This is a genomic window from Nitrosospira multiformis (genome assembly GCF_900110185.1).
Lineage (GTDB): Bacteria > Pseudomonadota > Gammaproteobacteria > Burkholderiales > Nitrosomonadaceae > Nitrosospira > Nitrosospira multiformis_A.
This window is the reverse complement of sequence record NZ_FOCT01000002.1, coordinates 288,358-346,028: the sequence shown is the minus strand read 5'-3', so window position 1 is coordinate 346,028 and position 57,671 is coordinate 288,358. Positions and strand designations below refer to the sequence as shown.

The 57,671-nt window shown below is 52.3% G+C and carries 49 protein-coding genes (2 of these 49 only partly in view); 29 read left to right on the top strand and 20 right to left on the bottom strand.

All coding sequences use genetic code 11. From position 1 onward, the window contains the following. The 5 genes from BMY01_RS03805 to BMY01_RS03785 all read left to right on the top strand — a co-directional run. Nucleotides 1–225 carry the final stretch of a chemotaxis protein CheW gene (locus tag BMY01_RS03805; RefSeq protein ID WP_254772588.1) on the top strand. 306 nt of this gene lie to the left of the window's left edge, so the window shows 225 of its 531 coding nt (coding positions 307–531); its start codon lies off the left edge, out of view; its stop codon occupies nucleotides 223–225. A 64-nt stretch (nucleotides 226–289) separates the two neighbouring features. Continuing rightward, complete coding sequence (locus tag BMY01_RS03800) at nucleotides 290–1,783, top strand: HAMP domain-containing methyl-accepting chemotaxis protein (RefSeq protein ID WP_074744425.1); 1,494 nt, start codon at nucleotides 290–292, stop codon at nucleotides 1,781–1,783. Then, on the top strand, nucleotides 1,776–4,130 hold the full coding sequence (locus BMY01_RS03795) for a hybrid sensor histidine kinase/response regulator (protein WP_074744422.1): 2,355 nt from the start codon (nucleotides 1,776–1,778) through the stop codon (nucleotides 4,128–4,130). Before BMY01_RS03800 ends, BMY01_RS03795 begins: the two co-directional genes overlap by 8 nt. Nucleotides 4,131–4,140: 10 nt before the next feature. After that, complete coding sequence (cheB, locus tag BMY01_RS03790; RefSeq protein ID WP_074744420.1) at nucleotides 4,141–5,208, top strand: chemotaxis-specific protein-glutamate methyltransferase CheB; 1,068 nt, start codon at nucleotides 4,141–4,143, stop codon at nucleotides 5,206–5,208. Further along, a complete protein-coding gene (locus BMY01_RS03785) occupies nucleotides 5,198–8,140 on the top strand; it encodes an EAL domain-containing protein (protein ID WP_074744418.1) in 2,943 nt (980 codons plus the stop codon). The genes cheB and BMY01_RS03785 overlap by 11 nt, the downstream gene beginning before the upstream one ends. 329 nt (nucleotides 8,141–8,469) lie before the next feature. On the opposite strand, the gene BMY01_RS03780 is transcribed toward BMY01_RS03785, so the two are convergent. Then, nucleotides 8,470–9,210, bottom strand: coding sequence for a pteridine reductase (locus BMY01_RS03780; protein ID WP_074744416.1), 741 nt, complete (start codon nucleotides 9,208–9,210; stop codon nucleotides 8,470–8,472). A 76-nt stretch (nucleotides 9,211–9,286) separates the two neighbouring features. Between BMY01_RS03780 and BMY01_RS03775 the strand changes: the two genes are divergently transcribed. The 3 genes from BMY01_RS03775 to BMY01_RS03765 all read left to right on the top strand — a co-directional run bounded on the left by BMY01_RS03775 (nucleotide 9,287) and on the right by BMY01_RS03765 (nucleotide 12,792). Next, nucleotides 9,287–10,561 carry a class I SAM-dependent methyltransferase gene (locus BMY01_RS03775; RefSeq protein WP_081353668.1) on the top strand — a complete coding sequence of 425 codons (1,275 nt, stop codon included), beginning with the start codon at nucleotides 9,287–9,289 and terminating at the stop codon, nucleotides 10,559–10,561. Nucleotides 10,562–10,686: 125 nt separating this feature from the next. Then, complete coding sequence (locus BMY01_RS03770; protein ID WP_074744412.1) at nucleotides 10,687–11,130, top strand: CBS domain-containing protein; 444 nt, start codon at nucleotides 10,687–10,689, stop codon at nucleotides 11,128–11,130. A 279-nt stretch (nucleotides 11,131–11,409) separates the two neighbouring features. Next, nucleotides 11,410–12,792: a (Fe-S)-binding protein gene (locus BMY01_RS03765; RefSeq protein ID WP_074744410.1), complete on the top strand. Its 1,383-nt coding sequence runs from the start codon at nucleotides 11,410–11,412 to the stop codon at nucleotides 12,790–12,792. 156 nt (nucleotides 12,793–12,948) lie between these two features. On the opposite strand, the gene BMY01_RS03760 is transcribed toward BMY01_RS03765, so the two are convergent. Beyond that, on the bottom strand, nucleotides 12,949–13,869 hold the full coding sequence (locus tag BMY01_RS03760) for a pyridoxal-phosphate dependent enzyme (protein ID WP_074744409.1): 921 nt from the start codon (nucleotides 13,867–13,869) through the stop codon (nucleotides 12,949–12,951). A 254-nt stretch (nucleotides 13,870–14,123) separates the two neighbouring features. Between BMY01_RS03760 and coq7 the strand changes: the two genes are divergently transcribed. After that, on the top strand, nucleotides 14,124–14,750 hold the full coding sequence (gene coq7 / locus BMY01_RS03755) for a 2-polyprenyl-3-methyl-6-methoxy-1,4-benzoquinone monooxygenase (protein WP_041352330.1): 627 nt from the start codon (nucleotides 14,124–14,126) through the stop codon (nucleotides 14,748–14,750). A 44-nt stretch (nucleotides 14,751–14,794) separates the two neighbouring features. Here the strand turns inward: coq7 and BMY01_RS03750 are convergent, their stop codons facing one another. From BMY01_RS03750 to ilvD, 5 genes are all read right to left on the bottom strand, one after another. Next, nucleotides 14,795–15,211, bottom strand: coding sequence for an OsmC family protein (locus tag BMY01_RS03750; RefSeq protein WP_074744406.1), 417 nt, complete (start codon nucleotides 15,209–15,211; stop codon nucleotides 14,795–14,797). Between the two features lie 69 nt (nucleotides 15,212–15,280). Beyond that, nucleotides 15,281–15,925 (bottom strand): YdcF family protein, encoded by a 645-nt coding sequence (locus BMY01_RS03745; RefSeq protein ID WP_254772587.1) that lies wholly within the window; start codon nucleotides 15,923–15,925, stop codon nucleotides 15,281–15,283. 178 nt (nucleotides 15,926–16,103) lie between these two features. After that, the gene (locus tag BMY01_RS03740; RefSeq protein ID WP_074744402.1) at nucleotides 16,104–16,412 is read right to left on the bottom strand and encodes a c-type cytochrome; all 309 of its coding nucleotides are present in this window, start codon (nucleotides 16,410–16,412) and stop codon (nucleotides 16,104–16,106) included. A 21-nt stretch (nucleotides 16,413–16,433) separates the two neighbouring features. Continuing rightward, nucleotides 16,434–18,536, bottom strand: a complete 2,103-nt coding sequence (locus BMY01_RS03735; protein WP_074744400.1) for a thioredoxin domain-containing protein — start codon at nucleotides 18,534–18,536, stop codon at nucleotides 16,434–16,436. Between the two features lie 24 nt (nucleotides 18,537–18,560). Further along, nucleotides 18,561–20,234, bottom strand: coding sequence for a dihydroxy-acid dehydratase (gene ilvD / locus BMY01_RS03730; protein WP_074744399.1), 1,674 nt, complete (start codon nucleotides 20,232–20,234; stop codon nucleotides 18,561–18,563). Nucleotides 20,235–20,549: 315 nt separating this feature from the next. Between ilvD and lgt the strand changes: the two genes are divergently transcribed. The 6 genes from lgt to BMY01_RS03695 all read left to right on the top strand — a co-directional run bounded on the left by lgt (nucleotide 20,550) and on the right by BMY01_RS03695 (nucleotide 24,217). Then, a complete protein-coding gene (gene lgt, locus BMY01_RS03720; protein ID WP_074744397.1) occupies nucleotides 20,550–21,419 on the top strand; it encodes a prolipoprotein diacylglyceryl transferase in 870 nt (289 codons plus the stop codon). 10 nt (nucleotides 21,420–21,429) lie between these two features. Then, a complete protein-coding gene (locus BMY01_RS03715) occupies nucleotides 21,430–22,029 on the top strand; it encodes a class I SAM-dependent methyltransferase (RefSeq protein ID WP_074744395.1) in 600 nt (199 codons plus the stop codon). Between the two features lie 77 nt (nucleotides 22,030–22,106). Continuing rightward, nucleotides 22,107–22,802 (top strand): START domain-containing protein, encoded by a 696-nt coding sequence (locus BMY01_RS03710; protein ID WP_074744393.1) that lies wholly within the window; start codon nucleotides 22,107–22,109, stop codon nucleotides 22,800–22,802. A 63-nt stretch (nucleotides 22,803–22,865) separates the two neighbouring features. Then, entirely contained in the window at nucleotides 22,866–23,198 is a 333-nt protein-coding gene (locus BMY01_RS03705) for a YnfA family protein (protein ID WP_074744391.1), read from the top strand. 231 nt (nucleotides 23,199–23,429) lie between these two features. Next, nucleotides 23,430–23,783 carry a DUF4156 domain-containing protein gene (locus tag BMY01_RS03700; RefSeq protein ID WP_074704996.1) on the top strand — a complete coding sequence of 118 codons (354 nt, stop codon included), beginning with the start codon at nucleotides 23,430–23,432 and terminating at the stop codon, nucleotides 23,781–23,783. A 65-nt stretch (nucleotides 23,784–23,848) separates the two neighbouring features. After that, the gene (locus tag BMY01_RS03695; protein ID WP_074744389.1) at nucleotides 23,849–24,217 is read left to right on the top strand and encodes a thiol-disulfide oxidoreductase DCC family protein; all 369 of its coding nucleotides are present in this window, start codon (nucleotides 23,849–23,851) and stop codon (nucleotides 24,215–24,217) included. A gap of 86 nt (nucleotides 24,218–24,303) precedes the next feature. Here BMY01_RS03695 and pyrC read toward each other — a convergent pair whose 3' ends face one another. Together pyrC and BMY01_RS03685 are read right to left on the bottom strand one after the other, a co-directional pair. Continuing rightward, nucleotides 24,304–25,347 carry a dihydroorotase gene (gene pyrC / locus BMY01_RS03690; protein WP_175463196.1) on the bottom strand — a complete coding sequence of 348 codons (1,044 nt, stop codon included), beginning with the start codon at nucleotides 25,345–25,347 and terminating at the stop codon, nucleotides 24,304–24,306. Nucleotides 25,348–25,548: 201 nt separating this feature from the next. Further along, complete coding sequence (locus tag BMY01_RS03685; protein ID WP_074744387.1) at nucleotides 25,549–26,727, bottom strand: NAD(P)/FAD-dependent oxidoreductase; 1,179 nt, start codon at nucleotides 26,725–26,727, stop codon at nucleotides 25,549–25,551. Between the two features lie 343 nt (nucleotides 26,728–27,070). Between BMY01_RS03685 and BMY01_RS03680 the strand changes: the two genes are divergently transcribed. The 9 genes from BMY01_RS03680 (at nucleotide 27,071) to rng (ending at nucleotide 37,054) form a co-directional block, all read left to right on the top strand. Next, nucleotides 27,071–27,727, top strand: coding sequence for a hypothetical protein (locus BMY01_RS03680; protein WP_074744385.1), 657 nt, complete (start codon nucleotides 27,071–27,073; stop codon nucleotides 27,725–27,727). A 180-nt stretch (nucleotides 27,728–27,907) separates the two neighbouring features. Next, nucleotides 27,908–28,774, top strand: a complete 867-nt coding sequence (gene folD, locus BMY01_RS03675) for a bifunctional methylenetetrahydrofolate dehydrogenase/methenyltetrahydrofolate cyclohydrolase FolD (protein ID WP_074744383.1) — start codon at nucleotides 27,908–27,910, stop codon at nucleotides 28,772–28,774. 49 nt (nucleotides 28,775–28,823) lie between these two features. Then, a complete protein-coding gene (aceE, locus tag BMY01_RS03670; protein WP_074744381.1) occupies nucleotides 28,824–31,493 on the top strand; it encodes a pyruvate dehydrogenase (acetyl-transferring), homodimeric type in 2,670 nt (889 codons plus the stop codon). A gap of 216 nt (nucleotides 31,494–31,709) precedes the next feature. After that, on the top strand, nucleotides 31,710–33,062 hold the full coding sequence (aceF, locus tag BMY01_RS03665) for a dihydrolipoyllysine-residue acetyltransferase (RefSeq protein WP_074744379.1): 1,353 nt from the start codon (nucleotides 31,710–31,712) through the stop codon (nucleotides 33,060–33,062). A gap of 105 nt (nucleotides 33,063–33,167) precedes the next feature. Next, nucleotides 33,168–33,848, top strand: coding sequence for a nicotinate-nucleotide adenylyltransferase (gene nadD / locus BMY01_RS03660; RefSeq protein ID WP_074744377.1), 681 nt, complete (start codon nucleotides 33,168–33,170; stop codon nucleotides 33,846–33,848). A gap of 2 nt (nucleotides 33,849–33,850) precedes the next feature. Then, nucleotides 33,851–34,327: a ribosome silencing factor gene (gene rsfS / locus BMY01_RS03655; RefSeq protein WP_074744376.1), complete on the top strand. Its 477-nt coding sequence runs from the start codon at nucleotides 33,851–33,853 to the stop codon at nucleotides 34,325–34,327. 105 nt (nucleotides 34,328–34,432) lie between these two features. Then, on the top strand, nucleotides 34,433–34,903 hold the full coding sequence (rlmH, locus tag BMY01_RS03650) for a 23S rRNA (pseudouridine(1915)-N(3))-methyltransferase RlmH (RefSeq protein WP_074744374.1): 471 nt from the start codon (nucleotides 34,433–34,435) through the stop codon (nucleotides 34,901–34,903). A 51-nt stretch (nucleotides 34,904–34,954) separates the two neighbouring features. Beyond that, a complete protein-coding gene (locus BMY01_RS03645; protein ID WP_074744372.1) occupies nucleotides 34,955–35,578 on the top strand; it encodes a Maf family protein in 624 nt (207 codons plus the stop codon). 24 nt (nucleotides 35,579–35,602) lie between these two features. Further along, nucleotides 35,603–37,054, top strand: a complete 1,452-nt coding sequence (gene rng, locus BMY01_RS03640) for a ribonuclease G (RefSeq protein WP_074744370.1) — start codon at nucleotides 35,603–35,605, stop codon at nucleotides 37,052–37,054. 37 nt (nucleotides 37,055–37,091) lie between these two features. Here rng and BMY01_RS03635 read toward each other — a convergent pair whose 3' ends face one another. Beyond that, nucleotides 37,092–37,868 carry a PEP-CTERM/exosortase system-associated acyltransferase gene (locus tag BMY01_RS03635; RefSeq protein ID WP_074744368.1) on the bottom strand — a complete coding sequence of 259 codons (777 nt, stop codon included), beginning with the start codon at nucleotides 37,866–37,868 and terminating at the stop codon, nucleotides 37,092–37,094. Between the two features lie 192 nt (nucleotides 37,869–38,060). Beyond that, entirely contained in the window at nucleotides 38,061–38,822 is a 762-nt protein-coding gene (locus tag BMY01_RS03630) for an outer membrane lipoprotein-sorting protein (protein ID WP_081353666.1), read from the bottom strand. 57 nt (nucleotides 38,823–38,879) lie between these two features. Here BMY01_RS03630 and BMY01_RS03625 point away from each other — a divergent pair, with 57 nt between their 5' ends. Together BMY01_RS03625 and BMY01_RS03620 are read left to right on the top strand one after the other, a co-directional pair. After that, nucleotides 38,880–39,614 (top strand): ABC transporter ATP-binding protein, encoded by a 735-nt coding sequence (locus tag BMY01_RS03625; RefSeq protein ID WP_074744586.1) that lies wholly within the window; start codon nucleotides 38,880–38,882, stop codon nucleotides 39,612–39,614. A 45-nt stretch (nucleotides 39,615–39,659) separates the two neighbouring features. Beyond that, on the top strand, nucleotides 39,660–41,354 hold the full coding sequence (locus BMY01_RS03620) for a DUF1302 family protein (protein ID WP_074744364.1): 1,695 nt from the start codon (nucleotides 39,660–39,662) through the stop codon (nucleotides 41,352–41,354). A 59-nt stretch (nucleotides 41,355–41,413) separates the two neighbouring features. Here BMY01_RS03620 and BMY01_RS03615 read toward each other — a convergent pair whose 3' ends face one another. Both BMY01_RS03615 and BMY01_RS03610 read right to left on the bottom strand, forming a co-directional pair. Further along, on the bottom strand, nucleotides 41,414–42,625 hold the full coding sequence (locus tag BMY01_RS03615) for an ABC transporter permease (RefSeq protein WP_074744362.1): 1,212 nt from the start codon (nucleotides 42,623–42,625) through the stop codon (nucleotides 41,414–41,416). Between the two features lie 21 nt (nucleotides 42,626–42,646). After that, complete coding sequence (locus BMY01_RS03610; protein WP_074744360.1) at nucleotides 42,647–43,876, bottom strand: ABC transporter permease; 1,230 nt, start codon at nucleotides 43,874–43,876, stop codon at nucleotides 42,647–42,649. A 220-nt stretch (nucleotides 43,877–44,096) separates the two neighbouring features. Between BMY01_RS03610 and BMY01_RS03605 the strand changes: the two genes are divergently transcribed. From BMY01_RS03605 to BMY01_RS03595, 3 genes are all read left to right on the top strand, one after another. Further along, the gene (locus BMY01_RS03605) at nucleotides 44,097–45,302 is read left to right on the top strand and encodes a glycosyltransferase (protein WP_074744358.1); all 1,206 of its coding nucleotides are present in this window, start codon (nucleotides 44,097–44,099) and stop codon (nucleotides 45,300–45,302) included. A 234-nt stretch (nucleotides 45,303–45,536) separates the two neighbouring features. Beyond that, a complete protein-coding gene (pepA, locus tag BMY01_RS03600; protein WP_074744356.1) occupies nucleotides 45,537–46,424 on the top strand; it encodes a flocculation-associated PEP-CTERM protein PepA in 888 nt (295 codons plus the stop codon). Nucleotides 46,425–46,514: 90 nt separating this feature from the next. Continuing rightward, nucleotides 46,515–47,189 (top strand): acyltransferase, encoded by a 675-nt coding sequence (locus BMY01_RS03595; protein WP_081353664.1) that lies wholly within the window; start codon nucleotides 46,515–46,517, stop codon nucleotides 47,187–47,189. A 177-nt stretch (nucleotides 47,190–47,366) separates the two neighbouring features. Here BMY01_RS03595 and BMY01_RS03590 read toward each other — a convergent pair whose 3' ends face one another. The 7 genes from BMY01_RS03590 to BMY01_RS03555 all read right to left on the bottom strand — a co-directional run. Beyond that, nucleotides 47,367–48,167: an SDR family NAD(P)-dependent oxidoreductase gene (locus BMY01_RS03590; RefSeq protein ID WP_074744352.1), complete on the bottom strand. Its 801-nt coding sequence runs from the start codon at nucleotides 48,165–48,167 to the stop codon at nucleotides 47,367–47,369. 36 nt (nucleotides 48,168–48,203) lie between these two features. Beyond that, nucleotides 48,204–49,859: a GMC oxidoreductase gene (locus tag BMY01_RS03585; RefSeq protein WP_074744350.1), complete on the bottom strand. Its 1,656-nt coding sequence runs from the start codon at nucleotides 49,857–49,859 to the stop codon at nucleotides 48,204–48,206. 21 nt (nucleotides 49,860–49,880) lie between these two features. Continuing rightward, entirely contained in the window at nucleotides 49,881–51,896 is a 2,016-nt protein-coding gene (locus tag BMY01_RS18705; RefSeq protein ID WP_074744348.1) for a ThiF family adenylyltransferase, read from the bottom strand. A 166-nt stretch (nucleotides 51,897–52,062) separates the two neighbouring features. Continuing rightward, entirely contained in the window at nucleotides 52,063–52,875 is an 813-nt protein-coding gene (locus tag BMY01_RS03575; protein WP_254772586.1) for an N-acyl amino acid synthase FeeM domain-containing protein, read from the bottom strand. A gap of 466 nt (nucleotides 52,876–53,341) precedes the next feature. Then, entirely contained in the window at nucleotides 53,342–56,131 is a 2,790-nt protein-coding gene (gene prsT, locus BMY01_RS03565) for an XrtA/PEP-CTERM system TPR-repeat protein PrsT (RefSeq protein ID WP_074744582.1), read from the bottom strand. Nucleotides 56,132–56,625: 494 nt separating this feature from the next. Further along, on the bottom strand, nucleotides 56,626–57,408 hold the full coding sequence (locus BMY01_RS03560; protein WP_074744344.1) for an inositol monophosphatase family protein: 783 nt from the start codon (nucleotides 57,406–57,408) through the stop codon (nucleotides 56,626–56,628). Nucleotides 57,409–57,411: 3 nt separating this feature from the next. Continuing rightward, a protein-coding gene (locus BMY01_RS03555; protein WP_074744342.1) for a thioredoxin family protein crosses the window boundary here: on the bottom strand, nucleotides 57,412–57,671 show its end. The gene runs 298 nt beyond the window's last position; only the last 260 of its 558 coding nucleotides appear in the window; the start codon falls outside the window, past its right edge; the stop codon is at nucleotides 57,412–57,414.

Sequence of the window (57,671 nt, the reverse complement as noted above, 5' to 3'; positions counted from 1 at the left end):
GTTATCGTACTGCAGTCGGGAAAAATGACGTTCGGCATTCTGGTGGACGAAGTCCTTGGCGCCCGGTCTATCTTGGCAACCGACATTCAGTCATCTTTACCCACTCTTATGGGCATTCGTAAGAAATACCTCAAGGGAATAACCCCGGAGCGACTAGTGGTTCTTGATGCGGAAAATCTTCTCATGGATGAAAGCATCGTTGTAGATGAGCAAGTAGCCGAGTAGAGAAGTATCGAAATGGGTGAAGACGCTGAATTTAAATGACGAAACGAAGTTTTGAAAGGACAGCATGACCATCAGTGAAAAGATAATTGGAGGGTATTCCATCATACTGGCGCTTCTTGCACTCTCCACCGCTGTCGCATTCTATGCGCTTAGCCAGACACAGGCGACCTACGATCATTTTCTTCGCGTAGACGAGCGACTGATGGAGAGCGCGAATGAATTGCGGATTGCGGGGCTTGCGCAACAAACCTACGTTCGGGGTATTTTGCTTTATCCGGAGCTGCAGAAGACCAACCAGGCGCTCCTGCAAGACAATGATCGCCAGTTCAAGGAAATCCTCGAAAAAATTCGACAGCTAATGAGTGGAAACAAGGGGGATAGCCTACTCAACGAGCTCGAATCCCTGCACCAACAATTGGACGGGGCCCAGCAACAAGCCGTCCGACTCTCGTTTGAGCAAAAACCCGAGGAAGCGCTCGCCTTCGTAATTAATACGTTCCGTCCGCTCAGCCTTGCATTTATAGATAAAGCCAAGCGTTTCTATGAGAAACAATCTGCAATTCTGGAAAGTAGAAAAACTGAAGCGATGGAGAAAGTGAGGTCTTATACCACTGCGTTGGTGGCCGTTTCTTTATTTACTGTTTTAGTTGGACTAACAATCGGCATTCGCCTGAGCCGCATGATTACCGGACGGCTCCGGGAGAACATCGCCCAACTTGCGTCGTCTTCAGCAGAGATTCTTTCCACCACTTCCCAGGTTGCCGCTGGCGCAGCCGAGACCGCAGCCGCAGTAAGCGAGACGACCGCCACCGTGGAAGAGGTCAAGCAAACCGCATTGACTACGAGCCAGAAAGCTAAATATGTATCAGACAGTGCGCAGAAAGTTTCCAATATCTCCGAGGCTGGACGCAAATCGGTGGAGGAGGTTATTAGTGGAATGAATCGAATCCAGGAGCAGATGGAATCCATAGCTGAGAGCATTATGCAGCTCTCCAAGCAGGGGCATGCCATCGGTGAGATCATTGCCACAGTCAATGACCTGGCTGAGCAATCCAATTTGTTGGCCGTGAATGCCGCTATCGAGGCGACGCGGGCTGGGGAACAAGGTAAGAGTTTTGGCGTAGTTGCTCGGGAGATAAGAAGTCTGGCGGATCAATCCAGACAAGCCACTGCCCAGGTGCGAAACATTCTAGGTGATATTCAGAAAGCGACTAATGCTGCGGTACTCGCCACTGAGCAAGGCAATAAAGCGGTAGAGGCGGGGGTCAGGCAATCCACCGAGACGGGTGAAGCAATCCGCCTACTATCCACCAGCATCAGTGAGGCAGCACAAGCAGCTACCCAGATTGCGGCATCAAGCAAGCAACAAATGGTCGGCATGGACCAGGTGGCGATGGCCATGACTAATATCCAGCAGGCGAGCGAGCAGAACGTGGCAGGGACCAGGCAGGCAGAATCAGCGGCACAAGGCTTGTATGAGATGGGGAATAAGTTGAGTGTCCTCGTAGGCAGCAAGAAAGACTATTTCGTAAAGGAAGTGGAAAAAGTCCATGCCTGACAAAAGGGATGTACTTCTGGAAAGGCTCCTTGCAATGTTTCGCATCGAGGCAGAGGCCCATCTGAAGGATATATCGTCGGGACTGCTCGTCCTGGAGGGAAAATCTGTAGATACCCCGGCGTTCGATATCATTGAGAACATGTTGCGGTGCGCACATAGTCTCAAAGGTGCAGCACGAGCAGTCAATTTTGCCCAAGTCGAGGAGACCTGCCGTTCTCTGGAAAATGTATTCTCCGCACTGAAAGATAAAAGCCTTGCCGTATCGTCATCGCTCATCGATCGGCTGCTTAGGACGGTCGATGCCTTGGGAACGCTCGTTTCAGGAGAGGGCAGCATGGCTGAGCGGCAAAAGCTGTTGCTGACTACAGTAACCCGACAGCTCGATGAAACGCTGAAAAGTCCCATAAAAGAAGGGCGTACGGGCTCCTCCTTATCGCAGGCCGCATCACCTTTATCTTTGCTTCCCCCTGATGAATCATCCGTAACCCGTGCCGATGTAAGTGCATATTTGCGGACCTCTACTTCGAGCCATGCATCTGCAACAATCAGAGTGCCTACTGTAAAACTCGAAAAGGTTCTGCGTCAGGTTGAGGAATTGTTGCTGCCCTGCCTGACAGCGCGACAACGGGCCAAGGAGCTAGGCGAAATCACTACGACACTTACCGCATGGAAGAAGCAGCGCCTGCAAATCCAGTCGGCAGTCCGCATTATTGATCGCGAGTTGACATCCAGCCTCAAGGATAGTCCCTTCCGAGGACAGCATGGGCTCCCGAAGCTGCTCAAATACCTGGATGGGGAGCCGCTTCAAATGAAAGCGCTTGAGGAGCGGCTAGTGAGATTGCAGCGGACTATCGAACAAGACCAACGCGCACTTGCTGGCATGACCGATTGCCTGATCCAGGATGTCAAAGAAATGCAATTACTGCCTTTCTCGACGCTGTTAGATATTCTACCCCGATTCTCCCGCGAGTTGGCCCGCGAACAGGGCAAGAGCCTGGAGCTGGTGGTGAGTGGCGGCGAGGTGGAAATTGATCGGCATATTTTGGAAGAGATGAAAGACCCTCTGATCCATCTGGTGCGTAACTGCATCGACCACGGTATTGAGCAGCCCGCCGCCCGGTTAGCTAAAGGTAAGCCTTCGTCGGGAAGAATCACCTTCGCATGCTCGCAAAGCGATAGCGGTAAGGCTGAGATACGTGTAGCCGATGATGGGGGCGGAATCAATGTCGGTAAATTGAAAGCTGCCGCACACAAGCTTGGCGTAATGTCTGAGGAGGAGATGGAGCAACTGGGTGAGTCGGAATTGCTTGCGCTTATTTTTAGATCTGGTGTGACCACCAGCCCCCTCATCACCGATATCTCTGGACGCGGGCTGGGACTCGCGATTGTACGTGAAAAGGTTGAAGCTTTGGGCGGCAGCATCAAGGTCAAATCAAGTACTGATACCGGAACTGCTTTCCATATCTTACTGCCGTTAACGCTAACAAATACCCGCGGAGTTCTGGTTCATGCTGGAGGACAGCTTTTTGTTATTCCTTCAAGCAGCGTTGAGCGAGTAGTCCGAATCGCCAAAAACGAAATTCAGACAGTGAAAAATCGAGAAACCATTCTGGTAGATGAACAACCTGTTTCTCTGGTCAGGTTGAATGACATACTGGAACTGGCTCGCAATTCGGCAGAAATGGAACCCACGCACTATTTGCGAGGGATCGTTCTCAGTTCAGGTCTTGGTCGTGTTGCATTTCTCGTGGAAGAGGTTCTCGGGGAGCAAGAGGTAGTAATAAAAGCACTCCTCCCGCCATTGAAGCGGGTAAGAAACGTCGCAGGTGTATCCATGCTGGGAACTGGGCGAGTGGTCCCGGTGCTTAACGTACCTGATCTGTTGAAATCGGCTGTGAAAGCATCCTCGGCTACATTCATCTCTACTCAGGACTCATCGGCTGAGAAGCAGGGAACATCAAGCAAGCACTCTATTTTAGTGGTGGACGATTCCATCACTGCTCGGACGCTGCTCAAACATATTCTGGAATCGGCAGGTTATCGTGTGACTACAGCTGTGGATGGAGTGGAGGGTTATACCGCCCTTAAAACGGGCGCCTACAGCCTGGTAGTCTCTGATGTTGAAATGCCGCGAATGGACGGCTTTGCCCTGACAGCCAAGATACGTGCTGACAAGCAGTTGGCGACGCTGCCGGTGGTATTGGTAACGGCATTGGATTCACGTGATCACCGGGAGCGAGGCATCGATGTGGGAGCAAATGCATATATCGTGAAGAGTCGCTTTGACCAAAGCAACTTGCTGGAGGCGACCCGACGCCTGATCAGCATCAGCAGCATTAATCCGTGAGTTCCCTCCCATGATAAACGTCCTGGTAGTGGAAGATTCACCAGTAGTGCGAGAGTTCCTCATTTACATACTCAATTCCGATCCTGATATCACTGTTATTGCGACCGCCGGTGACGGAGAAGAAGCAATCGATGCCTTGCGCAACCATCGGCCTGACGTAATCACAATGGATATTCACATGCCGAAGCTGAATGGAGTGGCGGCCACACAGCTGATCATGGAGACACAGCCGACTCCCATTGTCATCGTGAGCGGCAGTACGGATCCGGCAGAGGTTGGGATCACATTTGATGCGATCGATGCAGGGGCATTGGCAGTGCTCCCGCGGCCGGCAGGCATCGGTCATCCGGATCACGAGGCGACAGCTCGGAAGATGATAGAGGTCGTAAAACTGATGTCAGAAGTAAAGGTAGTTCGTCGTTGGGCGCGCATGCGAGGAGCTTCTCCGGCCTCACTTTCTGTACGTGCCCCCCTGCTTAACCGTGTGGCGCAAACAAGAATTGTCGTTGTAGGTGCTTCAACGGGCGGCCCGCCTGCACTCGAGGCGATTCTTTCGTCACTCCCAAAGCATTTTCCTGTGCCTATTCTAATCGTTCAGCATATGACTGCGGGATTCATGGAAGGATTTGTCCAATGGCTAAAGAACTCGTCCAATCTTCCCGTTCATATTGCAAGGCAGGGTGAGTTGCCCCTGCCAGGGCATGTTTATATGGCACCCGATGAATACCAGATGAAGGTGGAGAATCGAGGGGAGATCGTTTTGACCAACGATGAGCCAGAGTATGGATCAAGACCCTCAATTTCATATCTTTTTAGGTCGGTTGCCAGAGTCTACGGTCATGATGCCGTTGCGGGCCTATTGACGGGGATGGGCCGTGATGGTGCCGACGAATTACGCCTCCTGAAGGAGAAAGGCGCGATTACTTTCGCACAAGACAAGGAAAGTTCAGTCGTCCACGGTATGGCGGGCGAGGCGATCAGGTTAGGTGCGGCGACCATGGTCTTGCCTCTGGAAAAGATTGCCGCAGCGCTAACGAATATGGTGGCAGAACGAGGAGAAACTAAGCTTGGCGCATGATATTTCAATCCACGATGCCCGGAAAGTCGAGATTCTCATCGCAGAGGACAGTCCCACACAAGCGGAAAAACTGAAGTATCTGCTGGAGGAAAACGGCTACAAAGTTACTACTGCAGGCGATGGCAAGCAGGCCCTCTCGAGGGCGCGGCAGCGCAACCCGACATTGATTATCAGTGATGTGATGATGCCGGAAATGAATGGGTTTGCGCTATGCGGCGAAATCAAGCGGGACGCACAACTCAAGAAGATTCCAGTGATCCTGCTTACCTCACTGGCGGATGTCAAGGATATCATCCAGGGATTGGAATCGGGGGCCGACAATTTTATCCGCAAGCCATACGACGACAGATATCTTCTTGATCGTATCGAGTATCTGCTGATGAGCCATGAGCTGCGCAAGAGTCAGAAGATGCAAATGGGAATGCAGATTTATCTGGGCGGGCAAAAACATTTCATCACCAGTGAGCGGCAGCAGATCGTGGATCTATTGATTTCAGTTTATGAGGATGCGGTTCGCCTCAACGCTGAACTGAATACGCGACAACGTGAGCTGACGCACTCGAATCGCTTGCTCAATGGACTGTATCGAATGGCGGAAGGCTTGAACCAGGCAGCAACCGAGCGCGAGGTCAGCGAAAAAGCGCTGGAGTACGCCATGATGTTGCCGGGAGTCCAGGCGGGATGGCTTTATTTATGGAATACCGACGGCCTGAGTTTGGCAGGCTCGCGAAACGTACCCGCATCAGTAAGTGCTGATGGCTTGGACATATCATGCAATTGCCTGCGCCTTTTGCTCGCCGGGGAGCTCGGCAATACTCCTAAAATTTTAAACTGCGAGCGCCTCTTCTCAACCGGAGGCAATGGTTCTTGCCATCATATCACCATACCGATGTGGAGTGGCAGCAAGAACCAGGGCGTGATGAATCTCCTGGGCTTGGAACAGGATCAGTTCAGGGAGAATGAGTTCGACACATTCCACGGGATTGGCCAGCAGGTAAGCGTTGCGCTGGAGCGTGCCCGATTGCATGAACATATGGAAAAGTTGGTGGGGGAGCGTACTGCGGCGTTAACAGCGGAGATCGCTCAGCGCAAGGAATATGAAGCGAGAGTAGTCCGGCTCAACCGTTTGTATAGCGTGTTAAGTGGTATCAATACAGCCATTGTGCGTGTCCGTGAAATACAGGAGCTTTTCAATGAGGCATGCCGTATTGCAGTCGTTCATGGTGGATTCGCTTTCGCTTGGATCGGAATGCTGGGGGGAAATACGAGAATAATTACACCAGTGGCTAAGATGGGGCAAGGAAATGATGAGCTGTTCCAACTCAACCTATCTCTGATGAGTGCGCCGGAAGGCGCTCCACTGGTAGAGGATTTAATCACACATCTCAAGCCGTTCATTTGCAATGATCTCATTGCCGATAAGCGCATGGAGGGTTTGCATAACGCAGCGCTTGCTCACGATTATCTTTCCATGGCGATCTTGCCCCTGGTTCTCGATGGGCAACTCGTTGGTACTCTGACTCTCTATACTCCCGAGACAGGGTTTTTCGACGAGGAGGAAATTGCTTTGCTAGTAGAAATGGCAGGCGATATTTCGTTTGCAATGGATCACCTGAAAAAAGAGGAGCGCATCAATTATCTGGCTTTCTTCGACGCTGTGACCGAGCTTCCGAACCGGGCATTATTTCTAGACCGGGTTAATCAGCGGATCAAGATGGTTTCTTCCGGTCACGAGATGCTTTCCGTAATTGTCCTGGACATCGAACGGTTCAGCAGTATTAATGAATCGTTCGGCCATGGAGCGGGCGACAGTCTACTCCGCCAACTTGCAAAGCGGCTGAAGCAGCTGCTTTCAGAAGCAGACATTCTGGCCCATCTTTCCGCCGATTATTTTGCTATCGCCAGAAAACATGAAGAGGAAAGCATCGACATCGTCCATATGCTAGAGAAGCTTCTGTTCGAGGTTCAGAACGAGCCCTTTTTAATTAATGGACAGGAACTGTGGGTTTCCGCCAGGGCGGGAGCTTCGTTCTTTCCTAGCGACGGCCTGGATACTGATACGCTCTTGAGAAATGCTGAAACAGCGCTAAAGAAGGCCAAGCATTCTTCCGACAAGCATTTGTTTTATGCTCCCGAATTTCATGCACGGGTTAAAGAAAAACTGAAACTCGAGATCAAGCTGCGTCAGGCGTTGGAGCAGGAACAATTGGTGCTGTACTACCAACCCAAAGTTGATTTGAAGAGTGGACAAATAAGCGGACTCGAGGCACTGATGCGCTGGCACGATCCAGAAAGCGCTATGGTACTTTCACCGCTACACTTCATTCCCTTACTTGAAGAAACGGGGATGATTCTTGACGCGGGCCGGTGGGCGCTGAGCAAAGCGATATCAGATGCAAATAAATGGAAAGCCATGAGTTTAAATCCGCCGAGAATTGCTATCAATGTCTCTCCCGTTCAGTTACGGCAGAAGGATTTTGTCGATATGGTGGCAAATGTGGTAAGTGACGCGGGAGATCAAGCTGCGTTCCAGCTTGAGATCACGGAAAGTGTAATCATGCACGATATCAAAGCCAATATCGAGAAGCTCAATCTCATCCAGGATATGGGTATCGAGCTTGCGATAGACGATTTCGGTACTGGTTATTCTTCGCTCAGTTATATCGCCAAATTGCCCGTCAATGTCCTGAAAATTGATCGCGCTTTCATCAGCGATATGAATATCAATCCAGACAATCTCACCATTGTTTCCGGAATCATATCTCTGGCACATTCGTTGCATTTGCGTGTTGTTGCCGAGGGGGTGGAAACGATTGAGCAAGCCGAGCTTTTGCGAAGCCTCGAATGTGAGGAGATGCAGGGCTACCTCTTTAGTCCCGCCGTCACAGCGACCAAAATAATAGAGTTTCTACACCAGAAGAAATCTCTTTAAATGGATGATGACATCGGGTCTTTGCATTAGACCCGCTCTAACCCTTAATCAGCAGTAGGAGATGGAGTTGTTTCCCCCTGGAATAATCCCGGCATAACCTTGATGAGAGCCAGGACGTCTTCCTCATCATCCAGCTTTATGCAAAAGCTGGAGAGAAACGAATTTGTTCTCTACTATCAGCCGCAGATGGATAGCGCGGGATTATAGGAGCCGAAGCGCAATATCCTCGGCGGCCTTTTGCTTGCCTCCGGGTTCATTCCCCAGGCCGAGGAAACTGGGCAGATTCTTTCTTTAGGGGATTCTAACGTCCAATGATTTTTGCAACCGCCCTATAGATTCACACTTCGTCCCCCATCCACGGCAATGATCTGGCCAGTAATGTAAGGCGCATCTGCAATCAGGAAAGCAACGGTCCGGGCAATGTCATCCGGCTCACCCGTCCGTTTCAGCAGTGTCCTGTCAATGATGTGCTGGCGGGATGCTTCATCCGCCCATTCGCCCGCTTCCGGCCACAGGATGGGGCCGGGTGAGATGCCATTTACCCGGACTTCAGGGGCAAGCTCCTGCGCCAGCGATCGGGTCAGCGAGGCAAGTCCGCCCTTGGCGGCGTTGTATACCACGTAATTCTTGAGTGGCCATTCCGAATGAATGTCCACGATATTGACGATGCAGCCGTGCTGTTTTCTTAATTCGGAGGCTGCCGCCTGGGATAGAAACAGGGGAGCTTTCAGGTTGCTTCCCATCAGATCGTCCCACATGTCAGCAGTGATTTCGCCTAATGGAGTTGGAAAAAAGCTGGAGGCATTGTTGACCAGCGCATCCAACTTCCCGAATCGTTCTACGGTTTCAGCTACCAGTTGCGGCAGGCGCGCAATATCCAACAGGTCGGCTTGTACCAGGGCGACTGAATTAGGGCGCGTCTGGTTCAGTTCGGCCTGCAATGTCTGCGCCTCCTCGATCGAGCTTCTGTAATGCACGGCTAGCTTTGCTCCCTGTGAGTGCAGGCGGCGGCAGGTGGCAGCACCCACGCGCCTTGCTCCCCCTGTGACGAGTATCACTTTCCCTTGCATCGCTATCTCCTCTACACTTGCGGATTGATTCGATTTTTTATAACGGGAAACCGGCCGCCAGAAGCAGGTTACGAGAGTGTCTGCCTCAAAAGAGGGACCCAGATACCGCTGCTATCTGCTGGCCGAATCAACAGTAAAGCGTAGCATAGCGCCAATGCAGCCACAGCCGCCATTTCCTTTACCGGGTGAAGCAGCGCTCGAGCATAGCCGCGCATTGACAGAACTCATTCATGAGGAAATCAGTGCCGCTGGTGGCTGGATTTCATTCGAGCATTACATGAGGCTGGCGTTGTACGCGCCGGGCATGGGTTATTACAGCGCTGGTCCCGCCAAATTCGGCCAGAAAGGCGATTTCGTCACTGCACCCGAAATTTCTCCGCTGTTTGGCAGGACTGTGGCGCGACAGGCCAGGCAGATACTCGAGTTGATGGGTGACGGCAGCGGTATTCTCGAATTTGGTGCCGGGACAGGTAAGCTGGCGTTCGATCTATTGGTTGAACTGGAAAAACTCGGCCGTCTGCCTCAGCAGTATTTCATTCTCGAAGTCAGCGCGGAACTCCAGCAGCGTCAACGGCAGTTGCTTGAACAGTTCGCGCCGCATCTCGCCTCACGCGTCTTTTGGCTGAAGCATTTGCCGGAGCAGTTCAATGGTCTGATACTGGCCAATGAGGTGCTCGACGCCATGCCGGTGCACCTGATCGTGTGGCGTGGCAACACAATGTATGAGCGCGGTGTCTCCTCCGCCGGCAATGAGTTTGTCTGGAGTGAACGCCCCCTTGCAGAAGGAGTGCTTTTCGAAGCGGCGCGGGAACTGGCGGATCGAATTCGTTCCGGGGGTAATGAAGGTGAATATGTCAGTGAAATCTGCCTGGAGGCACGCAGACTCACTGCAAGTCTCGGCAAGATACTGCAACGAGGAGAGATCCTGCTGATCGATTACGGGTTCGGCCGGGATGAGTATTATCATCCTCAGCGCAGGCAAGGAACATTGATGTGTCATTATCGTCACCACGCCCACGATAATCCGTTTTACCTACCAGGTCTGCAGGATATAACCAGCCATGTCGATTTCAGCTCCGTTGCCAGTTCGGGCGTCGAAGCGGGCTTGCAGTTGCTGGGCTATACGACGCAGGCACACTTTCTCATCAACTGCGGAATAACGGAAATTCTGGCGGAGACACCTGCCGCGAACGCAAAGGACTATTTGCCGCTGGCAAACCAGGTGCAGAAACTGGTGAGCCCGGCTGAGATGGGGGAGTTGTTCAAGGTTATGCTCCTGGGCAAAGGGATTGGCAATAATCATCCACCTCCTGTCGGCTTTACGGGCGGTGACAAGAGTCGCCTGCTATGAAAGGTTCGAACATAGTGGAGCAGCTTCACATCGCTCTCGGCTTTTCTTTTCATATGGCATGCTATGATTGGATGAGTCCGATAAAGAAATTGCATGCTTTGAAACCGAGGTGGGAGGGTTGATCCATGACGACCGTAAAGGAATTACTGGAAGGCAAAGGATACCAAGTTGCAAACATCGAGCCGGATAAATCGGTATATGAGGCCATGCACTTGATGGCGGCGAAAAATATCGGTGCATTGCTGGTGTTGCACCAGGGAAAACTGGTGGGCATTTTTACCGAGAGAGATTATTCCCGCAAGGCATACAGCCTGGATCGGCTCGCGAAAGATATCCAGGTGAAAGAACTCATGACCGCGCAGGTGGCGTATGTGAGCCCGGATTATTCCACCGAGGATTGCATGGCATTGGTGACTAAAACGCGGGTTCGTCACTTGCCCGTGCTGGAGGATGGTAAAGTCATGGGGATCATCTCCATCGGCGACCTGGTCAAGGATGCGATCTCGGGCCGCGAATTTATCATCGACCAGCTCGAACGTTATATATACGGGACACGTGGCCCGGAATAAGCATATTGTACTACTCCTTGATATTACCCCCTTGATATTACCCCTCTGCGACTTCGATCCAGGGTCCAGTGACTACTCCGCCTCGATGAAACGCTGCTCCCCATTCGATCGACAAGTACGGTTTGGAGAGTTTGCGTCCTGCTCTCCTGAAGATTTTGCCTTGATCTGTGTCCTGCCATGAGAGTGGGCGTGTGAATATTGGCACGAATCTTCTTTTCATCCTCCCAGGTAAAATTTTTTTGAATTTGAACGGCTCTGACAAAAGCAGGTCTACCGTCCATGAAGCCGGATGACCTTCCTTCCGATTTTTCTTCGGATCCATTACTGCGATTGCGTCGCGAAATAAGCGAGGAGGCTAGCCAATGCGTCGCGTGCGGCCTCTGCGTGCCGCATTGTCCCAGTTATCGGGTCACCCTGTCGGAAGCTGATTCCCCACGTGGTCGCATTGCATTGATGAGTGGTGTGGCCGCGGGACGCATTCCAATGAATGCACGTTTCGCATTGCACATGGATCGTTGCCTTACCTGCCGTGCCTGCGAGGCTGTCTGCCCCAACCACGTACATTTTGGTCAGTTGATAGACGATGCGCGGGCGATGATTTCGTCACCACCGCTTGAGTTCGGGGGGAGCAATCCGGGAGCCCGGGTATCCAGATTTCGGAAATGGGTGGAGCGTGAACTGATCGCCCAGCCCTCGCGTATCGATGCGTTGCGGCCGCTTCTGCGTTTTTATCAGCGAAGCGGTTTGCAGAAATGGGTGCGCAAATCCGGTTTGCTGGGCAAGACGAAACTCGCCTTGCTGGAAGCCCAGGTTCCGTTTATTGACCAGCCCCGTTCTTCGTCATGGTCGGTTGTTTATCCTGCTGTCGGCAAGCCGCGTGGAGAGGTCGGGCTATTCCTGGGTTGCGTCGCGCGCGTGGCGGATGCAGCCACCTTGGACGCGGCCTTGTTCGTACTCAACCAACTGGGCTATGTCGTGCATGTACCCACCGCGCAGACTTGCTGCGGAGCGCTTCACCGGCACAGGGGCGAGGTGGATGCGGCGGCGCGATTGGAACGTCAGAACGTCCAGGCGTTCGCTGGATTGGATTTAAGCGCGATTATCACCACGGCATCCGGTTGCGGTGCGCAGTTATCCGAATATTCCTCTTTTCCCGGCTGGCAGCGCACGATAAGGGCGCCAGCGGTAGGTCCACAAGCAAGAGGCGAGACCGCCAGGCGATCGCCGCCGAAGGTCCTGGATATCAGTGAATTCCTGGCGGAGGCGGAAGGATGGGAAGATGCCAGGCTCCAGCCCTTGCCGTATAAAATCCTGGTACATGAGCCTTGCACCTTGCGCAATGTATTACGCGCGTCGGTATACGCCTATAAACTATTGGAGCGCATTCCGCGGGCGCAAGTAGTACCTCTTGCTGGGAATGACCGATGCTGCGGCGCTGCCGGAACCTATTTCCTGGATCAACCGGAGATATCGGCGGCACTGCTTGAGGACAAAGTGACAGCCTTGAAAGCAGGGCAGGCCTGTTACCTTGCAACATCCAATGTGGGTTGCGCATTGCATATCGCTGCCGGCTTGCGCCAGGCAGGGCTGGGGATCGAAGTCATTCACCCGGTCACATTAATAGCAAGGCAAATGGGTATGCAATCTCAATCTCTGAAATAGCTTTATCGTTCGATTCAGCGAAGCTGGGGGCGTAGGCATGTTCAGATTTAATTTTCCCTATCCCCTGTAAAGGTCCTGGAAGTGCTTGGCTCTACCACCGCGGATCATCTGAGATATGAGATATCATCTTTTCCAGTTTCCTCTCATCCGGATTCCTTATTGCATCACGGCAGACCATTCCTGTAACTGGTCAACCGTAGTGCTGACACCGCCACACACGATAATCAATACTTTTTTGTATCCGGACAAAGCTGGAACCCTTTCATAGACCGTCGCCAGCGCTACGCCGCAAGCGGGCTCGACCACCGCATGATGGTCGTGCAGGAATTGCATGCACGCAGAGACGGCGAGCTTGTCCGGTAATACGACGCTCTCGATGCGATGTTTTCTCGAATATTCCAAGGCCTGCCTGCAAACCGCACTTGCCCCTAATGTCGTCGCAATACTTGATATCCTGGGTAGCTCCACAAGCGCTCCTGCGTTGAGTGCCTGAGCAAATGAGTCCGCGCCTTGGGTTTCGACGGCGATTATGGGCACATCCTGCCACTCATTCCGATTCAGTCCCTCTATAACCCCGCACAGAAGGCCGCCTCCGCCGACGGACAGGACGATCACGTCGGGTTTTGGCCCTGTATCGACGACTTCATCAATTATGCTGGCATGACCCGTCCAAATGAGCGGATCATCAAAGGGGTGCAGAAAAGCGTCCTCAGGTTGTACGAGCGATAGCGCAAAAGCATTCGCCTCACTGAGAGATTTTCCCTGGATTATCACCTCTGCGCCCTCTCGCGCCATCAGTTCCCTGGCGCGCTTCGATGCGGTTTCCGGCACAACGATAATCACGGGTACGGACAGATTACGCCCGGCAAAGGCAACCGCAAGGCCCGCATTCCCGCCAGATGATGAAATGAAGCGTCTTGCCCCGCGTCGGAAATATTCTTCACACGCATACCCGATTCCCCGGGCTTTAAAAGAGCCGGGGGGCTGGGCGATTTCCATTTTCAGCCAGACTGAATGTCCGATTCTATCGCTTAAAGGGCGCGATTCAATTAATGGTGTCTGGATATGTAGAGGCATTTATACGATCTCGATCGAGCTGAGCCATGAGAATACATCATAAACGGTCTTTCAAGCCAAAGCTGAAGACTTCGTTGATTGGAGAATTGGCGGGAGTGAACATGAAAAAAGCATTGACGGGGGGAACCGGGGGTTGAGAATATCCGAAGTCACTCATCCTGTCACGTTAGCAACAGGACGAATGGGTATACAATTGCGGAATGGCGGCGTTATCATTCTTACCGTTTTCATTGTTTTCTTTCTCAGAGAATCTTATGCCCAATCTAGACAAGCTCATCATTGGTTTCGACCACGCGCTGCGCACCTTGTTGACTCCGGCGCAGACCCTGCGGCCAGTGCCCGGAACCCAGCTGCCGGAGGCGGAACTGAATGATCTGGAGAAAAGCGAGTCGGCGGCACTGATGCGTGTCAACCACGTTGGCGAGATTTGTGCGCAGGCTCTTTATCAGGGCCAGGCGCTGACGGCGCGGAATGCCGAGGTCCAGCAGACACTTGCTCAGGCGGCGCGCGAGGAAACCGAGCATCTTGCCTGGACGGAACGGCGCATTAACGAATTGAGCGGACGCAAAAGTCTATTGAATCCGTTATGGTATGGCGGTTCATTTGCCATTGGCGCTTTCGCCGGATTGCTGGGCGACAAGTGGAACCTGGGGTTTCTTGCGGAAACCGAACGTCAGGTGTCCGCTCATCTCGGGGGGCACCTGAGCCGTTTGCCGCATGCCGACGAGAAGAGTCGCGCCATTGTGACCCAGATGCAGATCGATGAGGCCGGACACGCCACCACCGCCGTGGCATATGGCGGCGCCGAACTGCCGATGCCGGTGAAACTAGTGATGAGGATGGCGTCATCGGTGATGACGCGGACCGCCTACTGGGTCTAACGAATATAGCAGGTCTAAAACCAATACTGAGGAGCGAATCCTTGTCATGCTTCCACGATTTCAAAATCGTGGGTCAGTTCGGCTGTTTTTGCCAACATGATCGATGCGGAACAGTATTTCTCAGCGGACAAGCTGATTGCGCGTTCGACCTGTTGCGGATTCAGCTTTTTTCCGGTCACGGTGAAATGGAAGTGAATGCGGGTAAACACTTTCGGCTCTCGTTCGGCCCGTTCCGCTTCAATGCGCACCTCACAATCGCAGATCTCCTGACGGCCTTTTTTCAGGATCAGCACAACATCAAAAGCTGCGCAGCCTCCGGTTCCCATCAACAGCATCTCCATCGGGCGGGGGCCGCGGTTCCTGCCTCCTGATTCCGGCGGTCCATCCATCAGTACTGTATGACCGCTGCCTGATTCGCCCATGAAACTTGCTTCGCTCTGCCATTTGATGCGTGCTTTCATGCCGCTCCTCTCCAGAGAATTCGATTACGCTATTTTAGCGACTTCCGGCCATGCCGAGTGTAATGCCCCTCAATCCGGCACAGGCGTCAGGCGGTACCACAACATGCCAATAGCCTCGTGGAAGAACAGGCTGCTTTTGAGAAGCGCGCCCGCGTTTGGAAGGAATGTGAGCAGGTCGGTCTTATAACGCCGCGTGTATCCTGTGGCAGCAGGAGTAACCTCGAATCCGGCCTGTTCGAATTCACGCGCCGCTCTCGGCATGTGCCATGCGTGGGTGACAAGCGCGATCTGGCGGATACCCTGTTTTTGCAGGATGGCAAAGCTTTTGTAGGCGTTTTCCCGAGTATTGCTCGATGTCTCCTCTACCCACTCGACCGGAACGAGAAACTCCTCTTCCAGCACCGCCTTCATTTGCATGGCTTCGGACGAGCGACTGCCGAGAGGGGCGCCCCCTGCGGCCAGCATCGGCTTACCGGTCAAGCGATACATTTTCGCCGCATAGCGGACACGTTCCAGCGTGTATCTGCCAACCGTATGATCGCCATATTCGGGCGCGTAATAGTAGGTTCCTCCGCCCAGCACGATGACGGCTTGTATCGTGTCGTCAAGCGGATTCTTTTCGGGGGGTGCTTCCAGTACCTGCAACAGGGCGTCCGCGACAATCGGAGTGGAAAGAAGGTAAAGCAGAGCAAGTGCAGCAGCTACCAATGTCATACCTATTCCCTGTCGGCGTTTCAGGAGCAGGATGCCTGCGGCGCCCAGTAAAATGAGGTTAAACGGGGGGAGAAGAAATGCGCTTGCGAAGTTGGTTGCAAACCAGCTCATGGACTTTTGTCAGGGACAGCCAAAATAAAAAAGCCGGCACTTGCCGGCTTTTTTAGCGGACCCCGGCTTATTGAGTCAGAATCCACTTTGCCAGAGTCTTGGCATCTGCCTCGTTAACCTTTGCGTTGGGCGGCATGGGAACCGGACCCCAAACTCCCTGACTTCCTTTCTGGATTTTTCCTGCCAGATAGTCCGCGGCTTTCGGGTCAGCCTTATACTTGGCCGCTATATCCTTCAACGCAGGGCCGACCAGTTTTTGGTCCACTTTATGACAATTCAGGCAACCGCTGCTTTTCGCCAGCTCGGGGTTCGCCTGCGCGGTACCGACAACCAACAAGGCTGATGCCGCAACCATTCCCATCCAGACAGCTTTCATTACACACACTCCTTTTATCCGTTAATTATAGAAAAGGGATCTTATCTTACCTCGAATTTCGCTGATACGCAGCAATTCCTGCAAGTCAGTGATCTCCGGTAGGCACTTAACGCCATGACAGACCCAGGCGTTGACACCCATCCCTGGCGGAATGGGCTTGGCAAGGCTCGGCGGCAGCGTTGCAGGCGTCACGCGCTCAACCGGCAGCGCAAGCACAAGGGCGATGGGGACGCGCTGACGCAAGGCATTTTCCCATTTCGCCATCGCGTCCGCTTTTCCCCGCAGTATGACAACGGTGGGGGGCGTGAGCCACTGCTCGAGCGCCAGAAGCAAGCTGCAACAGGAGTCGGGATGCCGGAGCAAGGCCGGGTAGAAGAGCTGCAGTGCGCGTTCCGCCGCGTGCAGATAACGGAATTCCCCCAGCAGATAACCCATGCGCTGAAGAGTATAGACGGCGACGCCGTTGCCGGATGGTGTTGCATTGTCATAACCAGGCTTGGGACGATGGATCAGATTTTCATGATCATGGCTGGTAAAGAAAAAACCGCCTGCTTCCTTGTCTTCGAACTGGTCCAGAAGAACGTCAGCCAGCGCAATGGCAAAATCCAGATCCACCGGGCGGAACGTTGTCTGCATCAGTTCCAGTAATCCGTCCAGCAGGAAAGCATAATCGTCGAGATAGGCATTGAGACGTGCATTGCCGTCCTTCCAGGTTGCCAGCAGACGGCCGTTTTCCCAGAGTGTGGAACGAATGAAATCCACGGCACAGATAGCCGAGTGCACCCAGTCGTCGCGACCGAATATGCGTCCGGCTCGAGCCATGCCCTTGATCATCAGTCCATTCCAGCTGGTCAGGGTTTTCTCATCCCGTCCGGGACGAACGCGACGTTGGCGCTGTGCAAGCAGTTTCTTGCGCCCTGATTCAAGCCATCGTCGTGCTTCTGTGTAGGTGACACCGAAGTTTTCAGCTATCTCGGGCAGCGATTGGGTCACTGCCAGATGCCAGTATCTGTTTCCGAAGTTTGCTGGCTGAGACAGACCATAGTAACTGGCAGCTACGACATATTCACGACGTGAAAGAATATGCGAGGCTTCGCTGCGATCCCATACGTAGAACTTGCCTTCGACGTTTTCCGAGTCGGCATCCAGAGTGGACCAGTAGCCGGCTCTCGTTCTCTTTTCATCCTCTTCATATTCTGGCTGCATTTCGCGCATGACCCAGGTAGCGGTTTCTTCCACAATCCGGGCAAACAGAGGATTTCCGGACGCGATCCAGGCATCCGCATAGAGGTGCAGCAGGGGGCCATTGTCATAAAGCATTTTTTCAAAATGCGGAATCTGCCACTGCTTGTCGGTACTGTAACGATAGAACCCGCCACCCACCTGGTCGTAGATGCCGCCTTCCGCCATTTTCTCCAATGTCAGCGTGGCCATGTGCAATGCCTCGCTATTGCCCGCAGCGAAGTAGCGTCGCAAACAGAAATCCAGTTCGGTCAGGTGCAGGAACTTCGGCGGCTCGCCAAAACCTCCATTTTTGGAGTCGAACCGGTTTTTCAACTCAGCCAGTGCCTGCTCCAGGGGGCGCTCGGAAAATACCGGAGCCTCCGGTGCTTTTGATGGCAGCATGTTGGCGAAGGATTTGAGCAACGATGCACTCTGGCGTTCGATCTCAGGGCGACGAACGCGGTAGGTTTCCGCCACCCGCGGCAATAAATCGAGGAAACCCGGCAGACCGTGACGCGGCGCTTTCGGAAAGTAGGTGCCGCCGAAGAATGGTTTTTGATCGGGCGTCAGAAAAAGCGTCAGGGGCCAGCCGCCACTGCGCTGTGTCAGCATGTAGAGCGCGGTCTGATAAATCTGATCGATGTCCGGGCGTTCCTCGCGATCCACCTTGATATTGATGAAATACCGGTTCATGACTTCGGCGATTTCCGCATCTTCGAAGCATTCGTGCGCCATCACGTGGCACCAGTGGCAGGCAGAGTAGCCGACGGACAGCAGGATCGGTCTATCTTGCGCGCGGGCAAGCTTCAGGGCTTCTTCTCCCCAGGGATACCAGTCGACAGGATTATCTGCATGTTGCAGCAGGTAGGGGCTGGTTTCACCGACAAGATGGTTGGGCATGGCTTTATGGCGGGAAAGAACGGACTAGTCGGTGATCGCGCCGCGGCTGGCACTCGAGACGAGCTTCGAATATTTAGCGAGCACTCCCCGGGTGTAGCGCGGATGGGGCGATTGCCATTCAGCCCGGCGCCGGGCCAGCTCATCTCCAGGAACGTTGAGCTGCAGCAGCCGTTGCTCGGCGTCTATGGTGATCGAATCGCCTTCCCGCACCAGCGCAATGGTACCGCCTACAAACGCCTCCGGCGCCACGTGTCCAACCACCATTCCATAGGTGCCCCCGGAGAAACGTCCATCGGTGATCAAGCCCACCGAATCTCCGAGTCCCTCGCCAATAAGCGCGGAAGTGGGAGACAGCATTTCACGCATGCCGGGGCCGCCCTTGGGTCCCTCATAGCGTATCACCACCACGTCGCCGGGCTGGATTTCGCGCGCAAGGATAGCTGCCATGCAGGCTTCTTCCGAATCGAATACTCGTGCCGGTCCGGTAATTTTTGGGGATTTCACTCCGGTGATTTTCGCCACGCACCCTTCTGTGGCGAGATTGCCCTTGAGTATGGCGAGGTGGCCCTGAGCGTACAACGGGTTGTCCCACTGGCGAATGACATCCTGATCTTCGCGAGGCTCTGACGGCACATCCTTCAATATCTCGGCAATGGTCTGTCCGCTGATAGTGACGCAGTCGCCATGCAACAGGCCGTGGTCGAGCAGCATTTTCATGACCTGGGGAATGCCCCCTGCCTTGTGCAGGTCGGTGGTGACATACCGTCCCGAAGGTTTGAGATCGCACAGCACCGGCACTTTGCCGCGCATGCGTTCAAAATCATCGATCGTGAGCGTCACTTCGGCCGCATGGGCAATGGCGAGGAAGTGCAAAACAGCATTGGTGGAACCACCCACGGCCATGATCACCGCGATCGCGTTTTCAATGGACTTGCGGGTAATGATGTCGCGCGGACGAATCTGTTTCCTGATGGCGTCCACGAGCACTTCTGCGGAGCGCGCCGCGCTGGTGCGCTTCTCGCCATCCTCCGCAGCCATCGTGGAAGAATAGGGAAGACTCATGCCCATCGCTTCGAAAGCGGACGACATCGTATTGGCAGTGAACATGCCTCCGCAGGAGCCCGCTCCCGGACAGGCATGGCGCTCCACTTCGAGCAGTTCTTTCGCGTCTATCTTATGGGAGGTATATTGCCCGACGGCTTCGAAAGCACTGACAATAGTGAGATCCTTTCCTTTATAGTGACCCGGTTTGATCGTTCCGCCATAAACAAAAATTGCGGGAACATTCATGCGCGCAATGGCGATCATTGCCCCCGGCATGTTCTTGTCACAGCCCCCGATAGCGATCACGCCGTCCATGCTTTCGGCTTGCACCGCCGTTTCGATCGAGTCGGCAATGACTTCGCGGGATACCAGTGAATACTTCATGCCTTCCGTTCCCATGGAGATGCCATCGGAAACGGTGATGGTACCGAACATCTGGGGCATCGCAGCCGCTTGTCTCAATGCCTGCTCGGCGTCCAGCGCCAGTTCGTTCAATCCCTTGTTGCAGGGTGTGATGGTGGAAAAGCCATTGGCCACGCCGACGATCGGTTTGTCGAAATCGTTGTCGCTGAAGCCTACAGCGCGCAGCATCGCGCGGTTGGGGGTACGTTCCGCCCCCTGGGTGATTGCCCGGCTGCGCTGGTTATCTGACATGAGTTACTCCTTGGATTGAAAAAACGGGAATGCAGGCAAATTCTGGCGAATTCCGGTAGTCAGGGGAAGAAGCGGCCGAGGCGCCTGCGAAGCTGTGAGGAAAGAAAAGCAGTTCAACGTCGCTCTTTTCCGTGTTCTCCGCAGTGGATAATCGTCGCCGTATGTATAATGAGGGAAAAATGGAATTCCTTATTCCATTCCTGCCCAACCCTCCGTCAGGAAGGGCTTCCGCTTTCCCTGCCGGTTTTCGCCGGTATGATGTTTTGATGCTGCGCTCGATAAACAAGCTATTTTACCTCAAAAAAATGCAAGCCCATGCTCGTTCATCCTCAGATTGATCCCATTGCCATCCAGTTCGGACCGCTCGCGGTTCGATGGTACGGGCTCATGTATCTCATCGGCTTCGCTTGCTTCATTCTGCTGGGGCGCTACCGCATCAAACGAAATCCCGAGGGGGGGGTCACCATCAGCATACTGGACGATATGCTGTTTTACGGTGTGCTCGGCGTGATCGTGGGCGGCCGCCTAGGTCACATATTTTTTTATCAGTTCGGCTATTATCTGGAGCATCCCCTGGAAATCTTTGCCGTCTGGCAAGGTGGGATGTCATTTCACGGGGGTTTTCTCGGAGTGATAGCCGCCATGGCCCTGTTGGCGCGCAAATATCATCTGCGGTGGCTCGTCGTGACGGATTTCATCGCCCCATTGGTGCCGCTGGGGCTGGGAGCGGGGCGTATCGGCAATTTTATCAATGCCGAGTTATGGGGGCGGCCAACCGATGTGCCCTGGGGTATGATTTTTCCCTATGTCGACAACATTCCCCGCCATCCTTCCCAACTGTACGAATTCGTCCTGGAAGGATTGGTGTTTTTTACATTGATGTGGATTTATTCCGCGAGGCCGAGACCGGTTGGAGCGGTTTCCGGGATGTTTTTGATCGGTTATGGCGTATTCCGCTCGTTTGCAGAGTTTTTCCGCGAGCCGGACGAGGGTTTCATGGGCGTGATGACGCTTGGTATCAGCATGGGTCAGTGGCTGTCGCTACCCATGATCCTGGCCGGGGTAATCATGCTGGTCTGGGCTTATCGTACCCAAGCTCCTGTGTCCGCGCGGAGGAAAGCCGGCAAAGCTGGCAAAGCCGCCAACGCGGTCATCGCGGGGAAGCGCGGCAGCAAAGAGCGATAAACAGCTTTACATGTCTTTGCGCCGTTCCTACAGTCTGATCGCTCCGCTTTACGATGCCTTGCTCGCCGGGGCGGGCACGGGACTGCGGGCAGTCAGTCTTGAGCAATTGCCCCGGCAGGAGAATCTCGACGTTCTCATCAGCGGCATCGGTACCGGGCTCGACCTCCCGCATGTTCCAGCGTGTCATCATTATGTAGGACTGGACCTTACCGCGGCCATGCTGAAGCGGGCAAGACCCAGGATAGGCAATCTGCATGTAGACCTCGTCCAGGGGGACAGCATGTCTCTGCCGTTTGTGGACGCATGCTTCGATCACGTGGTGCTTCACCTCATTCTGGCGATCGTACCGGATGCGCGCGCATGCCTGAAAGAAACAGCGCGGGTACTGAAACCGGGTGGCAGCGTGCTGATACTCGATAAATTTCTGAAGCCAGGGGAACACGCAGTGCTCCGGCGAATGGTGAACCTGCTGTCTCAGCATATCGTGACGCGTCTGGATGTGGTTTTCGAAGAGGTGCTTGCAAGTGTTCCGCAACTGAAAGTGGAGTCAGACCAGCCGCTTCTGGCAGGAGGCTGGTTCCGGAGCATTCGACTCGTTAAAGCCGGTTAGGACGTGACCGGGATATGCGATAAGGGTAGAATTTTTACGAGAGGCGAAATCGTCATCCCATCTTCAGCCGGAATGCCATGCGCTCTAGTGCCGCTTTCACCGTCATCCTTACCATCATTGCCGTGGTCGCAAGCGGAGCGGCCGGATTGGTATCGGCGGACCAAGTAGAGAGGACAGGCAGTGTGAACAGCCCGGGGCCGGATTGGACAGAGGCTTATCACAAAAACGGCCTTGTCATTTTTACGAAGGATATAACGGAGGGACGCCGGGTAATCGCGGTTTCCGAAGTGGAAGTTCCGCCCGAAGCCGTTTTCAATGTTCTCGTCGACTTCGAACATTACCGGGAATTCATGCCGTACGTGAAGGAATCGGAAGTGCTCAGCCGCACCGGCGATAACGAGGTGGTGACCTATGCGCGCATCGCACCGCCGTTTATCAGCGAGCGCGACTATCCCCTCAAGGTCCGGCTCACGCGCAGAGTGGCGGCAGGTGACGACACGCGCAAGGACGGTACCTTCAAGGTCGAGTGGACAGCGCTGCCCCAAGCGAAGCCCGAGGTTGAAGGCGTGGTGCGCATCAAGCTCAACGAGGGGTCGTGGCTGGCGGAGCCCCTGGATGGCGGCAGACACACGCGCCTCACTTATACATTGCTTACCGATCCGGGTGGACTCATTCCGGATTTTGTATTCAATCTTTCGAATACCGTCGCAATACCTGAGCTCTTCGACGCAGTAAGGAAGCGTTCCGCCGAAGCAGTTTCTGGACGGAAGTAATCAGCCCGACAGCACACTATCTGTTTGTTCCCTTTGGATTTTCCAGAGCAATAGATTACCCATATGTTTGAGCTGAAGACCTTGTTTCTCTTCCTGGCTACAGCGCTTGCCGAGATCGTTGGTTGCTATCTACCCTACCTTTGGCTTAAACAGGACGGGAGTGCCTGGCTTCTTGTTCCTGCTGCTGCAAGCCTTGCACTATTTGCATGGCTTCTCACGCTTCATCCGACGGACGCCGGTCGTACATACGCGGCTTACGGAGGTGTTTACGTTTTCGTAGCAGTACTTTGGTTGTGGGCTATTGATGGGGTCAGGCCGACTGCCTGGGATATGGCAGGTTCTCTTCTGGCGCTGACAGGTATGGCAATTATCATGTTCGGGCCAAGACATGCATAATTTACATAAGCCCAAGAGTGATTTGCAATGCAATGAAGCGATGCTGCGCGGTTGATGCCGTCACCTTAAACCGTACAATTCTTGAGCAGAAATTTCTCATAAAATATAGAACGCTGTCTTTTCCACAAAGACGGAAATCAATAGGTTCTCACTAAACGATCTGCTGACAGGGAACTGCCAGTTGGCATAAGTTCAAAAATCATTGAGAAGGTTTTCAACAGGAGAAAATAGATGGTCACGAGAAGGATGATCGCCTTGCCGGGTCTGCTGTCAGTTGTTTTGTTTGCCGGCTGTTCGGCGATTTCGACGACACCGGAGGGCAGATCCGTTGAGCTTGTCACAGAAAAACCGAGTGGTAATTGCAAGCCGCTGGGTGACGCGGTCGGCTCCCAAGGTAACTGGATTACCGGCGACTACACTTCGAATGAAAATCTTCTCATCGGCGCCAGAAATGATCTGCGCAACAGGGCCGCCAAAATGGGTGGAAACTACGTCTGGGTGCAGAACTCCGCCAATACGAATGCATGGGGCAGCAAGGGCACGACAAACACGACAGTGCTGGGTGTCGTTTATCGCTGCGAGTGATTCCTCGCACCCGGGTCCCGAATACCCGGCCTGAATTTACTCCTATAGGGCAGAGTGCTCCGGAAATGTCCAGCAAGGTTTACTATAACAGCGCATGCCCCGTCTGCAACGCGGGCATAAAAGAGCAGCGCCGCCGTATGGAAGCATGCGGTATCAAGGACATTGAGTGGATTGATGTGCACGCGCAGCCGGAAGCTGTTGCAGAAGTAGATGCCTCGCTGGAACAGGTGCGCGAGCGGCTGCACGTAAAAAGACAGGAGGGCCGGATTGACGTGGGCGTGGATGCCTTCACGCGACTCTGGTCACAAACACCGGGGCAGCGCTGGCTGGCAAGGCTTTTTCGGTTGCCCGTGCTCCGGCAGCTTTCACGTCTGGCGTACAACGCCTTTGCCGGAAGGCTGTACCGGTGGAATCGCGCAAAAAAACACTGGTAGGCGCACTGGCAGGCGCCAGTGACCAGGAAACAATTCACGCAGCTATTTCCTGATCAGGAAAGTTTGGTGAAAATCCCGTTTCGACGCTAGTTCCCGGTTTTGCCCAGGGCCCAGGTAACGCTTTCCCCAGCTCGGAATGGAATCAGGCTTTCGCCGCCAAATTCCAGTTGTGCCGGCACACCCCAGTTTTCCTTCTTCAACGTAATCTTGTCCTGGTTGCGCGGTAGTTGGTAGAAATCCGCGCCATGAAAACTGGCAAAGGCTTCCAGTTTTTCCAGTGCGCCCGCCTGTTCGAATGCTTCCGCATAAAGCTCGATCGCTGCGTGAGCAGTATAGATGCCGGCGCAGCCGCAGGCATTTTCCTTGGCCGATTGCGCGTGGGGGGCGCTATCGGTGCCGAGGAAAAATTTCGGATTGCCGCTGGTAGCCGCCTCGATCAGCTTCTGCCGGTGGGTTTCCCGCTTGAGGATGGGCAGGCAATAGTGGTGAGGCCGAATACCGCCTTGAAAAAGGGCATTCCGGCTCATCAGGAGGTGGTGCGCCGTGATGGTGGCGGCGATGGTTTCCGGTGTGCCGACGATAAACTCTACCGCTTCCCGCGTGGTGATATGCTCGAATACCACGCGGAGTTGCGGAAAGCGTCCCGTCAACGGGATCAACACCCGTTCAAGAAAGACCTTTTCCCTGTCGAATACATCCACCTCAGGATCAGTTACCTCACCGTGCACCAGCAGGGGCATATCCGCTTGCTCCATGGCTTCCAGAGTTTCATGGCACCTGGCAATATTGGTAACTCCGGCTGCGGAGTTTGTGGTTGCACCGGCGGGATAGTATTTGATGCCGTGGATTACCCCGCTTCTTTTTGCTTCGATGATTTCCGAAGGGGAGGTGTTATCGGTCAGGTAGAGGGTCATCAGCGGCTCGAAGCGCACGCCGTGCGGCAGGGCGGCAAGAAGTCGCGCGCGATACGCCAGCGCCATTTCCGTGGTGATGACGGGAGGCTTGAGGTTGGGCATGACGATTGCGCGGGCAAAACGGCGGGCAGTGTCCGACAGCACGGCCCGCATGTGTTCGCCGTCGCGGAGATGCAGGTGAAAGTCGTCCGGGCGGGTAAGTGTGAAGGTATTCAAGATAGCTGCAGCATCTGTTTTTTTATTTAACTGGCACGAAAAATACCATGAGTCTCCCATTGAGGATTCAAGAGGACTCGAGTCTGCTATTCCCCGATTAATTCATTGTAAATTGCAGGAGGGGCAAGCGAAGCATCGCGCATCGCAGCAAATGATGGTTTGGTCCCCGCCTTCCCTCATTCTGCACTACTGTCTCCTGTTCTAGTCCTTGATGCGGCCTAGCAGTGTCTCGCTCGTGCAGGGTTTCTTTTCGGCAATCAACGCGGTTGCGGCGCCCACCTGTCCCCAGGTATTCCAGAGCAGAACACCGCGTACGAGGCCATCGCGCAGGTAATAAATCACGCCCTTGCGGAAGGGCTCTACCCAATCTTCGACAATATCGAGACTGGAATCGAGTTCACCGACTGCTTCATAACCCAGATCAAACAGGTCGGAATAAAAGAAGGGCTGGTGATGATAGGGCTCCGGGCTCCCTGCCATGTTTCGTCCCGCCGCTTCTCCCATCATGTTTGCATTGTCTTCATGCTCGACCCGCATGCGCTTGTCGAGCAAGGGACTGTAGAAGTTGGCGACGTCGCCAGCGGCATAGATATCAGGATTGCTGCTGCGCAGGAACTCATCCACTACGATGCCGTTGTCAACCGCGAGCCCGGCCTGGACGGCCAGTTCCGTGTTAGGAAGAATACCCAGTCCTGCCACTACTCCATCGGCGGAAATCTCGGTTCCGCTCCCCGTGGTAACAATTTTTTTGGTCCCATCCGTCCTGATCGAAGTGACAGTTTCGGGGGCGAGCACGATTACACCCTTTTCGCGATAGTAGGAATTCAGGAATTCGACGAGGGGTCGCGGATAAATACGCGAGCTAATTCCGTGTTCCGGAAAAATCATGGTGACCCGTTTATCATTCATGGCGAGCGCGGCGGCGATTTCCGAACCGATGAAGCCGCCGCCGATCACGACAAAATCCGAACCCTGGTTACTCAATTCCCGCAGCTTGAGGTAATCGTCCGCCGTCCGGTAGTAGATTATCCCGCTGTCGAAATGGGGAAAGCGGCGCACCTCGCCCCCCGTGGCAAGCAAAAGTTTTTCATAGGTATAGATGTTGCCTGCATTGTCCGTAGCCGTCTTTTTTGCAGGATCCAGCGCTACTATTTTTTTTCCGAGGTGCATGGCAACGTTCAGCCCGTGCTCGCTTCGCCAGATCGAATCATAGGGTGAGTCCTTCCATAGCGCCTTGGAAAGGGGCGGACGGTTGTAAGGACGATGCAACTCCTCTCCGATGACGGCGATTGCGCCATCGGGGTCAATCTTACGGATACCGTGTACAGCAGAATCGGCGGTCATTCCGCCCCCGACAATAAGGTATTTATGGTGTTTCATGCTGGTTTCCTTTGTAGTTATATGAAGCGCAGGTTAAAAATTGACCCCGTTGTCATGTTCCGAAACCTTTTGTGTGACGATGTTGCGCGATAGAGAGCGGAACTCTGTAATAGCGAACCTATCCAATAAAATCGGAAACTTCATAAAACTATGTAAACTTTAATCCCTCTTGAAGAGGAAAATTGCCGGTGCATACAAGGGGATAGGCCAGCAGCAGGGCAAGTTCCATTGCCCTATGAATCGTAGAGAGACTGTGCCTCATTATTCAACAATCCTCACGCCAGTATATAATGGGTTCCTCCATGAATTCAAAGCCAAGCTGGGCATGTCCCGAAATTGAACGATGACTGAAGTGAAAACGGATTCAGAAGCAAACACGATTGATATTTGTGTACAGCACGCGCGCGAGATACTAGCGTCCCAACTTCCGCAAGTTAAAGACAAAGGGTATGATTTTGCGCCTCTTTTCAGGCAGATGACCATCCAGTTATATCTGGTGGGCGTGATGTGGCGGTGCAGCGAAAGACTCGGCGTGGCGGGAGATACTCGCGATCATGCCTTTGAAGCGATGCAATCCATGCTCATAGCCGATGGCATGAAAAAGAAAGAAGCTCAACAGCGTATCGTGTTCCTGCGCAACATGTCGCGGGTGGAAGACGGAACAGACACGCTTGCCGTATCGACTGGCTATGAAGCGGTTCCGAACGATGACAGCATGACGCGCCTTTTTGATGAATACCGCAACGAGGCGCGGGTATCCGGTTCGCTATGGCGACTTTTTGAGCGCGGTAAAAAGATCATGTTCATCGGCGGCGCGGCGGCAGCCTTTGTAACGATCTGGGCCGTGACCATCTTTCTGCCGAAAACCGAGGGAATCGACATACTGGCAGCCGGCCTTCTGGCTGCTGCGTTTGTTGTCGTTCCGACATTCCTGATCGGGCTGTTGATTTATCGGACGAAGATGAAAAAATCCGTCCCCCCTGCGTCTTCGCAATCATGATTGGACGAAGAGGCACGTTTATGGGGCGGGGCACGGTTTCCAGTCAGGGTTCCGGTGAGCAGTCTGCTTTGCACGCATAATGCGGGGTTTCGCAGGATATACAATCAGAGTGAAAGATACTAACAGCCGAAGCATTCTCCGTTATCTGCTCGTTCTCTTTCCTGCCGCGCCACAATCATAATGAGCGCGAAGATCATTGACGGCAAGAGGTTGAGCCAGGAGGTAAGGGGGGAGTGTCAGGCGCGGGCAGCGCGTTTGGCGGAAAAAGGTACCCAGCCGGGGCTGGCCGTGGTTATCGTGGGAGACAATCCGGCTTCCATAGTGTATGTGCGAAACAAGGCCAAGGCCTGTAGCGAAACGGGCATCTATTCCGAAGTCCACGAATTCCCGGAAAACGCCGACCAGGATGAGGTGATTGGACGCATTCAGGAATTGAACAGGAATCCCGGAATTCACGGCATCCTCGTTCAATTGCCTCTGCCACGGCATTTCGACAGCAGCAGAGTCATCGAGTCTGTGGCCGTGGAAAAAGACGTGGATGGCTTCCATCTTTATAATATAGGCGCACTTGTAACCGGTAGCAGCATTTTCCCGCCTTGCACGCCCAACGGCGTGATGAAAATGCTGGAAAAATATGATATCCCGATCGAGGGGCAGCACGCGGTAATAGTAGGCCGCAGTAATATCGTGGGCAAACCGATGGCGCTGATGCTGCTGCAAAAAGGTGCAACCGTTACTATCTGCACGTCCAGAACACGGAACTTGTCGGAACACACCAGCCGCGCCGATATCCTGATAGTTGCTGCGGGCAGACCATGCCTGGTCACCGCCATGATGGTGAAACCGGGAGCGACAGTAATAGACGTCGGCATCAACCGCCTGCCCGACGGAAAACTGGCGGGGGACGTGGATTTTGAATCGGTCAAGGAAAAGGCGGGTTATATCACGCCTGTCCCGGGGGGAGTAGGCCCCATGACCATTGCGATGCTGCTGTGCAACACCGTTGTGGCCGCCGAGCAGGCGCACGCCCGATTGCAGGGTAATTGACAGCGCCTCTATCACATCGGGCAAGCGCCCGACAATTTCGAGACAAGACATGGAACCTATACCCGATATAGACCCGACTGAAACGCAGGAATGGCTGGAGGCGCTGGAATCCGTGTTGACCCACGAGGGGACGGAGCGGGCGCACTACCTGCTGGAAAGACTGGTGGAAAAAGCACGCCGGTCAGGCGCCTATCTTCCCTATAGCGCCACCACGGCCTATATCAATACCATTCCTCTGGGAAAGGAAGAGCGGTCGCCGGGAAATCATGCGCTGGAGCACCGCATCCGTTCCTATGTCCGCTGGAATTCCATGGCCATGGTGTTGCGCGCCAACCGGAACTCCAACGTCGGCGGGCATATTGCCAGCTTTGCCTCGGCCGCTACGCTATATGATGTAGGCTATAACCATTTCTGGCACGCCAGGTCGGAGAATCACGGTGGCGACCTGATATTTGCACAGGGACATTCATCGCCCGGTCTTTACGCCTATGCTTTTCTGCTGGGGGAACTGACAGAGGAGCAACTCAATAATTTCCGGCGGGAGGTGGGCGGAAAGGGATTGTCTTCCTATCCGCATCCGTGGTTGATGCCTGACTTCTGGCAGTTCCCGACGGTGTCAATGGGACTTGGGCCGCTGATGGCGATATATCATGCGCGCTTCATGAAGTATCTGGATAGCCGCGGACTGGTCAAGACGGAGGGCCGCAAAGTCTGGGCGTTCATGGGCGATGGAGAAATGGATGAACCTGAATCACTGGGGTCCATTTCGCTTGCGTCGCGCGAGAACCTGGACAACCTGATTTTCGTCATCAACTGCAACCTTCAGCGTCTCGACGGGCCGGTACGTGGAAATGGCAAGATCATCCAGGAACTGGAAGCCGCTTTTCGCGGGTCCGGCTGGAACGTCATCAAGGTAATTTGGGGCTCATACTGGGATCCATTGCTTGCTAAAGACACGAAGGGGTTGCTGCAACAACGCATGATGGAATGCGTGGATGGCGAATATCAGACTTTCAAGTCGAGAGACGGCGCCTATGTGCGTGAACATTTCTTCGGCAAATATCCGGAGTTGCTCGAAATGGTGGCGAATATGTCCGACGACGACATATGGCGCCTGAACCGAGGCGGCCACGACCCGCATAAGGTCTATGCCGCGTATTCAGCGGCGGTGAAGCACAAGGGTCAGCCCACCGTAATCCTCGCCAAAACGATCAAGGGTTATGGAATGGGTGAAGCCGGCGAGGCCCAGAATATCACTCATCAGCAGAAAAAGATGGGTACGACTTCACTCAAAGCGTTTCGTGATCGCTTTGGCCTGCCAATCAGCGATGATGAGATCGACTCGGTACCCTACCTGAAATTCGACAAGGATTCTCCGGAAGCCGTCTACATGCACCAGCAGCGGGAGGCATTGGGGGGGTTCGTCCACCGCCGCCAGCGTGAAGCCGAGCCCCTGCAGATCCCACCGCTGTCCGCCTTCGACACATTGCTCAAGGCAAGCGGGGAGGGAAGGGAATCTTCCACCACCATGGCTTTTGTGCGCATCCTCAATATCCTCATAAAAGACAAGAACATCGGCAAGCGGGTCGTGCCGATTGTGGCGGATGAGTCGCGCACCTTCGGCATGGAAGGCATGTTCCGGCAACTGGGCATCTGGTCTTCTACCGGACAGCTCTATACGCCCGAGGATGCCGAGCAACTGATGTACTACAAGGAAGACAAGAACGGGCAGATCCTGCAGGAAGGTATCAATGAGGCGGGGGCCATGTCGTCATGGATGTCCGCGGCAACGGCCTACAGTTCTCATGGCGTGCAGATGATCCCGTTCTACATTTACTATTCGATGTTCGGCTTCCAGCGCGTGGGGGATCTTTGCTGGGCGGCGGGAGACATGCGCTGCCGCGGTTTCCTGCTGGGCGGCACTGCAGGGCGCACCACACTGAATGGCGAGGGGTTGCAGCACGAGGACGGCCACAGCCATCTGGCGGCATCGACTGTCCCCAATTGCATATCCTATGACCCGACCTTTGCCTACGAACTCGCGGTGATTATCCGGGATGGCCTGCGCCGCATGTACGAAATGCAGGAAGATGTCTATTACTACATCACGGTGATGAACGAAAACTATTCGCACCCGGAGATGCCTGCAGGGGCGGAAGAAGGAATTCTGAAAGGCATGTACCTGTTCCGGGAAGGCAAGCCGGCAGGAGAAAAGGGTTCCGGGTTGCGTGTTCAATTGCTCGGGTCCGGCACCATTCTGCGCGAGGTGATCGCTGCGGCTGAAATACTGGAGAAGGAATTCGGTGTGACGGGTGATATCTGGAGTGTAACCAGCTTTACCCAGTTGAGACGCGAAGCGCTGGCGACAACGCGCTGGAACATGCTGCATCCTACAGAACCGGCAAGATTGTCGCACGTCAGCACGTGTCTCAAGGACCGGGAAGGTCCGGTGGTGGCGGCTACGGATTACATGAAGATTTTTGCCGACCAGATACGTGAATTTATCCCAGGGCGATACAAGGTGCTGGGTACAGATGGATTCGGACGTTCCGATACGCGCGAGCAATTGCGCGGCTTCTTCGAGGTCGACCGTCATTACATTACGATAGCCGCTCTGAAAGCGCTGGCCGAAGATGGCAGAATCGAGGCGGAAATGGTGGCGCAGGCCATAGGCAAATTTGGCCTCGACCCTGATAAACCCAATCCGATGACCATATGAGAAGGCGGCAGTGAACTTTTGTGCGCGGAGAAGGCTAAACAACAGGATCTGAGCGCGTCGTTTAGCCTTGTTCTTCATCGAGTCGCCCAATTGGGAATTGGAGGGGGGAACGGCGACTGCACTACCAGGAGCCGGGGAGCTTGAAAGGCGACATCCTCCTGCTGTGATCATTTCGTTGTGGAAAGCCGGGATTATCTAATACGAGAAGGAAGAGGCGTGGCAGAGACTAAACAGGTATTGATTCCCGATATTGGCGACTTTAAAGACGTTCCCATAATAGAAGTGCTGGTGAAACCCGGCGATTCGATCAAGGCGGAAGACTCGTTGATTGTGCTTGAATCGGACAAGGCCACCATAGAAGTGCCTTCTCCTTTTGCTGGCATAATCAGAGAGTTATCCGTGAAGGTGGGCGACAAGGTATCTGAAGGTTCGCCCATCCTGACGCTGGAAGCTTCAGAAGCGGAGCAAGCGTCGCCCGCTGAGCAACGGGAAGTGGCACCTGCTTCAACGCCGGCTCCCGCTCCAACCATCGCTTCTCCGGAACAAGCGCCGCGGCCAGCGACACAATCTGGTGCGCAACCCCAATCTACTGCGCAACCCCAACCTTCGGGTTCTTCTCCACGCTCTGCATTCGTTCCTTCTCCGATAGATGAAGCTACGTTTGCGAAGGCACACGCCAGTCCTTCGGTTCGGCGCTTTGCGCGCGAACTTGGAGTGAATCTGGCGCTGGTAAAGGGTAACGGTCCCAAGCAGCGCATTCTCAAGGAAGACGTGCAGGCTTTTGTCAAGGCTGAACTTTCCAAGCCAAGGGGTGGCGGAACCGAGCTCAATCTGCTGCCCTGGCCTCAACCCGATTTTGCGAAATTCGGTCCAGTGGAATTTAAGCCGCTATCGCGAATCAAAAAAATATCCGGGGCGAATCTGCACCGCAACTGGGTCATGATTCCACACGTGACGCAGTTTGACGAAGCGGATATTACCGAGCTGGAAACCCTGCGCAAAGAAACAAACGAATCTTCAAAAGAAGAAGGTGTGAAAGTTACCCTGCTCGCGTTTCTGCTGCGGGCTTCGATAGCGGTACTGAAGAAGTTTCCCGAGTTCAATGCCTCGCTGACCAGTGAAGGCGATGAAATGAATCTCGTGGTCAAGAATTATTACCATCTCGGCTTTGCAGCGGATACACCTCATGGACTGGTAGTCCCCGTGATTCGGGATGTGGACAAGAAAGGGGTCATCGCCATTGCCAAGGAAATGTCTGATCTCGCAGCTTGGGCGCGCGCGGGCAAACTCAAGCCCACCGATATGCAGGGAGCGAGTTTTACCATTTCCAGCCTCGGGGGCATCGGCGGCACTGCGTTCACGCCCATTATCAATGCGCCGGAAGTGGCGATTCTCGGTGTTTCGCGTGCAGTGATGAAGCCCGTTTATCGGGATGGCGAATTTGTCCCGCGCCTGATGCTGCCATTATCTCTTTCCTATGATCATAGAGTAATCGACGGTGCGACAGCAGCGCGCTTTACGACGCACCTGGTCGAAGTGCTGGCTGATCTGCGTCGTGTGCTGTTGTAAAAAACAGATTATTCAGGGAAGGCGGGGAAGACAGGTGAAGACAACTGTCGGCGTTTTTTGTCCGCTTGAGCAGCTTCGCAGGATCAGCGTTTTTCCCGTCCGATAATGAATGATTTCCCTGTTTCTCCGGTCGGTGTTTTTGGGGGCACCTTCGATCCCGTTCACTATGGGCACTTGCGCATCGCCGAAGAAATTGCCGAACTGGCCGGGTTGAGGGAAATGCGTTTTGTTCCCGCCGGCATTCCCCGGCTACGCCGCGGTCCGGAAGCATCATTGGAACATAGGTTGGAAATGGTTCGTCTGGCCATCGATGGAAATTCCCGTTTTATTCTCGATGAACGAGAGGTAATACGCGGAGGTGTGAGCTACAGCGTGGATACCTTGCGCGAACTCAGGCAGGAACTGGGGAAGGATGCCGTACTCTGCTTCGTTACCGGAGCGGATGCATTCATCAGGCTGGCCGAGTGGCACAGGTGGCGGGAACTGTTCGAGTTATGTCACTTCATTATTGCGGCTCGCCCCGGTCATTTGCTTTCCACGGAGGACAGAACGTCGCCCGGAGCGCTGCCACAGGAATTGGAAGAGGAATGCCGGGAGCGCTGGACGTCGAGTGCAGAGAGTCTTAAATATACATCCGGGGGCTTGATCTTTACTGCGCAGACGACATTGCTGGATATTTCGGCAACGGCCATCCGCAGACGGGTCGCCTCAGGAAAAAGTATCCGCTATCTGGTTCCCGAGGATACTCGGGATTATATTGCTGCTAATGATCTGTACCGGGAATAAAGATGACGCTGGCCAAATTGATAAAAACCGTTGTTGCAGCGCTGGACGAAATCAAGGCGCGCGACGTGGAAGTACTCGATGTCAAAAAACTGACAGCCTTGTTCGATCGGATGATCATCGCCAGCGGTGATTCCACGCGGCAGACACGGGCAATCGCGAACAATGTGGTCGAGAAAGTCAAGGCGGCGGGTGGCATGGTTTACGGTGTGGAAGGCGAGGATAACGGGGAATGGATATTGGTTGATCTGGGCGACGTGCTGGTGCATGTCATGCAGACCGCGGTGCGCGCCCATTACAATCTTGAGGAGTTGTGGGCACAAGCTGCCAGGATCAACAAAATATCCGAAAATTCGAGCGGGAAGAAGCCGGCCGCAAGACCGCGTGCCGCTGAAGAGGGGGAGACAGCACCCGCGACCCCTGCCAGGACCAGAAAAGCCAGAGTCACCCGAGCGAAGACCAATCCGGATGACGAGAGGTGAAGGAAATATGGGAGCGAGCGCCAAGTTCTCGGCGTGAGAGTCTCTCGAACAAACTCTTCCCGAAGCATTGGATAAGCATGTTTTCAGTATGAAATTCCTTGTGGCATGAAATTCCTCGTTTATGCGGTGGGACATAAAATGCCGGAGTGGATTGCTGCGGGTTTTCAGGAATATGCCAGACGGATGCCGCGTGAGGCGAGCATCGAGCTTCTGGAGATCAAACCCGAGAGACGGGACAGCGGAAAAAAATTGGAACAGCTGCTGGCTGCCGAGGGCGCACGTATTCGCGCGCTGCTGCCTCCCAATTGTCGGCTTGTGGCAATGGATGAGCGCGGGAGCCAATGGACTACCGCCGGGTTGGCGCATGCCATCGGCAGTTGGATGAAGGATGGAGGTGACACCGCGTTCCTCATTGGCGGCGCCGACGGGCTGGACCCGACCCTCAGGAATGCGGCGGATGAAGTCCTGGCGTTATCTGCCCTGACACTTCCTCATGGGCTGGTTCGAATTCTGCTGGCGGAACAGCTCTACCGCGCGATATCGCTGATCAAGGGTCATCCGTATCATCGTGCATAAAAAATAACAATGTAACAGAAGTAACTGCGCTCCCGTAGCATTCGCCCCGCCATGACTTTTGTGGAAAATCGCATCTATCTTGCTTCCCGTAGTCCCCGCCGGCAGGAATTATTAAGGCAGATCGGCGTGGACTTCATGGTTTTATCGTTGCGCGAAGCTTTGCCACGGATACCGGATGTGGATGAAACTCCGCTGCCGCAGGAGTCGCCGCCGGAGTATGTGGAGCGGATTGCGCGCGTTAAAGCGGAAACGGGGCGAAAGCGGATGGGTGAGCGAGGTTGGGCAGATTTCCCGGTTTTGGGAGCGGATACAGCGGTAGTATTGAACGGCAGGCTTTTTGGCAAACCGGAAAATCCTCTCCATGCAAGGCAAATGCTGCGGGCACTGTCCGGCCAGGTTCATGAGGTTTTGACTGCGGCCGCCGTGGCAGCGGGAAATGGAACCCGGGTTTGTCTGTCCAGATCGAGTGTTCGATTCCGCAATCTCAGCGAGCAGGAAATCGGTAATTACCTCGCTTGCGACGAGGCATATGATAAGGCAGGGGCTTATGCAATTCAGGGCAGGGCGGCGGTTTTTATCTCGGAGATTTCCGGCAGTTATAGCGGTGTCGTCGGATTGCCGCTGTTTGAGACGGCGCAATTGCTTGAAGAGTCCGCTATAAGAATATTTCAGTGAGCCGCAATAAAAGCCGGATCTCTTATGTCTTGTGAAATTCTTATCAATGTTACCCCCCAGGAAACGCGTGTCGCGGTGGTCGAGCAGGGCGCCGTCCAGGAACTGCACATAGAGCGCACCAGCAATTGCGGTATAGTCGGCAATATATATAACGGGCGCGTAATCCGGGTGCTGCCCGGCATGCAGTCCGCTTTCGTGGATATCGGTCTCGAACGGGCTGCCTTTCTCCACCTTGCTGATATCTGGCGCTTGCGGCAGGGTGAAGATGCTGATAAACCGATTGAACAGCTGTTGCACGAAGGAAAAAATATCCTCGTCCAGGTTATCAAGGATTCCATCGGCGCCAAGGGTGCCCGTCTGTCGACTCAAGTCAGTATTGCGGGCCGTTTGCTGGTTTATCTGCCCCAGGTATCGCATATCGGCATTTCCCAGCGCATCGAAGATGAAACCGAACGGAAGTCGTTGCGTGAAAAACTGAAACATTTGTTGCCGGCCGGGGAAGAGGGGGGGTTCATTATCCGTACCGTGGCGGAAGCGGCAAGTGAACAGGATCTGCAAACGGACATCGAGTACTTGCACAAGCTGTGGCGCGACATCAAGGAAAAATCCTTGATCGCTCGGCCCGCGCTGCTGTATCAGGATCTGAATCTGAGTTTTCGCGTCTTACGCGACTTCATCAGTGATGATACGACCCGCATCCTGGTGGACTCGCGGGAGACTTTCCAGAAGATGGCGATCTTTGCACGGGTGTATATGGCCAACGTAGTGGAGCGGCTCGATCATTATGCGGGCGAGCGCCCTTTGTTCGAGTTGTATGGGGTGGAAGATGAAATCGAGAAAGCCCTGGCGAGGCGCGTGGACCTGAAGTCCGGGGGCTATTTGATCATTGATCAGACCGAGGCGCTTACCACCATCGATGTAAATACTGGAGGATTCATCGGCGTACGCAGTTTTGACGATACCATTTTCAAAACGAATCTCGAAGCGGCCCAGGTCATTGCGCGCCAACTCCGTCTTCGAAATCTGGGAGGCATTATCATTATCGATTTCATAGATATGGAGAGCGCGGAACACCAGAACGCCGTTCTCAGCGAATTCAAGAAGTCGTTGATGAAAGACCGGACTCACATGACGGTGAACGGTTTCACCGCCCTCGGACTGGTGGAAATGACGCGCAAGCGGACGCGGGAGAGTCTGGCGCACATCTTGTGTGAAACCTGCCCGACTTGCCAGGGCCGCAGTAAAGTCCGGACGGCCCAGACCATGTGCTATGAAATCCTGCGGGAACTGCTGCGGGAGTCCCGTCAGTTCGATGCGCGTGAATTCCGCATTGTGGCTTCACAGCAGGTAATCGATCTGTTTCTCGACGAAGAATCCCAAAGCCTGGCGCAACTTGCCGATTTTATCGCCAAACCCATCAGCCTTCAGGTGGAGGGGACGTATACCCAGGAACAATATGACTTGATTCTCATGTAGCAGGTTTCGCGGCGATAATCCCCTAGGGTCTGCTCCCTTAATATTCATTTTCTATCCCGGGCAGGCCGTTTCCTGTTTCCGGAAGGTTCCTTTTTATATCCTCCGCGATAACGTCATAGAGCGGCCGCAGATTGGGTCTCATACCCTTTATCGTTCCACTGACACTCATCATTGAGGGAACGCGTATACCATGATGCTCGACCGGGGGGCCGATGAACTTAAGGTCGAACCCGAGTTTGGCGAAATGCAGTGCAAGGCGCTCCTCGGTCAGAATGAACAAAGTCTCGATTTTATGCAAGCGCGCCAGTTCGAAGGTACCTAAATAAAGGCTGATTGGAATGTAAGGAAAGCGCCGCGATTGGGCTACTCCGAAATCCTCATCCGCAATGTCGATCGCTTTGCTCGCCTCGCCTTTACGTCTTCGGTAACTGGCAACGACAGCCAGACGTGATACCTCTGAGATATGATGGCGGGGCAACAGTGCGGGATCGATAATCGACCTATCCAATGTATCAGCGCAGGTTATCTCAAAGGGTAAAGGGTAATCAGGATCCTTCGACTGGGGAGAAATTATGCGCGCGCAGCCAATGAACTCCTGTGTCTGGACATTGCGTAACAAAAAGTGTAGTGAGTGAGCATCATACTCATCGCTTTCTCGCCTATCTCGCTGGAGGGGTTCAAATTTGAGATCCTCACAATAAACCTCATGTCGGATACGATAAACCTCATCCCTTAATACATTCGAAAACGCCGGCACGATTTCGAAGTACCTCTTGAATGCATGACCTAGATCGAGTGTTTCGGTTAGAGACATGTTTCAGCCAACGGCAGTTTTCCCTGATACTTTAGGACGAAGCGAAAATATTCCTGATTGAGACTTTCTTGCAGAGGGTTATCGCTGTTAACACGAAAGCGAACAGGTATCATTTTACGTAAAACGAATTAAAAAATGGGTTTTCAGAGCTTTTGTTGCTTTTTTATGATTCTCGCGATAGCCCTGATAGCCCTAGTCGAGTTTCTTTAAATAATCTTTGGTGAAAACCTTATCCGGCAGATCGCGCAGTTTCATTCCCGAGTATTCGAGTACCGATTGTTCACCTGTACGCAAGGCATCTTCCATGACAAGACGGGTTGGACGTAGCGCTCCATGGAGCATCTGGAATTTCTCGTACCGCGCGGTTTTGAGTAGACGATCGGACAGTGAGTAGAACTCCGCCCGATAGGGCCAGAAATTTGATTGCCCAACCCAATACAAAACTTTATGATAGGTCACTCCACGGTCGACTCCTGTGAGTTCCAGCACGTAATACTTTTCGCCCTCGATGACGTCTGTCCGCAAAATTTTAGCGTTGTAATCCCCGGCAAAATTTGCACGAGCCAAGTCCCCATTTGCTACTTGGCCGGTAAGCCGCTGGGACAGGGATAGACGTACGGGCTGGGAGACTTCCGGCATGAATATCCACAGATCTCGTCCTTTCAGCAATAAAATCTGACCTCGTTCCGAAGCTGGCTCCGTGGTCATCACTACGCTATTTTCGTTACCCTTGGATAAGACCCTGTACTTGCGCAAATCTTCCGGTTGACCCGGAGCGGTTGTGTTAATGGTGACGTCGACCTGAAAACTCTCTCGCGGGAATCGTATCTGATCGGCCTTTTCCAGAATTGTTTGAGCCAGCTCAGTATCATTTGTGTCTGCTATTGCGGTTGGCACCGCAATAGCAAATAGGAGAATCACTGTTAATAAGTATTGCTCAGAATTTTTTTGCATGTTCAATTCCTATCATGAATGACAATTACTACGGGGATTACCGATCGGGGGATTTTTATGAGTGACACGAGCATTGTGCACCTCGAGAATGTTTCCAAAGATTACATCCTTGGTGAGCAGAAAGTCCAGGCATTAAAAGACATTACGTTAGATATCGCCTCCGGCGCTTTCCTCGCTATTGCAGGTCCATCTGGCAGTGGCAAGTCAACGCTGCTCAATCTGATTGGCTGTATTGATACTCCCACCTCCGGCAAAGTTTTAATCAACGGCCAGGATACCAGCGGTCGTACTCCAGATGACCTGTCCGGGCTCAGGGCAAGAACTATCGGGTTTGTTTTTCAGACGTTCAATTTGTTTCCCGTTCTTTCAGCTGAGGAGAACGTCGAGTATCCGTTGCTGCAATTCAGGGAATTGAAGACAGCAGAGCGTCGCACCCGCGTTGCGGAATATCTCGGTATCGTCGGTTTATCCAAGTTTGCCCGACATCGGCCGAACCAGCTCAGCGGAGGACAACGTCAGCGTGTAGCGATTGCACGGGCACTTGCAACGCATCCGAAAATAGTACTGGCTGATGAGCCTACTGCCAATCTTGATCATGCGACAGGTGAAGGCATCCTGGAGCTGATGAAGAATATTAACGAAAAATTTGAGACAACCTTTATTTTTTCTACTCATGATTCGCGTGTCATGGCGATCGCAGACAATGTAATACATATCGAAGATGGTCAGATCGTGCAACGGGAAACTCGTAAGGAGAAATCCATGCACGTTATTGAGCATAGGAATAGATAGATGTGAAAAAGGTGACTTCCAAAGGTAAAGACGAAAGTAGCGCCGATGAGTTACGGAATTAGGCGCGCATATCTGATAAGCATAAAGGCGCTGCTTGTTGTAAGGTCGATCAGTTTTGCGGGGGAGGCGGAGGTTCAGCTTCCGGATGCTGCAAAACCGGTACGTGTTATCTACGACGTGAGTGAGGACCGTACAACACCTGCCGAGCCTTTGATGCTCACTTTGTCTTTATCGATGGGAACGTCTTCCGCTCGTCCGGTACAGGAGTCAGATGATGGAGCGGGCGCTGTGGTTTCGCACGGAGCGGACGTGGAGAGAAGGCTACATGAGGAGAAGCCTTTGCTATTGTCCGTGTCACCTTCTCTTTCTTTTATTTCGGCCCATACAGCAAAAGATCATGCGATAAATCTGAACAGAGAACCTGCCCCTGTCATCGCTGCCGGGAATGATGCGGAGAGCGAGTTCACATCGCGGGAAGCATTATTTGGCGACGATTTGGATCAAGAGCAAAAGCCATCAAAACCTATACCTGCTTGGAAGAGGTTGGTAACTGGGTGGAGAGGTTTTTCTCAACTGGAAATTGCGGACACTTATACTGACCCCGAGCATTTATCGAAAGCAAAGCTTCGAACGGAGCTATCACGCACGGGGCAGTTCAACGAAAATATAAAATGGAAAATAAGCGGTCGCTTCGACTATGACGCAGCTTATGACCTGTCCAGTTTTTATCCACACGCGGTTCGTCAGGATCAACGCTACCAGTTTTTCGTCCGAGAAAATTATCTTGATGTCTCGGCTGGCGATTTTGATTTCCGTCTCGGTCGTCAACATGTGATATGGGGTGAGATGGTGGGACTGTTCTTCGCCGACGTGGTATCAGCGAAGGATTTACGGGAATTTGTCCTGCCTGCCTTTGACATATTGCGCATTCCCCAATGGGCGGCGCGCGCAGAATATTCGAAGGGGGATTCCCATGCTGAAGTGGTGTGGATTCCTGTGCCAACTCTTGACGAGATTGGAAAGCCGGGAGCGGATTTCTATCCCGGTCCCCTGCGCGGGGTAGCTACCTATCTTCCAGAAGATCGCTCCGGCCGGAATATCGGTAACTCCAACTATGGAGTGCGTTTATCGCACCTTGTAAATGGCTGGGATATTTCGGGTTTCTACTACCACAGCCTGGATTCGTCGCCTACGTTCTACCGCATCGGCGGGCCGGCTGACCCCCCTGTCTTCCAGCCCCGTCATGATGAGATTGACCAGGTGGGTGGAACCCTTGCGAAAGACTTCGGTTCAGTCGTGTTAAAAGGCGAACTGATTTATACAGATGGACGCAAGTTTAACGTCGCGCGAGCCACCGCAATGAATGGGTTGGTCAGGCAGAATACGCTCGACTATGTTATAGGTCTGGACTTCAGTTTGCCTGCCGAAACCCGCTTGAATCTACAGTTCTTTCAGCGTGTCTTTTTTGCACATGACCCGGATCTCGCTCTGGACAAGCTTGAGAATGGCGCCAGCATTCTGCTCAATGGCAAACTATCGCCCAAGCTTGAGGCTCAAGCTTTACTGATCCACAGTCTGAATCGTAGCGACTGGATGTTCCGGCCTCGATTATCCTGGAATTTCCAACCGAACTGGCGTTGGGCGGTTGGAGCAGACGTATTTGGCGGTCCACCTATTGGTCTGTTTGGCCGTTTCGATCATGCTGACCGCGTCTATACGGAATTGCGGTATTCATTCTGATTGATTATCGAAGCATGAAGAAGCGGATTGCATTCAGAAGCCAAGTACTTTATATACCTTTATATATTCTGCCGTAGCGCATCAACAACAGGTGTGCGCGAGATATGTCTCCCGGGAACGATAGCCGCCGATACTGTTGCTGCTATACCGATGGCAAAGGATACCAGCAAAACGCCGGGGACAATCTGAATGTGGGCTGTATAGCCAAGATTGGAATTTGGAGGCGGCGGCATCGAAATACCGATCGCAGAGATGATAAGCGCGAGACCGATTCCGAGTCCGAGTCCGAGGCTGCTGCCGATCACTCCCAGTAGAAAGTTTTCCGTGATGATCAATTGGAATACTTCGTTTCTACGGTTGCCCAGTGCCATCATTGTGCCGAATTCTCCTGTTCTTTCAAAAGCACTCATGTTGACACTGTTCAGGACACCGAGCAGAACCATGATAAGGATAATCAGTTGCAGAAAACCTAGCTGGCGTCCATAAAGCTCTACCGTTTTTTCGTAGAAATCGTTGAGTTCGATCCAGGTTTTGATCTCAAGCCCCAAAGTCTCCAACTGTTCTTTTAGCAGTCCTACAATACGAAATGTATCGTCCGTTTTTTTCAGTGAGATGACCAGTGCATTAACGCCTTGCGTGCCCAGCAACTCCTGGGACGCGGTGAGTGAAACTCTTATTGCTCTGGCATCATAATCGCTGGAGAAACTCTTGAATATGCCGACGACTTCCAAATCAATGCTGTTTAACGCTCCTTCCAGTGTATTTGCCAGCAGGGTTACGTGATCACCAGGTTTCAGCTTCAGTCCTTGGGCGACGCCAACCCCAATAGCGATGCCGAACTTATCCGTGTTTTGCAGTTGACGCCCCGAGATAATCGAGAGTGAGCTTCCGAGCGCTGCTTCTTTCGCTGGTTCTACACCTTCTCCAATGATGGGAAGGTCAGCCCGACCGTTATTGAGCAGGGCCGAGAAGTTGAGCCGCGCCATTACGCTATCGATACCCTCGTTATTCATGACACGCTGTTTAATGGCATCGGTATCTGTTATCAGATACCTCTCTGGCGCGTGCGCTCCGGCAGCAAAAAACCCTTCCCTGTAGACTTGCAGATGACCGGATCGAGAGTGAATAAGCGCCTCCGATAAGGTAACGAAAATATCGTTCACCCAGCCACCAGCAAGAACAAGAGCTACCACCCCGCTCACGATCGCCGCCAGAGTCATTGCGGTATGCGATTTCTGTCGAAAGATATTTCGAAAGGCGAGCCTTAGCATAGTCCCCTTTTCTTTTCCGAATTATCTATTGTGACGTAGCGCATCCACTACCTGCATTCGGGATGCCTTCCAGGCGGGGTATATACTAGCGATGAGTGTCGTTCCGATCGCAAGCAAAAGAGACTCGAGCGCAATATTCCACGTAACAAGTATTTCGCCCGTATAACCACGGGCCATCCCAGGGGGTGGCGGCATTGGAATTCCAATGCTCGAGATCACAGTAGCCAATCCTACCCCTATTGTAACGCCCATCAGGCCGCCGAAACAGCCGAGCAGAATGCCTTCACTCAGGAACCGACGGAGAACGTCGATGCGTCTGGCGCCAAGTGCCATATCAGTGCCGATTTCGCCGATTCGCCCCATTACAGACATCGTCATGGCATTCGAGATTGTAAGAACGATGATCAGGGCGATTATCAGCTTGAGGCCATGAATTTGTTTTGTAAACAAAGCCACGGTCTTATTGTAGAAATCAGCGAGGACGTACCACGGAACAGCCTCGAAATCGCGCTTTTGCAATGCTCCATGTAATCTTTGGAGTACAGTATCGGTCTTCGCTGTGTTATTCAACAATACTACCCATACGTGAGAACCCTTGACCCGAAGGAGTTGGCGGGCTGTTGCGATCGGCATGCGTAGAGCGATATCGTCATAAGATTTGTTTACGGTGGAGAACAGTCCTCGCACAGTGACCTCAACCGCATTGACACCCCTTGATGCGGTACTTGCCAATAGCACAACCTTATCGCCAATATTTACGTTGAGGTTGTGCCCGAGCCCTGCACCGAGAATAATACCCTTCGGATCATCAACCGAAAGGTTTTGACCGGCCAAAATTTGCAGTGACTTTCCGAAAAAAACTTGTTCTTGTGGAGTAACTCCATCTCCGATAAACGAAAGGGTTGTGTCACCATGGCTGATCAGTCCCCCAAAGGAGAGGCGAGGAACGACTGCTTTAATTTGACGTAGCTCATTTCCTGATTCCAGCTCGGGTATTGCATCCGGTAAAAGGTAAGTGTAAGGGTCTGCTTTTCCTGCTTCCTGATAGCCCGGTCTGCTGATCTGAATATGGCCCAGTTGTGAGTCGATCGTGCCTTCCCTCATGCCCCAAAATATCCATTCCACAAAGCCGGTTGCAAGTATTAAGGCAATAATGCCAAACGCAGTTGCACTGACAGCGATAGCACTGCGACGCTTCTGGCCTACAATATTACGGTAGGCCAAGAAAAAATCGATCTGGAGCGCTTTCATGGTAATGAATTGAAAAGAGAGACGTACCTTGTTATTTTAAGCCGCTTAGCTAATGGGGCAAGCGAGGTACGCATTAATAAAGGTTATTCTCTAAACTTCGTTCTTAGGGTTACTTGATTTGCTTTCATTGGAAAGGATTAATATTGTGATAACCAGGGTAAGCTTCTTGATTGCGCGGTTAACGCTAAACAGGCAGCTTGAGAAGGAGTAGTGGAAAAACGTGCGTAAACGCATCCTTTTTTTTGCGGAAGCTGTAACGCTTGCTCACATTGCAAGGCCTATTGCACTAGCGAAAGGTCTGGACTTCTCTCGTTATGAGATTTTCATCGCGTGCGATCCATATCATCAAAGATTTCTAGGATGCGAGCCATGGCATGTCTTACCTCTTCAGAGCATTAGCAGTAAGCAGTTCCTGGGCGCACTTGTGAAGGGTCGCCCAGTTTATGATGTGCAAACCTTACGCAGTTATGTGCGAGACGATCTTAAGCTTATTGAGAAAATAAAACCCGATTTGATTGTTGGTGACTTTCGCCTCTCTCTTTCCGTGAGTGCCCGACTTGTCGGAATTCCTTACACTAATATCACTAACGCCTATTGGAGTCCGTACTATGCCAGAAACAAATACCCTCTACCCGTCTTGCCAATCACTAAAGTTCTGCCTCTACCAATTGCCGACGTACTGTTCCGACTAACTCAACGCTGGGCCTTCAGCTTGCACTGCAGACCCCTAAATATGATCCGCGAGGAAAATGGTCTACCCTCTCTCGGTTCTGATCTGCGCCGTATCTATACAGATGGTGACTATACTTTATATGCCGATGTGCGTGAAATGTTTCCGATCGAAAATTTGCCAAGGAATCACTGTTATCTTGGTCCAGTTCTTTGGTCTCCCCCTGTGGCGAAGCCGGAGTGGTGGAGCAGTTTGCCGACGGACAAACCAATTATTTACCTGACGCTCGGCAGTTCGGGACAGTCCTTGCTGTTACCTAAATTGTTTGATGCCTTGTCGGAATTGCCGGTCACCGTACTTGCCGCTACTACGCGCACATATACTAAACGAGCTCATCCATTGAACACGTATATTGCTGACTATCTTCCTGGGCTTGAGGCTGCGGCGAGGGCGAAGCTGGTGATTTGCAATGGTGGAAGCCTTACCTGTCAACAAGCATTTGCAGCTGGTGTTCCAGTACTGGGAATCGCCAGTAACATGGACCAGTTCTTGAATATGGAGGCTTTGACGAAGGCGGGACTTGCTAAAATGCTACGCGCTGACCGTCTAAGTGTAGGGAAAATTCGTTCAGTTGTAACTACAATGATTTCCTGTCCCCGTTTTACCTGCACAGCTGAAAAATTTTCTTCTAACAATACTGGCTTTAAGGCACAACGGACGTTTGCTGCCTTTGTGGATAAGATTATGGGTGAATAACCACAACTACATAGTAACTTCGGAGAACAGCATAATTTTTTACTTGTCGATTTTTTTTACATTTTTATCTGCCTTCAAAGTTCCACAGCAGTAAGTATGTTAATAAGTAATTGAAAATTAAAAAAAATTAATTTATGGCACGGTATATGCTTTACTTCTAGACAAACACTTATGGATGAATCGCATAGGTGTTGTCCAAAATGTTTTAGAAATTTAACCAAGGAGAAAAACTATATGAAAAAGACGATTTTAGCGGCAGCGGTAGCAGGAGTTTTTGCTGCCACCACAGCCCAAGCCGGGCCTCTCACTAATGTAAATGTATTTGACGGCTCAGGAGGAGCGATTGCAACAAATGTAAGCGCTTTCGACTGGAACGAAGCGGGAAGTGGCTTGGCTATCGGCAAAGGCCCTTTAGGAAGCGACCCGACGGCAGCTCCGAATCCGTTCACGCTTGTGTACCAAGCCAATCTGGTTTCATTTACGGGAGACAACACACCGGCAACTGGCCTTAACAATCCCTTTGCCACTGGTGGTTATGAGTTCACCATAGCTTCAAGGTTTGACGAATCTGCTACAACTATTGGACCAAATACCGCACAGTTTACTCCGATACCTGGGTCTGGCACCGTGTCCATTTTCTTTGATAACGCAGCTCAAGGGGGCACGCAAGCAGATGTGGCGGCCGGCACAGGATTCACGGATGGTCTGGAGATTGCAAGATTTCTGATAACAGGCGGCACCTCGACGTTTACCCTTATTGATCCAACGACTGGTCTGGGCTCCACCAACTTTCATTTTGACGTTACCTCAGCGCCCGAGTTCGTAAATGCGAGTTTTATCCAAGGCGTACTGGGGGATGTGATGGATCTGCATTTTGTTTCCAATCAGAACGCGCCTACAGGGACTTCTACTACCATTTCCTTTCATGGCGGCGGTCTCTATCCACTTGTCCCGGTAACCGGAGCGGATTTGCTACTAAAAGTAGACGGGGCTAGCCAGTTTAGCACCATACCTGAACCTGGTAGCCTTGCTTTGGTGGCAATTGGTCTTCTAGGACTTGGTTTGGCGGGAGTGCGCGGCGCCGGTAGCCGTAACGGTAAATCAATGGTATCCTTCGCTTAAGGTGCAGTAGCAAACGTTTAAGTAGGGCTTACAGGTGAGCGTAAGCCCTACTTCTGCTCCTGATAGATTAAATATATTGTGGCAGCAGGCATGAAAACTGGTCTAGTCGATTTTATCCTTTCGGCCACGTGTTTGATCATCCTCGTTTGTTTTTCCCTAATTACCACCAGAGTTCTTTCCATAGATAGCAGTTATCACCTGTTGTTAGACGTTGCTGTCTTTCTTTTTTCCTATGGCTTGTATACCGCGTTGTTATTGAAGATATTGAGATCCCTCCGGCCTTACCCTGTAGGTAACTTCTCCATGCATTCACAGGCGTTTACCTATTGGAAGCTGGTAGCCGTACTAATGGATCTTGCTGAAAAAATGCTTCACCCATTTACGACCGTTTTTACTCAGTCTTTGGTGTATTCCATGTTTGGTGCTCACGTGGGAAAACATACGGCCATTGCCGGTATCATTAGAGATCACCCCCTCATTTATCTCGGTGAATATGTAACGGTCGGGCAGAATTCTGTGATCACTGCTCATGCGATTACCCATGATGAAATTTTATTGATGCCCGTCAAAATCGGTAATAACGCAGTGATTGGAATAAACAGTGTTGTTATGCCTGGCGTTACGATAGGGGATAATGCTGTGCTAGCGCCTGGCGCCGTGGCTACCTCAAACACAAACATTCCCGAAAATGAATTATGGGGAGGGGTTCCGGCGCGAAAAATAAAGGATCTGGCGCCCCAATCCAGTTCATCTTCATACAGCTGAAGGGATTCGAGGCTTGCACGATTACTAATGACTAATTTGAAAGAATTATCTAATCGAGAGAGGTAGGTGCAGCAGATCAGAGCGGAGGCCTTTCTCGTTTAGGCCTATTATTGGCGGACATAGTCAACCCATTCGTGTAGTTACTACCGAGAGGAACGGAGAAGGCTTGGAGAGATACTATCGCTTAGCAGAGGGGTGAAACATTTTTCCAACCTCCCGTGTTACTATTTTTGCAGGGAATAAACCTGCAAATACACGTTGCTTAAAAACACCTTTTGCAGTTGAGACTACTGGCTTGTCAGCTGCTAAGTGACGCAGAGACGCTTGTACTACTTCGTTCACGGAACCTCGTTCCTTTAAAGCGCTGGGATAAGCCCCCGCTTTGACGTCGAATTCCGTTTCGGTTGGTCCTGGAACTAGCGTTTGAATAAGGATACCACGGTCCTTCCATTCTTCGTAAATCGCTAAGCTGAAACTGTGCACAAAAGCCTTTGTGGCCGCATAGACTGCCATATAAGGAATGGGCTGAAATGCAGCGGGGGATGACACATTAATTATGGCGCTTGACGGAAAGGACGCAAGCTCTGGAAGGAATTGGTGGCACATTGAAACCATGGCAATAATATTTACGTGAACCATCTCGCTGTAAATTTTCTCAGACGTATCTTCAAATCGTCCCCAGTGACCGAAGGCAGCATTGTTGCATAGTAATCTCAATTTCACTTCATTCGCAGCTAAACTTATTTTTATCGGGGTGATCGCATCGGCTTGAGATAAATCATGCGCTATAAGAAGAATCTTAACTCTGTAAAGATGTTTTAACTCATCAGCAAGGTTATCCAGTAGCTCTTTTCGGCGCGCCACGAGAACCAAGTTCATACCAACTGCAGCCAACTGATAGGCAAATTCCTTCCCAATGCCAGAGGATGCGCCTGTGATTAGTGCCCACTGACCTCTACATTCTTCTTCCAATTTCATATTAATATCCCATTCTACCTATTAGTATAGGTTTTTTTATTTTCGCTTAACCGATGGATTCTTTCCGATTAAATGTTCTGCAACTCTAAGTGCGTTTGCAGCAATAGTCAGACCTGGGTTAGTACCCCCACTTGAAGGAAAAAATGAGCTATCAATAACGTATAAATTTGCGATGCCATGAGCGCGATTATTACTATCGAGCACGCTTTCGCGGGGATCGGTCCCAAACCGGCAAGTACCACACACATGGGCAATTCGCTCGTTATTCTCGGCCTGATTGATTCTCAATACTTTATAGGGCTTTAGGATGTCCTTCATTAAAGCTCGAAACGTCGCAATTCGTTCAAGTTCATACGGCCGCATGCGATAATTTATAATAAGCGAGTTAGGTAGCGTGAGGCTTGGTTTTACAAAGTTGTCTTCATAGGGCAAGTCTTCCATGATTGTTGCGAGCACAAGGTTTCGACTGACTAAACGATTCAAGAAAGGCTTAATCATTGGTTTCACTAATTTGAACAACGGAATAGCCAAGCGTTGTTTTCCATTCCGTATATCCTCCTCCATAGACTCAGCGAGTAATGAACCTGGGGGCAAGCGTCCGAAAGTTTGAACCGAGCCCAATTTTTTCCCATCTCTGTAATATAAATCGTTAAAGGCCAACTCTTTTTGCCGATTGTCAATCAACCCGACCTCCCGTGGGCTAACAACGTAAAGATCAATGTTGTGACGCATTAGGTTTTTACCTACCAAACCGGAATCGTTTGCAAGTCCCTGTGGCCACATGCTTGAGGAAGATCGCAAAAGAAGGGCAGGAGTTTCCAGTGCCCCTGCTGCTAGAACAATCGTTCGAGCTCTTAGCTTAACAATTTCGCCCCGCCATGAGCATATAAGGCTGTTAACTTCATGACGGGAAGCTTCAAGCTTCAATACAACGCACTGATCCAGCAGTTTGGCGTGGTATTGAGAAATAGCTGGCAATAAGCATATTCGGGCACTGTCGTTCTTGCAGTTTTTAGCACAAAGATATCCTTGGCAGCATTCGCAATCTGGAACATATTCGCACGCCATCGGTAAACGATAGGGATGGAGGCCTTTACCCTCTAAAAACTCCCAGAGTTCCTGGGAGGCTGGGGTCAGCGGTGGGGGCCGGAAGAAATGCTCTGGCTTCGATTCGCCCCGCATTGGATCTCCGCTTCCGTGAACCCGATAGAGTTGCTCGGCTGCTTTATAATAAGGAACTAACGTTTCGTAGCTGATCGGCCATTCTCTAGGCAGTGTAGTTCCTGGAGCTGTGGGATGACTGTAGAAGGGTAAGAAGTCACTCGGAAAAAAACGTTCAAGTGCCATTCCGTATAATGCAGTTGAACCGCCTGTGCCAGACCCAATGAAGGGTATAAATCTATACGGCTGCAACTTTGATTGATCCTCGAGCTGATCCTGATAGCGGCCAGCGTTCGAGAGGATATTGCGATGTTGTAGTTGCGGAACAGATATCTGGTCGAAAAAGGTCTCCGCGTAATTGCCACGTACAGAATTTGATGCGCCGAGATGAGAGTGGCCCTTTTCACAAAATAGGACTTGCTTCCCCGCTTTTGCCAAAGCATATCCTAAAGTGGCTCCACCCATACCGGTACCAACAACGACCACATCCCAATCCCGAGTCATAAAATCATGCATAAGCGTGCTGCTCATTTCCCTACACTGAATGCTCACTCATGTAAACTTCAGCCGGGACAATGGAAGTCTAACCGAGCGGGCCGATGGACTTGATCCTGCTCCCACCCGTCCCATAAACACAGCATATTTGCTCGCTTCGCTTCCAATTAAACATTCCATTTTCTGTGAAATATGTTTGGCTTGCTCTGTTAAGCCCTTCTCCCGCGTAAATATAATGTCATTACGAGCATATCTCGCAAAAATCAGAGGAGTCATCTCAGGCTGTAGTTGTAATCCAAGCTTTGTTGCCGTCAGCCAAAAGCGCTGCATAGCTCGACCGGCACCGACAAAGTCATCAATTCCTCGCGGCTGTTGATTTGCCAAAATGACGAAATGCGCCGCACACGCAATCCCAGGTATTAAGTCCATTTGAATACGGGGTGCCCAAGTACCGGCTAGAAAGGTGTTAAAAAATTTGACCCGTCCCCAACTTCGCATCACTAAGCGCATCAAGCGAGCTGTCATGAGATCTACCCCAAGCGCTTGGTCTGGTACGCGGTCTTCACTGAATCGGGCATTCCATTGGATGATTGCGCGGTGCACCTGATAGGCTTCGGGCGTGGTCAAGCGTAGCTTGGCGTTTCTAAACATTAGCGTAGCGGCACGATAGCGCTGAACGAAGCCTTCCAGCCAAAGAATTCGGTAATGCTCTCCGACCGAAGCTTCAAGCACCGATTTTTCGCGGATTGTTAGTTGTCGGCTCTGCATTGCGCGTCGCTGAACGCTACGGTAAGGAATATACGGAATTAGTGGATCGGGCTTAATATCTTCGTACGATTCAAAATGTATTTCGAAAATCGGATTCGTCTCGGGAGCCTCGAGGCGGCGCTGGACTTTCATTCGCAACCCATGTCCCGTCGCGGCGATGGAAATGGTTTCCAGCAATGCACCTAGTGAAATTTGACTCGGATGACCGTCCAGGTCATAGACGCAGTGATCGCGAGTATCAAAACCATGTACTATCAGTTGATGGTCGTCCACGATTTGGAACCGCCACGGTTGCGTATTGTCTCCGCTTGGTGCCCAGCGAGCGAGGTCGAGGATTTGATCAATAATCGTATGCTTCGGAGATGATGACCCCGTCTGATCAGAGAGGACGGTATCGCCAAAGCATGAGTCTTTCTTGAACATATCAGGGGTCGCTGTACCATTTTTTATCCCTAGTTGCCGTCTTGCCTTTGCAAGCGCCACACGTTGAAGGAGATTATTATTTCCCCCGGGACGCCATGTGTGGACCAGTTTATTGCGATAGGCGTCAAAGTGCAGCCCATGCGGTGCGGCCCTCACCTTTCCGCGGTTGAGCAATATCTTTAGTGCCTCCGTAGCCGCGATACCTGCACAGAGCTGGCAACCCATTATCGTCGAAGGACCACGGCGTTCCACAAAATTGATGGAAGAGGGATCCAGCAGGTAGCGGGCATGTAGACCAGTAGGCGCGAGTCCTATTAAAAAGCGGAGAGCCTTTTCCACCTCGGGTACATCACCCCACTGGAAATACTCTTCGAAGGTCATTTTACCAGGCAGGAAATTCAGCACGGCGGACCCCATGCCCAGAGGTGCGGCTGTTATGGCAGGAATACCTAGGTCTCCACAGGCCGAGAATGTTACTTGCCGAGCTGAAAAGGCGAAAAAATCGAGACCATCGATATACAGATCAACGTCCTCGAAAAATTCCGGTAAATTATCCGGATTGACGCCTTGGGGAAAGATTCTGATATTCAGTTCCGGATTGATATCTCGTGCCATCGCGGCCAAAACCTCGATTTTTGGCCGGTTGAGGCTTGAAACCGTTGCACCTATCTGGCGGTTGAAATTGACCAGATCAAAAACATCAAAATCCGCAATATGAAATGCGCCAATACCCAGTCGAACCAGGGTCAGCAAATGAATACCACCTACACCGCCCAGCCCAGCAATTGCAACACGCTTGTGCCGGAGGATTTCTTGTTCGACAGGGGTTAGCCACCCAATATTGCGGGAGGTGGCTTCACGATATGAGAAATCCTGAACCATTACCCGGGCCGATCAGTAGGAATAGGGGAGCAATTTTCGAGGTGAGCTATATATATGATATGAATGATATCATCAATGCCAAATGCTTTGGCAGGGAGACTGATGGAAAAGTATCAGCTTCAAGGATAGAAAGGTTACGCAGAAGTTAAAAAGCATGTACGCAATTTTATATAACTGGTGCCCAGGGACATCCGGTTTTCAGTCGCCCAACGATGTCACATTCGTCCTGTTCAGAGAAAAAGTAAGGGTAAAATGATCTTTCGTTACCCCGTTGTTCCATCAATCCGCCAAATTTTCCAATTTGCTCGGCCATATATTCAAGTTTCAGTCTAAGCAATACCGCCGGTGCATCAACACGCGTGCAAACGCGCTCTTCGCCAATTTCCCTGAAACCCAGCATCCTTTTATAGAAACCCGCGTGCCGAGGGTTTACTTCTATTACCCAATCAGTAAAACCATGGATATTTGCCGCGTAGAGATAGCAAATGTGGATCAGCGACGCAAAAACCCGTTTCGGTACATTATCATCAATCGCAAGCCTGGAAGGTTCCGACAGTCTTCGTCCTTTCGCCCGCAATTCATCCAGTTTATCACCAAAATTCTCGTCTGCCGGTAATGGTGTATCGCCATCGAGACATAAGGTCATGGTACCCACTGTCTCTTCCGCGGTTTCAGCTATCAACGTGATTCTGTTCGGCTCGCTAGATACCGGGGTATCAACACAATAGCCCCTCCAGGAATACTTCTTTTTTACTAGTAAGCTCGCGGCTTCACGCTGACCTTTTGAATTAGCCATCCGAATATGAAAGAGCTGCTGATCGATAGGATGATCGTGAATTAACTCAGAATCACATTCCCCAATACAAAGATCGCTCAGTCCCTGAGGAGATTCAAACGAAATTATCGCCTCGTCATCCCTAGGTAGGAAGCTATATTGGTGAGCAATTAGAGCATAAAGGTTTTGCAGGATATTCATCATAGAAGCTCCTCGTGTAGCGTTGAAAATAAGGAACATCAAGCAATATCCATGCCACCATTGCCCAGTCATATTATCGGCTGTTATTGTCTATGTGCGTTGACGCACAGACTCAGAAACTGTCTCCAAGTAGCGACGCAATAGTTGTCCTGATAAGTAGCATATTGAAATATAAAGGATTAATAATGTCTCCGGAAAGAGACAGGATTTTAGTGGGTATTCTTGTTTATTTCTGCGTTGCTGCGTCAGCGTTGCGCGAGTCGTATACCTTCCACATTTTGCTTGAGATTCGTTATGTATATCTCGCGGGCCATATGAGGCTGAGCTTCCTCATGGATACCTCCGCCTCATTCTACCCCGTATTTCATACTGCCGGACAGCATTGGCTAATAGCGAAAGCGAATCCGATGCCTCAAGCAAAAAGATATTCGAAAAACCATGCGTAAGACAGTAAATCAGTTTGATGTGTCTACTGTATCCGCTCAAGAAGAGCTCTCGCTTCATCTATACCCGAAAAGGTTTTTCCGGTAGCCAGAATTTGTTCAAGCTCTTTACGGGCCTGGCTTTTATTGCCAGACTTGACCAGTGCGGATGCAAAATGGTAGCGAATTTCCCCTGCTTGAGGCGCCAAAGAAGCGGCTTTCTGTAGAAGCGGTAGAGCCCGCGCGATATTTTCCTGCTCCAGTAGTACCCAACCCAGTGTATCCAGTACTGCCGGGTTTTCCGTAGCTAACTGATATGCCTTTTCCGCGTATTCCAAGGCCCTGGGGTCCTTTTGGCGCTGATAAGCGGTAGCCAGGTTATTGAGTGCCGGAGCAAATTTCGGCCGCTCTTTCAGGACAGCTTGATATTGCTCGACTGCAGCAGCCAGTTTTCCTTCTGTGAGAAACGTATCCGCAAGGTACATTCGAGTAGATAGGTCATCTGGATGTTTTTTCAGCCATTCGGTCAAACGAAGGTCTGCCTCTTTATCTTTTCCAGCCTGTCTGAGTGACGCGTGGAGTTTCATCAACGAGGTAGGATTTTTGTTGATTGCGAATGCCTGTTCGTAGGCACTGGCGGCAAGGGCGGGATTCTTTTGTTTTAGCCATAGATCACCTTCTGCGATATATCCGGCGGGGGATTTTTTGTGCTGCCTCTGAACTTGACGTGATATTGCAATCGCTTTCTCGTAATTGCCTTGGCCGGACTCGATCCCGATTTGCGCGAGTTGCGCATCCAGATAATCCGGTTTTATCATCAGGGCTTTTTTCAGAGCATCAGACGCTGCTGCTATGTTTTGCATCGTTATGTGAACAACAGCAATGCGGAATTGGGTAAGAGCAGATTCCGGCATTAGGGCGGCCAGCTTCTTATAGCTTTCCAAAGCACCGGCTTTATCGGCATTAGCTAATTGAGCCTGTGCCAGCAGGTCGAGCGTGGCTGGCTCCTTCGGATATGAGCCTTGCAGTTTCTTAGCGAGGGCCAACGCTTTCTGCTTTTCATTCAAGCGAAGATAATGTGATCCCAGCAGGATGGCTGGCTGAAGAACATTTGGATTCTCTTGCATTGCCTTTTCCAGCCACTCGGTCGCCTCCTTTGGTCGTCCCTGGTTGACAGCAAGATCTGCTAGTGCCGTCATGGCCGGAATATTCTTCTTGTCCTTTTCGAGCATAGCTTCGAAGCGTTTTCTGGCGGCATCCGGTTTCTTATCCTGAAGGTCGAGTTGAGCCAGATTTACTATGGCTGGGAAATAGGTTGGGTCGATAGCAAGGGCCTTTTCAAAACTGGTACGCGCATTTCCCACATCCTTCTTGCCCAGATATATACCACCTTTCAGGTTTTGAATGAGTGGATTATCCGGATTCTCCTTCTCCAATGCTTTTACTGCAGCTAACGCCTTGTCGAATTCCTTGAGGCGTAAATGGGTCATGACCAGCAGGATTCCTGTGCGCGGCGATTTGGGGTCGAGTTTTGTCGCTGTTTCCAGTTCGGAGATGGCGCGCGCGCTCTCCCCCTGCCCCAACCTGCTCATGCTTAGAGCGGTATGAAGCATCGCACTTCTCGGTGCGATATCGCTGGCCTTCTCAAAGTATTCCGTGGCTTTCGCAAAATCCCTGGCTTGCATGTAAGATTCACCGGTCAAGGCGAATAACTGAGGATCCTCTTTCACATTTTTGAGTGCCGGGGCTAGGACGTCTAAGGCGCGCTTGGTCTCGCGGTTTTTCAGCAGAACAGAAGCGAGCAGCTTGCGTGCGTAAAGGTTTGATGGGTCCTTCTCCAGATAATGTTTCAGGTGCTGCTCAGCCTGCGGCATGGATCCCAGAGCAAACTGTACTGCGCCTGCGAGCAACACGCTGGGCATGTGCTCCGGGGATTTGCTGAGTACCTGCTGGAGCGATTCCAGCGCGGCAGCAGGCTTTTGCTGACTGAAATCGAGCAAAGCCTGGGTATAGAACACCATCAGACTGGGACTGATCTTGCGTGCAGCATCGATATCCGCCTTTGCCGCCTCGAACTTGCCCCTTCCAATTTCGATGAATGCCTTGTTGATATAGGCAACGGCCGCATTCGGCTTCAGCTTCACCACTTGGTCATAGGCCGCCAGAGCTTCCCCGGATTTGCCTTGCATCCGCAGAAGGTCGCCCTTGAACAACCAGGCATCGACATTTTGCGGACTCCTGGAAACCGCCTGTTCCGAGAAATGGGCTGCGGCTTCCACATCCCTTTGCAGCAGGGAATATTTTGCCAGGCCGATGAGTGCCTCGGCAGAATCGGGGTTTTGTCCAAGCGCTTGCTCGAACAGTGCCTTTGCTTCCGAAGCCTTGCCTAATCCGAGCTGCGCATTCCCCCGGAGCGTGAGTATATGCGCTGACTTTGTTTTGCCGGCCAGTTCTTTCGTTTCATCCAGGATTTGTTGATAGGCGCCTAGCCTGAGCAGGACTTGTCCCAGTTCGGGCAGCACCTTGCCGGCATCCATCCCCAGGCTCAATGCCTTGCGGAGCTCCTTCTCCGCGGACTGAAAATCCCCGGTCTTGTTGTATATTGCGCCAAGCAGATACCGCGCTTCCGAATTATCCGGGTTCTGCTGCAAGACATTTTTTAGCTGGATAATGGCTGACTTGTGATCCCCGCTTTCTTCGTAGCGCTTCGCATCCGCCATCAGCTTCGCCGGATCCTCCGCTTTGTTACAGCCTTGCATGCTCCCTGCGGTGAGGGCGGCAGCGATTACGAGCATCAGCCCCGTCTTTTTTAAAGCAGTCTTTCTAAAAGCGCGCATGTAAATTCCCTTTTCCGAATCAGCGACCAGGTCTACCTTCAAACTCCTGCATATCTAGCCAGTACTCAACTTTACACCTCTGCGCGGTCCCAGTGAAACGAGGACTGTTCGATTTCGGGAGGACAGTGGATGCTCATGCTTTCCATTGGTTTTGCCAGTGCTATTACGACTCGTCAGCTTGAATATAAAGTGCGACAGGATAAGTCGTTCGCCCCGGCCTCCTTGATACCCGCACTCAAATGGCAGAGTTCGAGTAAACTTAGCGTAGAAATATAGCAAGAGATCCAGGTATCGTGTAGAAAAGATGATTTCGTGCTCCCAGTTTGTTTGCATGGTTATCGGTGTTCGCTTGAGGCTGCGGAGTAGAGTGGCCTATAGTATTGTGAGATCCGGTCGGAGGTTGTGGACAAGAAGTTTTCCTCTCAAAGGTCAAAGGAGGAAACTCCCGCCTATCTTTTCGCGCTTTGAAGCTGTGAGTCGGTCAGGGCCGCAAGCTATCGATGTGCGCGTACCCAGTCGCGCCACTGCATGAAAAGATTCAGATCAAGGGCAGCAATGGCTGAGCGCTGCCAGAGCGGCTCAGTCCAGAAATCATCCTCGTTCAAGCCGCACATGTGACCGCCTGCTTCCTCCAGAATCAGGCTGCCTGCAGCGTAGTCCCATAGTTTTTGCCCGCCGTGCAGATACAGGTCAAAGCGTCCGGCAGCGGTGTAACACCATTCCAGGGCACAGGAGCCGAAGTTGCGGTGAGAAGAAAACGGCTTTGCCGTAGAGACTTCCTGTGCAAGCCTGCGACCGAGCCGTTTCAGGTCCACGCTCGCGATGGCCGCACTTAGCGGCGGCACATCTTCCTTTATTGGCAATTTTTCCCCATTCAGGAATGCGCCCCTGCCTTTTTCGGCGTAGAACATTTCATCTGCCACTGGATTGTAAACCACTCCCAGAACGCTTCTGCCATGGCGCATCAGTGCTACTGAAACGGCAAAGTAGGACAAGCCGTTGACGAAATTGGAAGTCCCGTCTATCGGATCCATGCACCAAAGTCCCGCATCGCCTTCCCGCCAGTGCGCGACCTGCTCGTTCTCCGTCATTTCTTCTCCCACCACCGGACCAGGATAGATCTTGCTCAACTCGCGCGCGAGCGTTTCCTGCGTGGCAAGATCAGCTTCCGTAAACAGGCTTCCATCGACCTTGCGCTGTCGCGCAACTTTCATATAGCGCGGCAGAATTTCCTGCTGGGCAACTGCTTTGACGGCAGCGATAACTGCATCAATCACCGGCTAGTCCACTCGCCATTTGATGGAGCAGCCGATGCTGGGAATCTGGTCCTTGGGACCAGCGCCGGTGCGGGCTACCTGAAGCATTCCTTCGAAAAGGTCACGTCGTGCATCCACCGGCGCGGCTTCCTTCCGGGAAGCATCCAGGCGGCCGCGATACTGCAATTCGAGCTTGTGATTGAAGCCGAAAAAATCCGGCGTGCAGACTGCGCCATATGCCTTTGCTACTTCCTGGGTTTCATCCCAGACATAGGGAAAGGGGT

Excerpts from the sequence above, each read along its gene's own strand:
- BMY01_RS03685 (WP_074744387.1), bottom strand. The coding sequence starts at position 26,727 with ATGAAACACCATAAATACCTTATTGTCGGGGGCGGAATGACCGCCGAT.
- BMY01_RS03645 (WP_074744372.1), top strand. The coding sequence starts at position 34,955 with ATGACTTTTGTGGAAAATCGCATCTATCTTGCTTCCCGTAGTCCCCGC.
- BMY01_RS03740 (WP_074744402.1), bottom strand. The coding sequence starts at position 16,412 with ATGAAAGCTGTCTGGATGGGAATGGTTGCGGCATCAGCCTTGTTGGTT.
- BMY01_RS03750 (WP_074744406.1), bottom strand. The coding sequence starts at position 15,211 with ATGAAAGCACGCATCAAATGGCAGAGCGAAGCAAGTTTCATGGGCGAA.
- coq7 (WP_041352330.1), top strand. The coding sequence starts at position 14,124 with ATGCCCAATCTAGACAAGCTCATCATTGGTTTCGACCACGCGCTGCGC.
- BMY01_RS03745 (WP_254772587.1), bottom strand. The coding sequence starts at position 15,925 with ATGACATTGGTAGCTGCTGCACTTGCTCTGCTTTACCTTCTTTCCACT.
- BMY01_RS03590 (WP_074744352.1), bottom strand. The coding sequence starts at position 48,167 with ATGAAATTGGAAGAAGAATGTAGAGGTCAGTGGGCACTAATCACAGGC.
- BMY01_RS03620 (WP_074744364.1), top strand. The coding sequence starts at position 39,660 with ATGAGTTACGGAATTAGGCGCGCATATCTGATAAGCATAAAGGCGCTG.
- BMY01_RS03695 (WP_074744389.1), top strand. The coding sequence starts at position 23,849 with ATGTCCAGCAAGGTTTACTATAACAGCGCATGCCCCGTCTGCAACGCG.
- BMY01_RS18705 (WP_074744348.1), bottom strand. The coding sequence starts at position 51,896 with ATGGTTCAGGATTTCTCATATCGTGAAGCCACCTCCCGCAATATTGGG.
- ilvD (WP_074744399.1), bottom strand. The coding sequence starts at position 20,234 with ATGTCAGATAACCAGCGCAGCCGGGCAATCACCCAGGGGGCGGAACGT.
- BMY01_RS03735 (WP_074744400.1), bottom strand. The coding sequence starts at position 18,536 with ATGCCCAACCATCTTGTCGGTGAAACCAGCCCCTACCTGCTGCAACAT.
- BMY01_RS03625 (WP_074744586.1), top strand. The coding sequence starts at position 38,880 with ATGAGTGACACGAGCATTGTGCACCTCGAGAATGTTTCCAAAGATTAC.
- prsT (WP_074744582.1), bottom strand. The coding sequence starts at position 56,131 with ATGCGCGCTTTTAGAAAGACTGCTTTAAAAAAGACGGGGCTGATGCTC.
- BMY01_RS03585 (WP_074744350.1), bottom strand. The coding sequence starts at position 49,859 with ATGAGCAGCACGCTTATGCATGATTTTATGACTCGGGATTGGGATGTG.
- BMY01_RS03800 (WP_074744425.1), top strand. The coding sequence starts at position 290 with ATGACCATCAGTGAAAAGATAATTGGAGGGTATTCCATCATACTGGCG.
- folD (WP_074744383.1), top strand. The coding sequence starts at position 27,908 with ATGAGCGCGAAGATCATTGACGGCAAGAGGTTGAGCCAGGAGGTAAGG.
- BMY01_RS03615 (WP_074744362.1), bottom strand. The coding sequence starts at position 42,625 with ATGCTAAGGCTCGCCTTTCGAAATATCTTTCGACAGAAATCGCATACC.
- BMY01_RS03770 (WP_074744412.1), top strand. The coding sequence starts at position 10,687 with ATGACGACCGTAAAGGAATTACTGGAAGGCAAAGGATACCAAGTTGCA.
- rsfS (WP_074744376.1), top strand. The coding sequence starts at position 33,851 with ATGACGCTGGCCAAATTGATAAAAACCGTTGTTGCAGCGCTGGACGAA.
- BMY01_RS03595 (WP_081353664.1), top strand. The coding sequence starts at position 46,515 with ATGAAAACTGGTCTAGTCGATTTTATCCTTTCGGCCACGTGTTTGATC.
- pepA (WP_074744356.1), top strand. The coding sequence starts at position 45,537 with ATGAAAAAGACGATTTTAGCGGCAGCGGTAGCAGGAGTTTTTGCTGCC.
- BMY01_RS03760 (WP_074744409.1), bottom strand. The coding sequence starts at position 13,869 with ATGCCTCTACATATCCAGACACCATTAATTGAATCGCGCCCTTTAAGC.
- cheB (WP_074744420.1), top strand. The coding sequence starts at position 4,141 with ATGATAAACGTCCTGGTAGTGGAAGATTCACCAGTAGTGCGAGAGTTC.
- nadD (WP_074744377.1), top strand. The coding sequence starts at position 33,168 with ATGAATGATTTCCCTGTTTCTCCGGTCGGTGTTTTTGGGGGCACCTTC.
- BMY01_RS03795 (WP_074744422.1), top strand. The coding sequence starts at position 1,776 with ATGCCTGACAAAAGGGATGTACTTCTGGAAAGGCTCCTTGCAATGTTT.
- rlmH (WP_074744374.1), top strand. The coding sequence starts at position 34,433 with ATGAAATTCCTCGTTTATGCGGTGGGACATAAAATGCCGGAGTGGATT.
- BMY01_RS03705 (WP_074744391.1), top strand. The coding sequence starts at position 22,866 with ATGTTTGAGCTGAAGACCTTGTTTCTCTTCCTGGCTACAGCGCTTGCC.
- BMY01_RS03630 (WP_081353666.1), bottom strand. The coding sequence starts at position 38,822 with ATGCAAAAAAATTCTGAGCAATACTTATTAACAGTGATTCTCCTATTT.
- BMY01_RS03610 (WP_074744360.1), bottom strand. The coding sequence starts at position 43,876 with ATGAAAGCGCTCCAGATCGATTTTTTCTTGGCCTACCGTAATATTGTA.
- BMY01_RS03680 (WP_074744385.1), top strand. The coding sequence starts at position 27,071 with ATGACTGAAGTGAAAACGGATTCAGAAGCAAACACGATTGATATTTGT.
- rng (WP_074744370.1), top strand. The coding sequence starts at position 35,603 with ATGTCTTGTGAAATTCTTATCAATGTTACCCCCCAGGAAACGCGTGTC.
- BMY01_RS03715 (WP_074744395.1), top strand. The coding sequence starts at position 21,430 with ATGTCTTTGCGCCGTTCCTACAGTCTGATCGCTCCGCTTTACGATGCC.
- BMY01_RS03765 (WP_074744410.1), top strand. The coding sequence starts at position 11,410 with ATGAAGCCGGATGACCTTCCTTCCGATTTTTCTTCGGATCCATTACTG.
- BMY01_RS03710 (WP_074744393.1), top strand. The coding sequence starts at position 22,107 with ATGCGCTCTAGTGCCGCTTTCACCGTCATCCTTACCATCATTGCCGTG.
- BMY01_RS03575 (WP_254772586.1), bottom strand. The coding sequence starts at position 52,875 with ATGATGAATATCCTGCAAAACCTTTATGCTCTAATTGCTCACCAATAT.
- BMY01_RS03700 (WP_074704996.1), top strand. The coding sequence starts at position 23,430 with ATGGTCACGAGAAGGATGATCGCCTTGCCGGGTCTGCTGTCAGTTGTT.
- BMY01_RS03635 (WP_074744368.1), bottom strand. The coding sequence starts at position 37,868 with ATGTCTCTAACCGAAACACTCGATCTAGGTCATGCATTCAAGAGGTAC.
- aceE (WP_074744381.1), top strand. The coding sequence starts at position 28,824 with ATGGAACCTATACCCGATATAGACCCGACTGAAACGCAGGAATGGCTG.
- BMY01_RS03780 (WP_074744416.1), bottom strand. The coding sequence starts at position 9,210 with ATGCAAGGGAAAGTGATACTCGTCACAGGGGGAGCAAGGCGCGTGGGT.
- lgt (WP_074744397.1), top strand. The coding sequence starts at position 20,550 with ATGCTCGTTCATCCTCAGATTGATCCCATTGCCATCCAGTTCGGACCG.